This window comes from Phormidesmis sp. 146-12 (assembly GCF_052939495.1).
In genome coordinates this window covers 1-55,807 of the sequence record NZ_JBJPHS010000041.1, presented here as the reverse complement: position 1 = coordinate 55,807, position 55,807 = coordinate 1, and the positions used below count along the sequence as shown (strand labels likewise).

The 55,807-nt window shown below is 47.2% G+C and carries 57 protein-coding genes and 3 pseudogenes; 23 read left to right on the top strand and 37 right to left on the bottom strand.

The window, feature by feature from the left end:
- The coding region (locus ACKFKF_RS17990) for a hypothetical protein (RefSeq protein WP_446868948.1) at window positions 1-240 on the top strand (240 nt) is incomplete at its 5' end.
- A 277-nt stretch (window positions 241-517) separates the two neighbouring features.
- On the opposite strand, the gene ACKFKF_RS17985 is transcribed toward ACKFKF_RS17990, so the two are convergent.
- Together ACKFKF_RS17985 and ACKFKF_RS17980 are read right to left on the bottom strand one after the other, a co-directional pair.
- Window positions 518-1,579 (bottom strand): IS110 family transposase, encoded by a 1,062-nt coding sequence (locus tag ACKFKF_RS17985; RefSeq protein ID WP_446868947.1) that lies wholly within the window; start codon window positions 1,577-1,579, stop codon window positions 518-520.
- 225 nt (window positions 1,580-1,804) lie between these two features.
- The gene (locus tag ACKFKF_RS17980) at window positions 1,805-2,467 is read right to left on the bottom strand and encodes a CGNR zinc finger domain-containing protein (protein WP_446868946.1); all 663 of its coding nucleotides are present in this window, start codon (window positions 2,465-2,467) and stop codon (window positions 1,805-1,807) included.
- A gap of 116 nt (window positions 2,468-2,583) precedes the next feature.
- On the opposite strand from ACKFKF_RS17980, the gene ACKFKF_RS17975 reads away from it, so the two are divergent.
- The 4 genes from ACKFKF_RS17975 (at window position 2,584) to ACKFKF_RS17960 (ending at window position 5,656) form a co-directional block, all read left to right on the top strand.
- On the top strand, window positions 2,584-3,528 hold the full coding sequence (locus ACKFKF_RS17975; RefSeq protein ID WP_446868945.1) for a DMT family transporter: 945 nt from the start codon (window positions 2,584-2,586) through the stop codon (window positions 3,526-3,528).
- A 46-nt stretch (window positions 3,529-3,574) separates the two neighbouring features.
- Entirely contained in the window at window positions 3,575-4,489 is a 915-nt protein-coding gene (locus ACKFKF_RS17970) for an alpha/beta fold hydrolase (RefSeq protein WP_446868944.1), read from the top strand.
- Window positions 4,490-4,925: 436 nt separating this feature from the next.
- Complete coding sequence (locus ACKFKF_RS17965) at window positions 4,926-5,267, top strand: TfoX/Sxy family protein (protein WP_446868943.1); 342 nt, start codon at window positions 4,926-4,928, stop codon at window positions 5,265-5,267.
- Window positions 5,264-5,656: a VOC family protein gene (locus ACKFKF_RS17960; protein WP_446868942.1), complete on the top strand. Its 393-nt coding sequence runs from the start codon at window positions 5,264-5,266 to the stop codon at window positions 5,654-5,656. Before ACKFKF_RS17965 ends, ACKFKF_RS17960 begins: the two co-directional genes overlap by 4 nt.
- A 143-nt stretch (window positions 5,657-5,799) precedes the next feature.
- On the opposite strand, the gene ACKFKF_RS17955 is transcribed toward ACKFKF_RS17960, so the two are convergent.
- From ACKFKF_RS17955 to ACKFKF_RS17885, 15 genes are all read right to left on the bottom strand, one after another.
- Window positions 5,800-7,131, bottom strand: coding sequence for a hypothetical protein (locus tag ACKFKF_RS17955; protein WP_446868940.1), 1,332 nt, complete (start codon window positions 7,129-7,131; stop codon window positions 5,800-5,802).
- Window positions 7,132-7,301: 170 nt separating this feature from the next.
- Window positions 7,302-8,003 (bottom strand): molybdopterin-dependent oxidoreductase, encoded by a 702-nt coding sequence (locus tag ACKFKF_RS17950; RefSeq protein WP_446868938.1) that lies wholly within the window; start codon window positions 8,001-8,003, stop codon window positions 7,302-7,304.
- 13 nt (window positions 8,004-8,016) lie between these two features.
- The gene (locus ACKFKF_RS17945) at window positions 8,017-8,622 is read right to left on the bottom strand and encodes a cytochrome b/b6 domain-containing protein (protein ID WP_446868937.1); all 606 of its coding nucleotides are present in this window, start codon (window positions 8,620-8,622) and stop codon (window positions 8,017-8,019) included.
- Window positions 8,623-8,639: 17 nt separating this feature from the next.
- Window positions 8,640-9,332, bottom strand: a complete 693-nt coding sequence (locus ACKFKF_RS17940; protein ID WP_446868936.1) for a cytochrome c biogenesis CcdA family protein — start codon at window positions 9,330-9,332, stop codon at window positions 8,640-8,642.
- A 9-nt stretch (window positions 9,333-9,341) separates the two neighbouring features.
- On the bottom strand, window positions 9,342-9,986 hold the full coding sequence (locus ACKFKF_RS17935) for a thioredoxin family protein (RefSeq protein WP_446868935.1): 645 nt from the start codon (window positions 9,984-9,986) through the stop codon (window positions 9,342-9,344).
- Between the two features lie 103 nt (window positions 9,987-10,089).
- Window positions 10,090-10,410 (bottom strand): hypothetical protein, encoded by a 321-nt coding sequence (locus ACKFKF_RS17930; RefSeq protein ID WP_446868934.1) that lies wholly within the window; start codon window positions 10,408-10,410, stop codon window positions 10,090-10,092.
- Window positions 10,411-10,462: 52 nt separating this feature from the next.
- Window positions 10,463-10,975 carry a hypothetical protein gene (locus ACKFKF_RS17925; protein ID WP_446868933.1) on the bottom strand — a complete coding sequence of 171 codons (513 nt, stop codon included), beginning with the start codon at window positions 10,973-10,975 and terminating at the stop codon, window positions 10,463-10,465.
- A 53-nt stretch (window positions 10,976-11,028) separates the two neighbouring features.
- The gene (locus tag ACKFKF_RS17920) at window positions 11,029-11,397 is read right to left on the bottom strand and encodes a hypothetical protein (protein WP_446868931.1); all 369 of its coding nucleotides are present in this window, start codon (window positions 11,395-11,397) and stop codon (window positions 11,029-11,031) included.
- A gap of 89 nt (window positions 11,398-11,486) precedes the next feature.
- Window positions 11,487-12,011: a DM13 domain-containing protein gene (locus ACKFKF_RS17915; protein WP_446868929.1), complete on the bottom strand. Its 525-nt coding sequence runs from the start codon at window positions 12,009-12,011 to the stop codon at window positions 11,487-11,489.
- Between the two features lie 146 nt (window positions 12,012-12,157).
- On the bottom strand, window positions 12,158-13,183 hold the full coding sequence (egtD, locus tag ACKFKF_RS17910) for an L-histidine N(alpha)-methyltransferase (protein WP_446868928.1): 1,026 nt from the start codon (window positions 13,181-13,183) through the stop codon (window positions 12,158-12,160).
- Window positions 13,184-13,251: 68 nt separating this feature from the next.
- The gene (locus ACKFKF_RS17905; protein ID WP_446868927.1) at window positions 13,252-15,957 is read right to left on the bottom strand and encodes an MGH1-like glycoside hydrolase domain-containing protein; all 2,706 of its coding nucleotides are present in this window, start codon (window positions 15,955-15,957) and stop codon (window positions 13,252-13,254) included.
- 79 nt (window positions 15,958-16,036) lie between these two features.
- Window positions 16,037-16,444: a peptide-methionine (R)-S-oxide reductase MsrB gene (gene msrB / locus ACKFKF_RS17900; protein ID WP_446868926.1), complete on the bottom strand. Its 408-nt coding sequence runs from the start codon at window positions 16,442-16,444 to the stop codon at window positions 16,037-16,039.
- A 153-nt stretch (window positions 16,445-16,597) separates the two neighbouring features.
- The gene (locus tag ACKFKF_RS17895; protein WP_446868950.1) at window positions 16,598-17,059 is read right to left on the bottom strand and encodes a DUF2808 domain-containing protein; all 462 of its coding nucleotides are present in this window, start codon (window positions 17,057-17,059) and stop codon (window positions 16,598-16,600) included.
- Between the two features lie 18 nt (window positions 17,060-17,077).
- Window positions 17,078-17,263 carry a hypothetical protein gene (locus ACKFKF_RS17890; RefSeq protein ID WP_446868925.1) on the bottom strand — a complete coding sequence of 62 codons (186 nt, stop codon included), beginning with the start codon at window positions 17,261-17,263 and terminating at the stop codon, window positions 17,078-17,080.
- Window positions 17,264-17,417: 154 nt separating this feature from the next.
- Window positions 17,418-18,290, bottom strand: coding sequence for an NAD(P)-dependent oxidoreductase (locus ACKFKF_RS17885; RefSeq protein ID WP_446868924.1), 873 nt, complete (start codon window positions 18,288-18,290; stop codon window positions 17,418-17,420).
- A gap of 279 nt (window positions 18,291-18,569) precedes the next feature.
- On the opposite strand from ACKFKF_RS17885, the gene ACKFKF_RS17880 reads away from it, so the two are divergent.
- The 5 genes and pseudogenes from ACKFKF_RS17880 to ACKFKF_RS17860 all read left to right on the top strand — a co-directional run bounded on the left by ACKFKF_RS17880 (window position 18,570) and on the right by ACKFKF_RS17860 (window position 20,914).
- A complete protein-coding gene (locus ACKFKF_RS17880; RefSeq protein WP_446868923.1) occupies window positions 18,570-19,466 on the top strand; it encodes a LysR substrate-binding domain-containing protein in 897 nt (298 codons plus the stop codon).
- Between the two features lie 141 nt (window positions 19,467-19,607).
- Window positions 19,608-19,847, top strand: coding sequence for a hypothetical protein (locus tag ACKFKF_RS17875; protein WP_446868922.1), 240 nt, complete (start codon window positions 19,608-19,610; stop codon window positions 19,845-19,847).
- Window positions 19,816-20,115 (top strand): ISAzo13-like element transposase-related protein, encoded by a 300-nt coding sequence (locus ACKFKF_RS17870; protein ID WP_446868921.1) that lies wholly within the window; start codon window positions 19,816-19,818, stop codon window positions 20,113-20,115. Before ACKFKF_RS17875 ends, ACKFKF_RS17870 begins: the two co-directional genes overlap by 32 nt.
- Window positions 20,112-20,597 (top strand): annotated as a pseudogene (locus ACKFKF_RS17865) (ISAzo13-like element transposase-related protein). The gene ACKFKF_RS17870 and the pseudogene ACKFKF_RS17865 overlap by 4 nt, the downstream one beginning before the upstream one ends.
- A 17-nt stretch (window positions 20,598-20,614) precedes the next feature.
- Complete coding sequence (locus tag ACKFKF_RS17860; protein WP_446868920.1) at window positions 20,615-20,914, top strand: ISAzo13-like element transposase-related protein; 300 nt, start codon at window positions 20,615-20,617, stop codon at window positions 20,912-20,914.
- Here the strand turns inward: ACKFKF_RS17860 and ACKFKF_RS17855 are convergent.
- Window positions 20,911-23,922, bottom strand: a pseudogene (locus ACKFKF_RS17855) (Tn3 family transposase). The gene ACKFKF_RS17860 and the pseudogene ACKFKF_RS17855 overlap by 4 nt on opposite strands.
- Window positions 23,923-24,038: 116 nt before the next feature.
- On the opposite strand from ACKFKF_RS17855, the gene ACKFKF_RS17850 reads away from it, so the two are divergent.
- Window positions 24,039-25,238 carry an IS1096 element passenger TnpR family protein gene (locus ACKFKF_RS17850; protein WP_446868919.1) on the top strand — a complete coding sequence of 400 codons (1,200 nt, stop codon included), beginning with the start codon at window positions 24,039-24,041 and terminating at the stop codon, window positions 25,236-25,238.
- A gap of 7 nt (window positions 25,239-25,245) precedes the next feature.
- Complete coding sequence (locus ACKFKF_RS17845) at window positions 25,246-25,503, top strand: alpha/beta fold hydrolase (protein WP_446868949.1); 258 nt, start codon at window positions 25,246-25,248, stop codon at window positions 25,501-25,503.
- 136 nt (window positions 25,504-25,639) lie between these two features.
- Here the strand turns inward: ACKFKF_RS17845 and ACKFKF_RS17840 are convergent, their stop codons facing one another.
- From ACKFKF_RS17840 to ACKFKF_RS17800, 9 genes are all read right to left on the bottom strand, one after another.
- Window positions 25,640-27,193: a GMC oxidoreductase gene (locus ACKFKF_RS17840; protein WP_446868918.1), complete on the bottom strand. Its 1,554-nt coding sequence runs from the start codon at window positions 27,191-27,193 to the stop codon at window positions 25,640-25,642.
- An 83-nt stretch (window positions 27,194-27,276) separates the two neighbouring features.
- Entirely contained in the window at window positions 27,277-28,104 is an 828-nt protein-coding gene (locus ACKFKF_RS17835) for an MIP/aquaporin family protein (RefSeq protein ID WP_446868917.1), read from the bottom strand.
- Window positions 28,101-30,230 carry an amylo-alpha-1,6-glucosidase gene (locus ACKFKF_RS17830; protein ID WP_446868916.1) on the bottom strand — a complete coding sequence of 710 codons (2,130 nt, stop codon included), beginning with the start codon at window positions 30,228-30,230 and terminating at the stop codon, window positions 28,101-28,103. Before ACKFKF_RS17830 ends, ACKFKF_RS17835 begins: the two co-directional genes overlap by 4 nt.
- Window positions 30,231-30,465: 235 nt before the next feature.
- Window positions 30,466-30,969 (bottom strand): N-acetyltransferase family protein, encoded by a 504-nt coding sequence (locus ACKFKF_RS17825; RefSeq protein WP_446868915.1) that lies wholly within the window; start codon window positions 30,967-30,969, stop codon window positions 30,466-30,468.
- Window positions 30,970-31,135: 166 nt separating this feature from the next.
- Complete coding sequence (locus ACKFKF_RS17820) at window positions 31,136-31,933, bottom strand: SDR family NAD(P)-dependent oxidoreductase (protein WP_446868914.1); 798 nt, start codon at window positions 31,931-31,933, stop codon at window positions 31,136-31,138.
- 223 nt (window positions 31,934-32,156) lie between these two features.
- A complete protein-coding gene (msrA, locus tag ACKFKF_RS17815) occupies window positions 32,157-32,927 on the bottom strand; it encodes a peptide-methionine (S)-S-oxide reductase MsrA (RefSeq protein WP_446868913.1) in 771 nt (256 codons plus the stop codon).
- Window positions 32,928-32,981: 54 nt separating this feature from the next.
- Window positions 32,982-34,037: an ATP-binding protein gene (locus ACKFKF_RS17810; protein ID WP_446868912.1), complete on the bottom strand. Its 1,056-nt coding sequence runs from the start codon at window positions 34,035-34,037 to the stop codon at window positions 32,982-32,984.
- A 54-nt stretch (window positions 34,038-34,091) separates the two neighbouring features.
- The gene (locus ACKFKF_RS17805; protein WP_446868911.1) at window positions 34,092-34,529 is read right to left on the bottom strand and encodes a sensor histidine kinase; all 438 of its coding nucleotides are present in this window, start codon (window positions 34,527-34,529) and stop codon (window positions 34,092-34,094) included.
- Window positions 34,526-35,230, bottom strand: coding sequence for a histidine kinase dimerization/phospho-acceptor domain-containing protein (locus tag ACKFKF_RS17800; RefSeq protein WP_446868910.1), 705 nt, complete (start codon window positions 35,228-35,230; stop codon window positions 34,526-34,528). The genes ACKFKF_RS17805 and ACKFKF_RS17800 overlap by 4 nt, the downstream gene beginning before the upstream one ends.
- Before the next feature lie 292 nt (window positions 35,231-35,522).
- Between ACKFKF_RS17800 and ACKFKF_RS17795 the strand changes: the two genes are divergently transcribed.
- Window positions 35,523-36,737, top strand: a complete 1,215-nt coding sequence (locus tag ACKFKF_RS17795) for an ATP-binding protein (RefSeq protein WP_446868908.1) — start codon at window positions 35,523-35,525, stop codon at window positions 36,735-36,737.
- On the opposite strand, the gene ACKFKF_RS17790 is transcribed toward ACKFKF_RS17795, so the two are convergent.
- The gene (locus ACKFKF_RS17790) at window positions 36,734-37,213 is read right to left on the bottom strand and encodes a cold shock domain-containing protein (protein ID WP_446868907.1); all 480 of its coding nucleotides are present in this window, start codon (window positions 37,211-37,213) and stop codon (window positions 36,734-36,736) included. The genes ACKFKF_RS17795 and ACKFKF_RS17790 overlap by 4 nt on opposite strands.
- A gap of 35 nt (window positions 37,214-37,248) precedes the next feature.
- On the opposite strand from ACKFKF_RS17790, the pseudogene ACKFKF_RS17785 reads away from it, so the two are divergent.
- Window positions 37,249-38,361: pseudogene (locus tag ACKFKF_RS17785) on the top strand (IS630 family transposase).
- Window positions 38,362-38,386: 25 nt separating this feature from the next.
- Here the strand turns inward: ACKFKF_RS17785 and ACKFKF_RS17780 are convergent.
- The 4 genes from ACKFKF_RS17780 to ACKFKF_RS17765 are packed head-to-tail and all read right to left on the bottom strand — an operon-like array spanning window position 38,387 to window position 42,097.
- Entirely contained in the window at window positions 38,387-38,818 is a 432-nt protein-coding gene (locus ACKFKF_RS17780; protein WP_446868906.1) for a redoxin domain-containing protein, read from the bottom strand.
- Window positions 38,819-38,826: 8 nt separating this feature from the next.
- Window positions 38,827-40,203 carry a dihydrolipoyl dehydrogenase family protein gene (locus tag ACKFKF_RS17775; protein ID WP_446868904.1) on the bottom strand — a complete coding sequence of 459 codons (1,377 nt, stop codon included), beginning with the start codon at window positions 40,201-40,203 and terminating at the stop codon, window positions 38,827-38,829.
- A gap of 54 nt (window positions 40,204-40,257) precedes the next feature.
- Complete coding sequence (locus ACKFKF_RS17770; protein WP_446868903.1) at window positions 40,258-41,325, bottom strand: DMT family transporter; 1,068 nt, start codon at window positions 41,323-41,325, stop codon at window positions 40,258-40,260.
- 43 nt (window positions 41,326-41,368) lie between these two features.
- Window positions 41,369-42,097 carry a DUF4079 domain-containing protein gene (locus ACKFKF_RS17765; protein WP_446868901.1) on the bottom strand — a complete coding sequence of 243 codons (729 nt, stop codon included), beginning with the start codon at window positions 42,095-42,097 and terminating at the stop codon, window positions 41,369-41,371.
- Between the two features lie 262 nt (window positions 42,098-42,359).
- Here ACKFKF_RS17765 and ACKFKF_RS17760 point away from each other — a divergent pair, with 262 nt between their 5' ends.
- Together ACKFKF_RS17760 and ACKFKF_RS17755 are read left to right on the top strand one after the other, a co-directional pair.
- On the top strand, window positions 42,360-44,630 hold the full coding sequence (locus tag ACKFKF_RS17760; protein ID WP_446868900.1) for a glycosyltransferase: 2,271 nt from the start codon (window positions 42,360-42,362) through the stop codon (window positions 44,628-44,630).
- A 178-nt stretch (window positions 44,631-44,808) separates the two neighbouring features.
- Window positions 44,809-45,483, top strand: a complete 675-nt coding sequence (locus tag ACKFKF_RS17755; protein ID WP_446868899.1) for a response regulator transcription factor — start codon at window positions 44,809-44,811, stop codon at window positions 45,481-45,483.
- A 14-nt stretch (window positions 45,484-45,497) separates the two neighbouring features.
- Here the strand turns inward: ACKFKF_RS17755 and ACKFKF_RS17750 are convergent, their stop codons facing one another.
- On the bottom strand, window positions 45,498-46,340 hold the full coding sequence (locus tag ACKFKF_RS17750) for a sensor histidine kinase (RefSeq protein WP_446868898.1): 843 nt from the start codon (window positions 46,338-46,340) through the stop codon (window positions 45,498-45,500).
- A 156-nt stretch (window positions 46,341-46,496) separates the two neighbouring features.
- Window positions 46,497-47,105 (bottom strand): Crp/Fnr family transcriptional regulator, encoded by a 609-nt coding sequence (locus tag ACKFKF_RS17745; RefSeq protein WP_446868897.1) that lies wholly within the window; start codon window positions 47,103-47,105, stop codon window positions 46,497-46,499.
- Between the two features lie 205 nt (window positions 47,106-47,310).
- On the opposite strand from ACKFKF_RS17745, the gene ACKFKF_RS17740 reads away from it, so the two are divergent.
- The 4 genes from ACKFKF_RS17740 to ACKFKF_RS17725 all read left to right on the top strand — a co-directional run bounded on the left by ACKFKF_RS17740 (window position 47,311) and on the right by ACKFKF_RS17725 (window position 50,618).
- Complete coding sequence (locus ACKFKF_RS17740) at window positions 47,311-47,721, top strand: response regulator transcription factor (protein ID WP_446868896.1); 411 nt, start codon at window positions 47,311-47,313, stop codon at window positions 47,719-47,721.
- A 164-nt stretch (window positions 47,722-47,885) separates the two neighbouring features.
- On the top strand, window positions 47,886-49,307 hold the full coding sequence (locus tag ACKFKF_RS17735) for an NAD(P)/FAD-dependent oxidoreductase (RefSeq protein ID WP_446868894.1): 1,422 nt from the start codon (window positions 47,886-47,888) through the stop codon (window positions 49,305-49,307).
- Window positions 49,308-49,358: 51 nt separating this feature from the next.
- On the top strand, window positions 49,359-49,856 hold the full coding sequence (locus ACKFKF_RS17730) for a DoxX family protein (protein WP_446868893.1): 498 nt from the start codon (window positions 49,359-49,361) through the stop codon (window positions 49,854-49,856).
- Window positions 49,857-50,123: 267 nt separating this feature from the next.
- Window positions 50,124-50,618, top strand: coding sequence for a hypothetical protein (locus ACKFKF_RS17725; RefSeq protein ID WP_446868892.1), 495 nt, complete (start codon window positions 50,124-50,126; stop codon window positions 50,616-50,618).
- Between the two features lie 119 nt (window positions 50,619-50,737).
- Here the strand turns inward: ACKFKF_RS17725 and ACKFKF_RS17720 are convergent, their stop codons facing one another.
- Entirely contained in the window at window positions 50,738-51,355 is a 618-nt protein-coding gene (locus ACKFKF_RS17720; RefSeq protein ID WP_446868891.1) for a Crp/Fnr family transcriptional regulator, read from the bottom strand.
- A 475-nt stretch (window positions 51,356-51,830) separates the two neighbouring features.
- On the opposite strand from ACKFKF_RS17720, the gene ACKFKF_RS17715 reads away from it, so the two are divergent.
- Entirely contained in the window at window positions 51,831-52,184 is a 354-nt protein-coding gene (locus ACKFKF_RS17715; RefSeq protein WP_446868890.1) for a hypothetical protein, read from the top strand.
- 238 nt (window positions 52,185-52,422) lie between these two features.
- Complete coding sequence (locus ACKFKF_RS17710) at window positions 52,423-53,544, top strand: sensor histidine kinase (RefSeq protein ID WP_446868889.1); 1,122 nt, start codon at window positions 52,423-52,425, stop codon at window positions 53,542-53,544.
- 15 nt (window positions 53,545-53,559) lie between these two features.
- Here the strand turns inward: ACKFKF_RS17710 and ACKFKF_RS17705 are convergent, their stop codons facing one another.
- Window positions 53,560-54,234 carry a response regulator transcription factor gene (locus tag ACKFKF_RS17705; protein WP_446868888.1) on the bottom strand — a complete coding sequence of 225 codons (675 nt, stop codon included), beginning with the start codon at window positions 54,232-54,234 and terminating at the stop codon, window positions 53,560-53,562.
- Between the two features lie 220 nt (window positions 54,235-54,454).
- On the opposite strand from ACKFKF_RS17705, the gene ACKFKF_RS17700 reads away from it, so the two are divergent.
- Entirely contained in the window at window positions 54,455-55,003 is a 549-nt protein-coding gene (locus ACKFKF_RS17700; protein ID WP_446868887.1) for a chlorite dismutase family protein, read from the top strand.
- 13 nt (window positions 55,004-55,016) lie between these two features.
- Here the strand turns inward: ACKFKF_RS17700 and ACKFKF_RS17695 are convergent, their stop codons facing one another.
- A complete protein-coding gene (locus ACKFKF_RS17695; protein ID WP_446868886.1) occupies window positions 55,017-55,685 on the bottom strand; it encodes a two-component system sensor histidine kinase NtrB in 669 nt (222 codons plus the stop codon).
- Window positions 55,686-55,807: the final 122 nt, after the last annotated feature.

The window sequence follows — 55,807 nt, the reverse complement described above, 5'->3', positions numbered from 1 at the left end:
CCACCACAGGGGACTTTCACCCCATTAGATCACACCCATGCTGGGCGTACACAACCCGATTGGAGCGGACTGGCAAAGTTGGTTGGTGTTGTGCAAAGGTTATCGGCAGCCGCTCAATCGGAACGTTATGCCGACTATGTAGCCGTGAGTATGTCAAGTGGGATTCAGGCTGTTTTGACTCAGATAGATGTGAGAAGAAGCCGAACAAATCCATCTTCTTTCTGGCGAAAGAAGAGCTAAGCAATTCTAAACTTGTGTGATTGAGTGTTGTCAGTTTGGTATCTAACCGACTATCCGAGGTGTCAATGCCGATTGCAGTTTCATCACTGAATTTGCAACTTTCGCATTGTCTCAAGAGTTTTTACAAAGGGAGCGTGGCTTATTCGCTTCGACAATCTTCATTCAACTAGGCATAACTACAAGCTCACGCTCGAAGCATCCAAACTGGACTTTCAATCATTGATGTTGATGCAATCCCTTAAACTCGTTGTCCCAATGTTGAGTTTTGAACGATGTTTCATCCATTCGTTGTGCTGACTGGAATTGGAGTGCCATCTGGGTTCCAAGATTGCTTGTCTCGGAGCATTGCCCAACATCGAACTAAGAGCTTACGAGCTAACGCAACAATCGCCGTTTTCTTGCGGGTTTTCTGTCCACCACAAATGCGTTCATAGGTCTGTTGTGCCCAAGGATTGAACCGTAAGAGCATCCAGGACACTTCGACTAATGCCCCTCGCAACAGTCGTGACCCTCGACGAGTAATGGATCCGAGCTTATTCGTCTGCCCAGATTGGCGCTGGTCAGGTACAAGTCCCGCATAGGCTGAAACTTGACGTGCATTGGCAAAGCGTTCAGGTTTATCAAGGGCGGTGAAGATAACTTCAGCCGTGCGCCGTCCGACTCCCGGAATCGTCATCAATCGTTGCACTTGCTCTTCGTGTTTTGCCAGTTGATTCAGTTGCTTTTCAACTTGGTCATGCTGGTCTTCTAAGTGCTCTAGCAAGGTCAATTCGAGATCTAGCTCTCCTTTCCACAGTTCATCGATACTGCATTCAGCAATGGGTTTACAATGTTGTCTCAATGCCTTGATGCCCTCAATTGTCCAAGCTTTCGCTCGACTCGGCATCGTCATGCCTTGTGCCATTAACAAGGCTCGAATACTGTTATGGATTTGATTCATCCGCCAAACTAAGGTCTTGCGATACTTCACCAATCGGCGGTACTGCCGGGTTGATGCAGAGGGCACATGCACCGGATGGATTTGATCCAGGGCAGCGAGTTTTGCTAATTTCAACGCATCGTCTTTGTCCGTCTTGCGTTTCACATTGCGCCATTGCCATGCTTCTTGGTTCGGATTTGCGACTAAAACCCGGTAGCCTTGGGTTTGACAGATATCATAGACCCAGCCACTATTGGTACAGGTTTCAATCACTACTTGTTCTGCTTGGCTTTGATGCAGGAGATTCTCGATCGCGCTTTCAAACATCGGAATCGTTTCGTAAGTTGCTTGATTGGTCGTCGTATCAAACAGACAAGCAACGCTCTTGAATTTTCCCAGGTCAATTGCGAGAATTTTCATATCAGCCTCCGAGGTTGTCTTTGAGAGGGATTTAATCTTCTACCTCCAAGGTATCGGAGGTTTCTTTTCTCCTCTCACGGCTTGCATAGATTCTCTGAGTTCTTGGTGGGGACATAGCCGAAAGCTTATCTGTTAGTGTTCCGGGTTCAGGCAGTGTGAGATTGTTGGTGAGACGGTACTTAAGGTTGTTAATGCAGCGATCGTTCACGAAAAAGTAAAGCAGCATCAAGGCATTGATTCACTTTTCTGTTTGCAGCGCTCATAGTGTCGATGTGCCTTTGCTCGATTGCCACAAGTTTCCATATCACACCAGCGACGGCTGCGATTGCGGCTTGTGTCTACAAACAGCCAACCACAGTCTTCACCGCTACACTCGCGCACTTGTTTTAATTCTTTAGCAGTTAGCAAATCTGACGCTGAACGCACTACACGCCAGAGAATGCAGTCCAGCCGATCGCAGTCTACCCACGTCCAAACGAACCCCTCTGCTGTGGAGACGAGTTGTTGCCAGGGGAGTGCTTCTTTCAAAACAGTATTCAGTCTATCCAAATCGCCTTTTGCCACCTCCTGTTTAGCGGCAATCGCTGAAAAGATGCAGTAAATCGTTTCACGCAGGGCGATCGCATCTTCAAACACAACGTTAGCCAAATCAGGTTGTTGAGCGGTGAATTGAAGCAGTCGATTTACTTGTGGTTTGCTCAGAATCTGAGTCTGCTGTCCCCAAGCAACAAGGTCAGCATAGTCGGTGAACCAATCTTCAGAGTAGCCAGTGGCTTCTCGATCGAACTGTCGATCGACAGTATTGACAAAATTCAAGCACAGCCAGCCACTCACTCGCTTCAACTGGCTCCAATCTTGCTGGGTCGATTCGTTCGCTGAGGGTTCCATAGTTTTATTGTAACCTTCTAAAGCAATTTTACTGGTTATAAGCTATGCTGTAACCTAACCACTAATTAGCGTTTAGAAGGTTAGTATCAGCCAGCCTAGAACTGGTAGGGGGTTGTATGTCGTTTTTTTCTGCCAAAACTAGCCTCAAACGCAAATCGATCGGGGTCATGGTTCTGTCTGCGGGCTGCTGGGGGTTGGGAACAGTCATGAGCAAGAGAGCATTGGAGCAACTTCCTCCGCTCACCCTGCTTAATTTGCAACTGTTTGCCAGCGTCGTATTTCTGTGGAGTATAGTTGCACTGCACCGCTTTCGTAGATCTTTTTGCCAATCTTCAGTGCTGCAATTCAAACCCCTCCTAACCTGGAAAACAATGAAGTTTGCCCTTTCAGGTTTGCTAGAACCAGGCTTTGCTTATACATTAGGACATCTCGGCTTAGCCATGACCACCGCTAGCAACACTGCCCTAATCAGCACAGTTGAGCCTGTAATCATTACCGGACTCGCTGCTCTGCTGTTAAAGGAACAAGTTAGCGCTTTACTGTTAGCATTTTCAATGACGTCGATCGCAGGAGTATTTCTCACAGTTGGGTTTGATCCACAGTTAAGTCGTGATTCCCTCATCGGTAATTCATTCATTGTGTTAGGAACCTGCTGTGCAGCGCTTTACGTGATTTTGTCTCGTCGAAGTGTCAAAAGCCTCGATCCGTTGCCGCTAGCCGCCATGCAGCAGACTGCTGGACTCGGTTGGATTATGCTCATGTGGCTGGTGTTAGAGCAAAGTGAAAGCATTCAATTAGCCAGTATTCATCCAGCAATTTGGGGATTGGTCATTGCTTCTGGCATCATCCAATTTTCTCTAGCATTTTGGTTGTATCTGATTGCGCTGCAAGGAATTCCAGCTAGTGTTGCAGCCCAGTTTTTAACGTTAATTCCGATTTTTGGCGCGTGTGGAGCTTATGTATTTTTGGATGAGCGGTTAACGATCGTTCAAGGCTTCGGCATGGTTCTGATCGTGTCTGCTGTATATGGCATGACTCGCCTTGAAACAACAAGTCAATGAACACGTTTGCACAACATATTTGCACATCTGAGAGGTATTACTGACTATGATTTCAAATCATGAAACCTTCGATGAAACCTTTCCGTTCGCGCCTCATTTTTCAACGGCTCCTGGATTTCAAATGCACTACGTAGATGAAGGAACAGGCGCAACCATCCTTTGTCTGCACGGAGAGCCAACCTGGGGTTACTTGTTTCGAGAAATTATTCCAACATTGGCGCAACGGCATCGAGTCGTTGTGCCAGATCACATGGGGTTTGGCAAAAGTGAAACGCCACAGAACCGTGAGTATACGCTAAACGATCACATTGACAACCTCGAAGCGCTGGTGCTCGATCTGGATCTACAAGACATTACTCTCGTCATGCACGACTTTGGTGGACCAGTCGGCGCAGGACTGGCAATGCGGCATCCCGATCGCATCACTCGCTTGGTTGTAACCAATGCTTTCGTGCCGCTCGGTTTGTCGCTAGAGCAGGAACTCCTGCCGCTCAATATCGCCGAAGCCGCATGGTTTCAGTGGATTATCAAAGCCTACAAAGATAGCAGCTTTGAGCCAGTCCTTGGGAATTTAAACTACAACATCCTTAGTACCATGAAGCTAAATGGATTCGAGCGGCTTTCTCAGGTTGACGCGACCTGGATTCGAGCTTACGGTTCGCCTTTTACAACGCCTCAAGAGTGCCTGGGTGCGATCGGTTGGGCGCGTGCCATTGCCGAGGGCACATTGAGATTCGAGCCACCGAGCGATCGTGCAGTTGCTACCATTCGTAGCAAGCCCGCCCTGCTAATTGAAGGGATGAAAGACCCAACCCTATTGCCCAAGTATTTTATTCCGCTATTTGAGGCGGCGTTTCCAAAGGGCGTTGTGCATCGATTGGAGAATGCTGGACACTATTGCTATGAGGATGCTTCTGAAAGCATTGCACTATTAATTGATCAGTTCGTGCAGCTTACTTAAGAAACTGCCCTCCTTAGCTGTGAATGTAGTTTTCCAACTACTCGTCGATTGCTCAGGGTCAGCACATTTTTCTCAAGAGCGCAGTCGATGTTTTCTGAGAAAAGTGTTGCAGCAATGATTTATTGCGAAAGCCGCATGAAACGCGCTGCACCGGAACGTCACAGTATACTTGGTTGGTAATTGCTCAACTTAGGCAAAATGCGGGTTTCAGTCATTTTTCAGTCATTTTCTGACCAGAGGAATAGGCTAAAAGCGCACAATTCGTGATTTTCGCGACAGAGAATTACCAAAAATAGTGGGTAAAAGGTCTGTAACTACTGATTTCTCTAGGTTGAGCAATTACCTTGGTTGAGTTGCAAAGGTTATCTGCGTCCGGTGAGCGCGGCTTGCCCCATGAGTTATACTTGCTGAATCTCACCAAGAGCTAGGGAGACGTATGGCTTCAGACTTAAACTTTGTTGAATATGTCCGCGATCAAATCAACGAAGCAGGGCAAATCTCTTTCAAAAAAATGTTTGGCGAATATGCGATCTACTACGATGAGAAAGTCATTGCGCTTGTTTGCGATAACCAACTCTTTATAAAGCCAACTGCTGGTGGGCGTTCCATGATTGGTAATGTTGTAGAAGCACCGCCATATCCAGGTGCCAAACCGTACTTCCTGATTGGAGAACAGCTTGATGATCGACAGTGGATGTCAAATCTCATTCAATTAACAGCAAGTGAGGTTCCTGCCCCGAAACCCAAAAAAGCAAAATCTAAAAAAGCAAAAACATGAAATTTGGCTACACTATTGTCTACGTCTCATCGGTTGCAGATGCACTGACCTTCTACAAGGATGCATTTGGTTTTGAAACGCGCTTCTTGCATGAGTCTGGTCAGTATGGTGAGTTGAATACGGGCGAAACGGTGCTTGCTTTTGCTTCACATGATATGGGTAAAATGAATCTCAACGGGCATTATCAAAAACCTGATCTCACTGCTATTCCTTTTGGAGTTGAATTGGCGTTTGTCACCGATGACGTAGCGTCGTCCTATGCTAAGGCAGTTGCCGCTGGCGCAATTTCCATCAAGGAGCCGAACACAAAACCTTGGGGGCAAGTAGTTGCATATGTTCGTTCGAGAGAGGGGTCATTAATTGAGCTTTGTTCCCCGATCAGCGGCTAACAACGCCCATGCACGCTGACCGCCGAGAGATGGTCGGCTATGATGCAAAGGTTATCCGCCGCGGGTGATTGGGAACGTTGGGCAGCTTAGTCTTTGGGTAAACAGTCTCAGCGATAACGAGACTAGACCTGACGAAATACCATCTATGGCACCAACACCATTGAGTGTACGCCCCGCGTCACGGGAACTGAGTAACGAGTCTTCATTAGCATGGGGTGAGGGTTTAGCGGATCTGACGCGATGCGCCAAAAGTCGATCGCCCCTCCCTGAATGCGATCATCAAAGTGGTCGTAGTTCGTGACCGCTAGATACTGACTAGAGGCATCAAACACAGCGGCTTCCGGTAAAATGCCATCAAATGGATAATCCGCTACATGATTTAACTGCCCCGTCTGCGGGTCAAGCGTGATCAGACTCACTGAGGAAAACCAGGTAATGCGCTCGTCGTCATAAGGCAAATAACTGCGTTCCAGATTCGTTGTCACTACATAACGATTATCAGGACTGAGTGCTAATCCTTCCGGGCTAACACCTGTCATTGCCCGCGAAACGAGCGCATGGCGAGATGAACCATCCGCCTGAGTTCCTGCTGCAAGTCGAATACTAACCACGCTGCCGCGAGGGGCTTCGCTCCAAGTTCCTTCCACATCCGCGCCCCAATAGAGATTGTTGACGATCACATGCCGACCATCGGCTGTGAAGCGAGCCATGAATGGAAATTTCTCAACCTGTACAACATTGCCGCTGGGCTGAAGCTCAAAATCTGTGGCTTGACGCATCACTTGGACAAAAGAGACTTCTGCCCTTGTATTATTAACCAGTGCCAACGTATCTTGAGTTGGATGCCATTCTGCATGAACCAGTTCATTTCCCTGTGGTATTCGAGGAACAACAGGATAGGCGGGTTGTCCCAATCGCCCATTTTCAAACGGAATCAACGCTAGGGGAGTTCTTGCGCCTGCCCCGTCTGGGTGAAAAGTCACTGAAACCAAAGAGCCAGAATGATTGATGCTGACAGAAGTGGGACGCTCTGCGATCACCAACTCCTGCACTGACTTAGGACGAGTTGGATCGCTTAAGTCGATCACCGTCATGCGATTCCCATGGGTGAGGTTAGCAAAGGTTTGAGTTTGCTCATCCCCTGTAGGTCGCGGTCTAAAGGTCTCAACAACCAGTGCATAGCGACCATTCGGCGTAACCGTTACAGCCGTCGGCGGTCCAGCAACTGAGTTACTCGCTGCTGCTGCATAGGCGCGAAAATCTCTCGCGTGTCCTCTCAAAGGAACAACATTAATCGTATCTTGCCCTTCACGCGCACCCAACCGACCATCTACATACGCCGATGCCAACATATCTGCATCGGAAATTGAAATGAGATAGCGTCCTTTGAAGTCAAGCGGGGCCGCCCGATCGCCTGAGCGCTGACTGATCGAATCAATAGACTGAGCGATCGCCCATCCAGGAGCGGTGGTCAATGCGATTAGTCCAAGTAGTAGACATCTATGCAGCATGGTTATTCACGTTCGGTGAACTTGGTCGTTAATGTAATTTTAGTCTCGGTCGTTTGATTGTTACTTTTCTCAGTCATACTTGCAATATTGCAAATAAAATTGTTGAGTCTTTACTCCGCCAACTCATGGGGGAATTATAATCCTCCGAACCATTCATATCCTTGATCGACCCAATATCCTTTGGTTGACATGAGTTGATTGGTTAGGACAATCTGCGTGACCCATTTACTTTGTTTGTAGCCAAGTTTGATCGGAGACGCGAGACGCAACGGCGCACCGTTATCGATCGACAACGGCTGCCCATTTTTCTGATACACCATCAGCGTCTGAGGATGCATGGCAGAAGCTAGATCCCAACTTTCATAGTAGCCATCGGCTGATTTGAAGTAGACATAGCGAGCACTCGATTTTAGTTGAGCCAGTCGGAGTAACTCTTGCAATCGTACTCCACCCCATTGCACGATCGCTGCCCATCCTTCAACACAGACATGCTGAATCACCATTGAGGTCATGGGCAATGCCTGAAGATCACTAAGGTTAAGCTGCATCGGTTGATTGACTTCACCTTCAATCTGTAATCGATATTGTTTCGGATCAATCTGCGGCGTTTGATCGAACGTGTTGATGAGAAGTTTATTCGGCTCGATCGCGCTAATCGGGAATTCAGGCACAGGCTTCTGGCTCAGTAATAGAGCTTGAGTCGCTTGATTCAAAGGTTCAAACGCTTGTCCAATTTCGCTCGATCCAAAACTTGAACCGCAGCTATTGAGCAGCAATCCAGCACCAGACAACGCAGACCAGTGCAGCAGTTGACGACGAGAAATCGGTTTAGACATCTTTGCACTATCCTTAAACAAACATCGACTTGACCAAGCGAATGGTTCCAACTTTCAACGCTAGCAATGAGTGAACAAAAGTAAATAAAATCACGATCGGAACGGTGACAAAATGAATCGTGCGAAGCGTTTGCCAATTGATAAATAGGCTTGACAATCCGTGCAGTGAAGCAGGTTTGTACATGGCTAGACCGGACGCGATCGCTAACACTAAAACCGGAAGAATCGCGGTGTAGACAAATCGGTGAAGTGCGTAATTCTTGCGTTTCGCATTCTGACTAACTCGGATCGCTTTCACATCACTTCCGCTCGCAAAGCGTTTCTGCCAACGGCGCGAAATCAGTATATACAGCCCATACCATAGTAAGTTCAAAGCATAAAACCACATTGCCGCAAAGTGCCAATTGCGACCCCCGCCGAGCCATCCACCTAGCGTTAAAAAGCTCGGAAAATGCCAAGCTCCCCGTCCACCAAACACCGGATTCGCGTTGTAAATTTGCAATCCACTGAACAGCATCACAAAGAGACTGATCAGATTTATCCAGTGAAAGATCTTCGCCAGCAAAGCTTGATTAGGAATAGGCGGGGATTTTGGGCGTTTCGCGGGTGTTGCAGTCATGACTAAAGTTCCTGAAACTAGATCGAAAATCTGGGAAAGAGTGGAGCAAGCCAAAGCTGCATCTGCACATCCCAACCCAGTAGAATAAACAGTGCGGTCATCAGCACGATCGCACCGCCGATTTTTTGCAGAACTTCACTGTAGCGGCGTAAACCCAACAGTCGCTGACCGAGTTTCCGTCCTCCATACGCAATTGCAATTAAGGGCAACGCCGTCCCAAATCCATAAGCGAGTAGCAACCCAAAAGCGCCCATTACCTGATGATTCACGGCTGCGAGAACGAGAATTCCACCGAGAACCGGACCCGCGCAGGGTGTCCATAACAATCCCAATTGAGTGCCCAGCCAAAACTCACCCCATAGCCCAATTCGAGGACGTTCCTTTGTCCATTGCTGGATCGGCAAGTAGCTAGACAGATGATACCCCCATTTTGGAAACAGGGTGAAGAGTCCAAGAATTAGTAGAAGTGCGATCGCAGTAGTTCTCAAAAGATTCGCGAATCCGGTCAACCAACTTGCACTGATGCCGAGTAGACTCCCTGCAACCGCGAAGCCACTGATTAGACCTACAACCAGCGCGATCGGACCATAGCGATGAGACTGAAGCGATCGCCCCACCAGCACTGGAAGAATCGGCAGCACACAGGGCGATAAAACTGTCACGATGCCAGCGAGAATTGCAATTTGAAAGGAAAGAGTGGATGAGTTCATAGCAGACCGTTAGCTCTCTTTCAAGAGTTGCTGAATCATTTGCTCAGTCGTATCGTAAGCGCCTTCTCCAACATGGTCATAACGCATCACACCCCGTCGGTCTGCCAAAAATAGATGAGGCCAATATTCATTGCGATAGACTTTCCAGGTTCCGTAATCGTTATCGATCGGAACAGGGTAAGTAATTTGATGCTGCTGTAGTGCACGTTTGATATTGTTCGGATCGCGCTCAAAGACGAATTCTGGGGTGTGAACCCCAATTACTTTCAATCCTTGTGCGGCGTATTGACGATGCCACTGACTCATGTGGGGGAGCGTACGCTGACAGTTGATGCAGGCAAATGTCCAGAACTGAATTAAGACAACGTTGCCTTTGAGATCCGCGATCGACAAAGGATCGGAGTTTAACCACTGCTGAATTTCCTGAAAATCAGGGAGAGTCATTTCAGCAGCAGCTAAGCCAGGAGTTATTTCTGGTTTAGTTGCCGTGGGTAAGCTCGTTGCAGTTGAGTTTTGTCGCTGAGTGCCTAATTTAAGTGTTGTTGCTGCACCTGCGCCAAAGAGACCCAAACCGAGGTAGAACAGAAGTTGGCGGCGTTGGCGGAAATTCTTGTAGAGTAGAAGTTGGCGACGCTGAGAAGAACTTTTGTTCATCGAGGTTGCACAGAATGAAGAGCGGATCGACGATTTGAATAATTTTGCGTTGAACGGGTAAGTCGTCGATCGACAAACCTTGTTTGAAGAAGCAACGAAAAGATTAAAGCTTAGTAGGATCTTTCTTCATTGCGTCGCCATCTTTTTTCATGGCATCACCCTGCTTCATTGCGTCACCATCTTTCTTCATGGCATCACCCTGCTTCATGGCATCACCATCTTTCTTCATTGCGTCGCCGTCTTTCTTCATGGCATCACCCTGCTTCATTGCATCTCCGCCTTGCTTCATCGCATCGGGCTGAGTCGTACTAGCAGCACTTGGAGAAGGCGCGGCTTGTTGAGTTCCTGTCGGGGCACTGGAGCAAGCTGTAAGGCTGCTGATTAAAGCGAAAGTACTGACTAAACCAACAATTCTTCGATTCATGATCTGTATCCGGAGTGTAGAGTGAATGTGTTCGATCGAGGTGTGAATCAGCTTAACTGCTGAATGGAACTTGAACTCTAGCTGTACCAAGGGGAATTTGTCCAGCTAAACCTTCTTGCTCCGCTGAAACTCCATATTCCAAAACCTGGTTCCAAGGTGTAATTTGAGGAACACCAGAAAAGTCAATCTCCAAAGCACTACCCGGAGTCACAGCTTGATCGAAGGCAATGACAACTTGCTGCTTATTTGCAGAAATTTTGCTGGTGATTGCTTTACCTGTTTGATCGGTGACTTGGATGTTTGAAAATCCTTCCATTTGGCTGGGAATGCTGATTGTTAAAGTCTTCAGCGCATGGTTCGCAACGGCTACTCGGATCAGATGATGATTGCCGACAACAGCAGAACTCGTGACAGTTGGAGCATTAGAAGTAGAGGAAGTCAGCATTTGGGCGGCTGTGGCGATCGAGGTTCGTGGAAGTGGAGCAGAAAAAGCGGGAAGTGAAATTGCAGTTGTGGCAGCGCTCAAAAGGAATGCAGAAAGATAATTAGCAAAAATCGGTTTCATGCTCTATTCTCCAATAGTTAGCAATTTTGGCGTTGAACTCTAAGCTGCCGTTTCTAGTGACTACTGAAACTTCGGAGGTTGCTGTCCAGTGCGCTCAAATAGCCTCGATCTTGTAGCGTAGACTCTGGCAAACGATTGGCTCGGATTGCTGCTTGTACAACGTCTTTCGCCGTGATAGTTCCAGCCTCGTATGATGTCTCCAGCGTGCCATAGCTGCTAATTCCTTGCTCCTTCAGATAACCCCGTTGAGCCAGAAAAGCAAGGTCAAAGGGGCTGAGTAATGCTTGGTTAGAAGCGAGCTGAACCATCGCGCTGTCGTAGCTCAAAGGTTGACGATCGACACGAGTTTCTGCTTTAGCAGAAGTGGCAATGAATGTACTCAGCGCGAGAATGGGTAGGGTTACTGTGAAAAAGCGTCTCATGGTTTTGTCCTCAGGGTGTAGTGGGTTGAAGATTGGAATGATGCTCAGACGTGAATCGAAGGCAAGAAGCACTGCTCTGGTGTTATCTCTTAGCGAGTAGCATTGCTTGGAGCTTGCAGGGGTGCATAACCAAAAGTTGCGTTTGCCATGCGACACCAGATCCCAACTGACTTGAACTTGCTCAAATCAACCGTTGCAGGAATCGGATAACGCTGCTCTCCAGCGAATTTTTGCAGTTTGCCGAGATTGATGTATTGAGTCAGGTCTTGGTACGTTGCAGGGGGCTTGTTTGAAGGGTCAAGCACAACATGCAGGTCGGGACCTTGATCGCTCGTTTGGAACGCTGAATCGAACACTAAATAGCGTTGACCATTCTCGACCACAACGCGAGCCGTTCCAACGGTCGGCTTTTCGGCTGCCGCAAAGGTTCCGACGGCTGCAATCGTTCCGCCTGCTTGAGCGATCGTAGCAGGTTGACGTGAAGTTTGAAGTTGCTGAGAGTACATCTGACCGCTCGTAACAGGTCTAAAATCTTGTCCGGCTTGGGACAAGAGCGGCAATGCAAGCGCGATCGTGGAAATGACACCGAAGGGGATGAGTTGATTGAGTTTCATGGTTTGTCTCCATAGAGTTGAATGTTTGTGGTTCAGCCGCTTTGTTGTGTTGGCTTATTTGTATCTTCACTCTGCAACCTAAATCTGGACTGAGGTTTCTCTGAGAGTTTTAAACCTATCTTTTAAGCAATCTCTCAGAAACCAAATTATGGGCAGTCTCCAGGGCTGCACTGGCGCTGACACAGCAGTAATCCAAACCACGCCTGTGAATCAGTCCAAATTTGCAGCGGTTGCAGCAATTGTTTCTCAAGTTCAACCGCAAGGGCTGACAGATTGAATTTGCGGGAGATTTCTGTGCGAATCGTTTCCCCTGCTTGAAGTGTGATCTGATAGTCTAGGTTTTTTAGTTCAATGGTTTGGGCAATCAAACTCTTCAAGTGCATTTCAATGTGATGATCCGCAGAATTATAAAATGCCAGATGCCTAAATTGATTGAGAACAAAGTTTCCCTGAAAACGCTGATTGAGATGTTGCAGGATATTGAGATTGAATGCCGCTGTGATTTTTTGAGCATCGTTGTAAGCCGCTTCAACAATGTCAATCGGCTTTTGCAGATCAACCCCCAGTAAGAAGAATTCTCCAGGTTGCAGTGCTTGTTGAACTTGAGCCAAAAATTGATGGCGCGTCTGCTCATCCAAGTTTCCCAATGTACTGCCCAGAAAAATCAGCATTCGGTTTTTCAATGCAGGGGGCGGAAGTTTTGCCAATGCTTGTTCGTAAGTTCCAGCGAAGCCGCACAGTCGTAAAGTGGGATACTGAGTGAGCAAGTTTAATGCTGTGCTTTTAAGGATGCCTGCACTGACATCAATCGGGCAGTAGTGTAGTTCAGTGAGCGGTTGATAGGCATCTAGCAGCAATCGAGTCTTACGTGAACTGCCGCTGCCCAATTCTACTAATTCGCAAGCGCCAGTCAATTGAGCAACTTCTGACGCACAAGCTTCTAAAATGGCTTGCTCAGTTCGGGTGGGATAGTACTCTGGCAGATCGCAAATTTGCTCAAAGAGTGCAGAACCGCGATCGTCGTACAGATATTGGCAGGGCAGCGTTTTTTGAGCGTGGGTCAGTCCTTGAATGACATCGTGCCCAGAGATCGCAAATTCGGTTGCTGCACTCAAAGTAATCCAGCGCAACCGATCGGCTTGTTGCTCGCTCCTAACTTGGAAAATTTCCATACTGTAATTTTGAGACAATATTGTATGAGAGAATCGAGATCTGCTTGTTGAGCGGAGGCGAACACGATCTAGGCTGTATCTTGCCGCAATTCTGGTTGCTCAAATTCGCCAAATTGCTGGATCAAAATTGCAACTAGACCCGTCCATCCCGTTTGATGACTGGCACCGATTCCTGCGCCGTTGTCACCCTGAAAGTATTCGTAGAACAAAATCAAATCTTGCCAGTGGGGATTGTTTTGGAAGACTTGAGTTCCGCCATAAACTGGACGCTGACCCGCCTCATTTCTAAGGAAGATTCGGATCAGTCGCTGTGACAATTCTGCTGCGGCTTCTTGTAGATTCAGCAGTTGACCAGAACCCGTCGGACACTCAACCTTAAAATCATTTCCCAAGTAGCGGTGAAATGTTTGGAGCGATTCAATGAGGAGAAAATTGACCGGAAACCAAATTGGACCTCGCCAGTTAGAATTGCCGCCGAATAGACCACTACTAGACTCAGCCGGTTCATAATCGACTCGAAACTGAGTACCATTCGCATCAAAAATATAGGGGTGTTGAGCATGATGTTTAGAAATTGCCCGAATGCCGTAATCACTCAGAAATTCAGTTTCATTGAGCATTGTTTGCAGAATGCTCTGGAGCTTGTCTTGAGAAACGATCGCGAATAATCGCCGCGCTTTCATCCCGGTTGTTTCCATACAAGCAACATTACGTTTAAGGTCAGGACGATTCTGGATAAACCATTCCAGGCGCTTCTTAAAATTCGGGAGTTGTTCGAGCGTTTGGGGTTCCAAGATGGCTACGGCAAATAGGGGAATCAATCCGACCATCGATCGCACTTTTAAGGCAATCTGGCGATCGTCCGGTAAGTGCAGCACATCGTAATAGAAGCCATCTTCCTGGCTCCAGAGGGAGACATCCCGATCGCCAATGTGATTCATTGCATCAGCAATGTAGAGATAGTGTTCAAAAAACTTCGTAGCAATATCTTCGTAGACGGGATTTGTTTTGGCAAGCTCCAGTGCGATCGTTAACATATTGAGACAGTACATTCCCATCCAACTAGTGCCATCCGATTGATCAATGTGTCCACCTGTTGGGAGCATTGCACTGCGATCGAATACTCCAATGTTATCGAGTCCTAAGAAGCCACCCTGAAACACATTTTTACCTTCAACATCTTTGCGATTAACCCACCAGGTAAAATTGAGCATCAGTTTTTGAAACACTCGTTCGAGAAATTGTCGATCGCTATGTCCATACATCTCTTGCTCAAGTTTGTAGATGCGCCAAGTTGCCCAGGCATGAACGGGCGGATTCACATCGCCAAATGCCCACTCGTAAGCTGGGATTTGTCCATTTGGGTGCATGTACCATTCCCGCGTTAGCACATCAAGCTGATACTTCGCAAAGTCGGGATCAAGCATCGCTAGCGGAATGCAGTGAAACGCCAAATCCCAGGCGGCAAACCAGGGATACTCCCACTTATCAGGCATTGAGAGGATGTCATCGGTGTAGAAATGAAACCATTCGTGATTTCTTCCCTGTTTGCGATCTCGCGGCGGTGCATGAGAATCGCCTTTCAACCAATCCCCCACAATGTAATGATAAAACTGCTTGCTCCAGAGCATTCCAGCAAAGGCTTGTCGTTGTATAGTTTGCAAGTCTTTACTTAATGTGGAAGGAACAAGATGCTGATAGAAATCGTTCGCTTCTTGTTGTCTTGCTAGAAATGAAGTGCTGAATTCCCGACCAAATGGCTCTATCAAATTGGGCAGATCACTCAATCTCAATTGAATCGTTTTAGTTGCTCCAGCCTCGATCGTGAACTGATAATGAGCGGCTGCTTTGGTACCCGTTTGCTCCGGATTGACAGCTTCTTTGCGCCCCTGCATCACATATTCATGAATGCTGTCTTTCACATAGGGCGAAGGATTAGGACATCCGAAGATGCGATCGCAGTTCGTCTCATTCTCAGTAAATAAAAGCTCAGGATTTCCCTGCACATAGAGCCATCGTTTTCCTAACGTCGGGTGACTTGCTTCAATCACATTCGCGCCATTGTCTGTTTGCGCATGCAAGATGGGTTTATCCGTCACGCCATTCCAAGACCACGTATTCCTAAACCATAGTGTCGGCAAAATACGCAGCGATTTTGCTTCTGCCCCACGATTCGTAATCGTAATTTGAATCAGAACATCCTCAGCAGAGTGCTTTGCATACTCGATCAACACATCAAAGTAACGATCTTGCTCAAATACACCCGTCTCTAGCAGTTCAAACTCTGGCTCTTGGCGATTTCTGCGACGGTTCTCTTCAACTAATTGAGCGTAGGGAAATGCTTGATGCGGATATTTATAGAGTGCTTTCATGTAGGAATGAGTCGGAGTATTGTCTAGATAGAAGTAATACTCTTTGACATCTTCTCCATGATTGCCTTCACTACCGTTGAGTCCAAACAATCGCTCTTTGAGAATTGGATCTTCGCCGTTCCAAAGCGCGATCGCAAAACACAGTCGTTGGTGGTTATCCGAAATGCCGAACAATCCATCTTCGCCCCAGCGATAGGCACGCGATCGCGCTTGATCGTGAGTGAAGTAGTCCCAGGCTGTCCCATGAGGGCTATAGTCTTCGCGCACCGTTCCCCATTGTCGATCGCTTAGATACGGACCCCATCTGCGCCAGTGTGCCTGACGAGTCGATGCTTCTTGCAGTCGCTGTGCTTCTGTACTGGCCATTGTTGTCGTACTCCCTGCAAGAAAATAGGTTCCCATTTGGAGTATCAACCGTGAAGCTAATAAAAGGCTGAGGACGGAATGAGAAGTTGCTGAGAAATGAGCAACCACGATCGCATTAAGCTGGAATAAACTTGAGGGAAACGCCGTTCATGCAGTATCGTTTTCCGGTTGGAGCAGGCCCATCTTTGAAGACGTGTCCTAGATGTCCCCCGCAGCGGCGGCAATGAACTTCAGTCCGGGCGATAAACAGCGATCGATCCGTAGTTGTTCCGATCGCTCCCTCAATTGCAGCATAGAAACTGGGCCAGCCTGTTCCACTGTCGAACTTGGTGGATGAGGCAAACAGAGGTAAATCACAGCCCGCACAACCGTAGGTTCCAGCATCATACTGCTTATCCAATGGACTGCTACCTGCCCGCTCGGTTCCATGCTTCCGGAGTACCCGAAATTGAGCAGGGGTCAAAATCTCGCGCCACTCGTTTTCAGGTTTAATCACCTCAAACGCTTCTTTAGATGTCGTCATGTTTTCTGTTTCTCCAAGTGAATAACCGGATAAACTAACTGAGCTAAGTGCTGCGACTCCAGCTAGTAGAAAATATTGTCTCTTCATCGTGATGGTTGCAGTAAAGTTGAGCAATCCCAGTGGGAAACATCAGAATCGCCCAAGTTACAACTTCTAGCCCTCGCCCCCATAGAAACTGAGGCGACCGAAGCCCAAAAACTGCCCCAATCCGTTTTCTCCTTCTGGAAACGCAGTCACACCAAATTCGTAAATACCACCGAATTGTGGATTTGATTTTGCTTCTAGTGCAACAGTGACTGTGCTACCCGGTTGTACAGGCTGATCAAAGACGATCGTCACGGCTTTAGAATTTTCAGGTTGTCCACCAACACTTGCAAGTGCAATCGCAGACTTGGCAGTGTAGTGATTTCCTGTAGATGCCTTACTGTTGCTCACATCAAATCGAATCGTTTCTAGATTCTCAGCTTGAGCGATCGTAATGGCTTTGAGCGGTTGTCCAGCATCTGCGGGCAGTGAGACTGTGAATTGGTAGGTGGACGGGGTGCTGGCTGATTGTTGCGAGGTCGATGACCAAGTTAAGCGAGGAGCAGCCGAGAAGAAGGTTTGTCTAGCGATGGACTTAATCTGAGCGGTCTAAGTTGCCGCCTGAGACACGTTTACTGCGGGTTGAACGGCTTGAGGCTGGGTTTGAGCAGTCCCGACTTCAAACAGCCTGGGATGAGTAGGATTCTTGAAATCTTGGGAGAGCGCAGGAGAGTGGGCGCTAGCGATCGTGGCAACGGTAAGAGCGGCACTTGCGATGAATGTATGGAATTTCATGATCAATCTCCTCGGTGTTAGTTGTTCGCTCTGGTTTCTGACTTGAGAAACTTTGAACTTAACTATCATTAAAGGCTGGCTAAATGAGATACCCCTGAACGGTAAGGCGTTTTTTCCATAAGAGCTAGCTAAAAATCTGCTGAGAGCGAGAGATTTAGACAAAAAGCTGAACAACGCCTGTAATATTTTCACTGCCATGACCTTGAGCGATCGCAGTTCGGTAAATATCCCTCACAGCAGCGGCAGTTGGGATCGTTGCCTCCAAACTTTGAGCCGTTTGAGTCACGTAGCGAAAATCTTTCTCGACCAGATTGATTGGAAATAGCGGCACATGATTTTGAGACACCATCAAACTTCCGGCTCCTTTAGCTGCCAGACTGAGAACAGGCAAATCTCCCAAGCATTCCATCGCTTTTTCTGAACGGATGCCATCTTTAGATAACATCCCTAACAGTTCTGCTAAAGCTGCGACTTGAATGCCAAAGAGAGCATTAACCGCTAGTTTCATCGTCATGCCTTGACCAACAGATCCAACGTGATGAGTCGTTGCCACTCCAGCCGCCGTTAAAGTAGATCCTACCTGCGTTAAGGTTTCCGCTTGTCCACCCACTAGCGAAATCAGCTTTCCAATCTCTGCTTGAGGGCGAGAACCAATCACAGGTGCATCAAGAAAACCTGCTCCACTCTGGGCAATGGCTGCACCCAATTCTCTAACCCAATCCACCGTTAATGTGCTCATCTCGATCGCAATTTTATTGGGCGTTAATCCCAAGATTGCACCTGTTTCAGCAGCAAGCCAGACTTGGCGCGAGATCTCGTTGTCCGTCACCATACTAACCACCACATCGCTTTGCTCAGCCGCAGCACGGGGAGTTGTCGCAAAAGTTGCCCCGATATCGACTAACGGCTGCGCTTTTTCGATTGTGCGGTTATGTACAACTACTGAGTAACCTGCATTGAGAAGGTTATGAGCCAGCCTCGAACCCATCGCACCTAGACCAATAACCGCAACTGTTTTCATGCTCATTTTGAGATATCTCCCTAAATTAATCGATCCATTGAGTGCAAGAAAAAATCCTGCACCGTTCACTACACTGATGAGTCAGACGAGATGTAACTTAACTTTCGAGATGACCTCACTATAGGCATTGCTGAATCAACAATAAATACAAAATTCTGAACTTCTCTCATGTAATATTTGCACGAATACTTCATAATTCATGCGTAAAATTTATGGAATCCAGCAAATTTTAGAGATTAATGCTTATAATGCAGCAATTCATCGATTCAACCTCGGCACTCAGTTATGGAATTATCTGTCCTGCAAACCTTTGTGGATGTTGTGAAGCAAGGTAGCTTTGCGGCTGTGGCGCGAGAGCGAAATGTTGATCCTTCATCCGTATCACGCGCGATCGCAGGTTTAGAAGAAGAGCTAGGGATTCGTCTGCTCCAGCGCACAACCCGACAGCTATCGCCCACAGAAGCGGGGATGGCGTATTTTCAGAGAATTGAACCGTTGGTCGATGAGATGCAGCAGGCGATCGATGTTGCGGCTGATATATCTGGACAACCGAAGGGCACATTGCGGATTACAGCCTCCGTTTCCTTTGGGCTGAAGCGCATTGTCCCGTTACTGCCTGACTTCAAATCGAGGTATCCCGATCTCACGGTCGATCTATTTCTAACCGATACGACTGTCGATTTATTCACAGAACGTATTGACCTTGCTATCCGGCTCGGATTATTGACAGACTCGACATTAATCGCCCAACAACTGATGCAAACTCGTTATTTTGTCTGTGCGAGTCCGCAGTATCTTAACCAAAAAGGACACCCAAAAATCCCTAGCGATATCGAGAACCATACCTGTTTGCTGTTCCCACTAGCAGGATTTCGATCGAGATGGAGATTCAAAAATCGCGATCAAGAAGAAACCGAGGTTTTTGTTCAAGGGCACACGATTATCTCGAATGCGATCGCGCTTCAGCACTGTGCAATTGCAGGGATGGGATTGGCATTACTCCCCAACTGGTTGATTGAAGACGACTTACGAGACGGTAGGCTTGTCGATGTTTTTGCCAGTTATGCTGTGACGGCGACAGAGTTTTGTACTGCTGCTTGGCTGGTTTATCCCTCCCGTGCTTATGTTCCGCTCAAAGTTCGAGTTTTCATTGATTTTCTCAAGCAATTTATTTCGGGCTAAGTGCGCGTCGATCAATTCGGTTGTTGCTGCCAGCGTCGTCGAAGCAGATAGGTGAAAGATCTGGGTAGTGAAGCGGAGGTTAGGGACTTGCCAAGAAATAGAATCCCAGTCATTCTAGAGAGGATGAGAGGAGTTACCTAGATGCAGCCTCAGTCCCCTAGGCTAGAATCACCAGCATTGATGTTGACAGAAGTGATTCAAGCAACGCTCAAAGATGCAGCCCAAAAGTTAAGCGGTAGCCGCAAGCGAGACTTCATCGCGAAGGTGACGCAAGACTACTTAGACGGTTCAGCCCGCAAAGCGGAAACGATGTTTGGCTGGAATCGGCATAGTGTGCAACTCGGACTGCATGAGCGTCGGACTGGGATGGTGTGTGGATGACTATCGCGCCCGTGGACGACATAAAAGTGAGGAGAAGTTGCCTAATCTCGAAGCCGATATTCGTTCGCTAGTGGAACGATACACGCAAGCCGACCCCAAGTTTCAATCGACGTTTGCTTATGCCCGGATCAGTGCAAGAGCAGTCCGAGAAGCGTTGATGAATGAGAAAAGCTATGGGGAAGCTCAATTACCGAATCGTCAAACTATCGGTGCAATTCTCAATCGGATGGGATACCGCTTAAAAAAACACAAAAAACCAAACCCTTGAAAAAGATTCCCGAAACCGATGCGATCTTCGAGAACGTGTTTGCCGCCAACCAATCGGCAGACGAGCATCCCAAAACCTTGCGACTGTCTATCGATAGCAACGCGAAAGTGAAGATTGGCACCTCTCGCGGTGGCAAAGACCGAGGAATTGAACCCGTGCAAGCGGATGACCCTGATAGAGAATGGAGTGCGGTTCTGGTTCCCTTGGGCATTCTCAATACTGAAACAGACAAGTTATCGATCGACTTGGGGCAATTTGCCGAGACCAGTGATTTCATCGTGGACTGCTTGAGTGATGGGTAGCGTGTTCATCAAGCCGAATACCCTCATCTCGACGAACTCACCATTGACTTAGATGGCGGTTCTGCGACTCGCAGTCACCGTACCCAGTTCATCAAGCGCATCGTGGAATTTGCTCAAATGACGCACTTGAAGATCCACCTCGTTTACTGTCCGCCGTATCATAGCAAGTACAATCCGTAGGCTTCGCCTCACCGAAGGTGCGTGAACGGTGTTGGGCGGCACTTGAGAACTATTGGAATGGGACGGTACTCGACTCAATCGATGCGGCAATCCGTTGGGCAAGTAACATGACCTGGAAGGGAATTGCTCCGATAGTTCATCTACTGGATACCCTCTACGACAAAGGAGTTAAAGTTCCGCTTTCAGAACTAGAAGCATCCTACCTTCCATTCTGGCAACGCTCTGAAACCTTGCCCAAATGGGATGTCAGGGGTCTGAGTAGTAACGAAACAGAAACTCCCGTTAAGGCTGAAACCCTTGTCAGAAAGACATTCTAATAGTCATACTCTTTCGGATCACCGGGATTACGGAGTGGACGACTTCCTCCTTGTTGAATTGCTTCAGATACATCGAACTGATAACGTCCCAGCACATTGATATGAGTATGTGCCAAGGGTGACAGCCTCGCTACGTCTTCTAGATTGATCTCCAACCCTTGCGCTTGTAAATGCTGTAATGCGGCATTCATATAGAAGGTATTCCATAGCACCAAAACATTCACAACCAGCCCTAACGTGTTGAGTTGGTCTTCCTGCCCTTCCCGATAACGCTGGCGAATTTCACCCTTCTGCCCGTAGCAGATGGTTCTAGCAAGATTATGCCGCCCCTCTCCCCGATTCAGTTGGGTCAAAATCCGGCGACGATACGACTCATCATCGACGTAGTGCAGCAAATATAACGTCTTTGCTATCCGTCCGAGATCGCCAATGGCTTTGCCCAGCGTAGACGGTTTGCCACCTCGTTGCAGCACTCGCATAATTTCCAAAGCGCTGACAGTGCCCAACTTGAGTGACCCTGCTAGCCGTAGCATGTCATCCCAAGAAGCCTCAATTAACTCTGTCTTGACCCGCTGCCGTGCCAAGCCATTGAGGACTCCATAATCAGCCTCTCGATCCAAGCGCCAAAATCTAGCTTCTCCTGCATCAGCAAGCCGAGGACTGAACTGGTAACCTAACAGCCAAAATAGCCCAAAGACGATATCACTATAGCCAGAAGTGTCCGTCATAATTTCTCTGGGACGTAGACTGGTGCGTTGCTCCAATAATCCCATCAGCACCACCAAAGAATCCCGCAATGTTCCCGGAACCACCAACCCATGAAAGCCTGTGAACTGGTCAGAAGTGAAGTTGTAATAGGTAATGCCTCGACCTCTGCCGAAGTACTTGCTATTGGAACCTGCATTCAGCGTCCGGACTGGCACTACAAATCGAATCCCATCCGCAGAAGCCACGTCTCCTCCTCCCCAGGCCTGTGCCAGGGGAATTTGAGGTTGAGCATCCACAAGTCGGGCGTTCGCGGCAGCGAGGGTTTCAGCCCGGATGTAATGCTGTTGTACCCAGTTCAAATGGTGACGGGCTAAGGCTGGAATCTCTTGACGAACCACTGGACGCAGCCCAATGTTGCAAGCAGAGGCAATGAGCGCTGCACACAAACTCATGGGTAAATCTGCGGCTCGAATGCTCTCATCGTTAACATGGGTAAACTCAGTCAAAAATTGAGTCTTGGCATGGATTTCCAAAATCGCTTCTGGCAAATCTACGTAGGGAAGCAGCGCTGTAACCTGGTGTCTCAGGGCAAGCAAATGATCTGACTCTTCCAACTTGTCTAGGTTGCGAATGGACAGAGTATCTCGTCCCTTCTCACGCTCGATTCGGATGGCTGCATTAGTAGGAAGGTTGTTAGCTGTTCTTTGATATGCCTCATGCAACTGCTGTTCTAGCTTCTGTAACTCAGGTTGTGGTGTTGCTTCTAAATTCAGCGTCCGGCAAACCTGAGCACGAGCTGTTTCCCAGGCTTCTCCCTGTAAGAGTTTGGCATGAGGATTACTCCAGCGCACACTGGGAATGACAAATAAATCTCGTCGAGTCACTCCTTCCATCAACTGTTCTAAAACTCAGAATGTGTAGGCACAACGGTCAATTTCTCCAGTCGGTAGGACAACCCAACGCGCCCATCCTTTGCTGACAATGTTCAACGGTGCAGCCTTCAGATTCGGTTTGTGCTTCCCTTCAATTGATTTCAGAAACTGAATCGCTGACAGAATGGATTGCCCCGCCTTGTTGGCTTGGAAATCAATGGTTTTCAGCAATAGCGGTAAAAACAACCGCACCTGTCGCCACCGTGCCATGACCTCAGGATAATACTGATCTTCCGGTGGGCGTGCCAGTGCCTCTACCAGTGCAACCGCTTCCGCCAGCTTTGCTTGAGGTATGCGGGTGAAAATCGCTTCTCGGACAGTTCCCTCTGCCTCATCTAAATTGAGCAAGATCGTGCAAGCTTCACCGAGTTGTAAAGCAGCCGCATCCAGGTCTTTGAGTGTCCGGAGGCGCTCCTTCTTCCCATCCCGTGCTGATTTTGCCAGTAACTCTTTGACCAGTAACTCCAGCATATCCAGGATGTCATCTTGGGCAATGGCTTCCATTTCATGAGCAAATGCCAATAGGGTGGCAATGCGACGTTCAACGGGCATCCGAGCGATAGCTTGTGCCCGCACGGTCAACGCTGTGCGTGAGAGTGCTTTCAAGCGACTCGGTGGGATTCTAGAAAAATTGAGATGGCTGACTTCTAACTCACGCACCTGGCTCAACCGATTCAAGGCATCCACCAACGCTGGAGCACTCCAACGAGCCGGGGAGCGACGCAGGCGGTCTAAGGGCGTTTGTCGAGTCTTATCATTCGCGAGCAGCAATGCTTCTAAGCGACTTTGCTGCTTGGCATTGGGGATCCGTGCTAATTGGCACCAGGCTCGATTGGCGACTCGCTCTCGCACACTAGACACCAACCGCTCTAAAACGGTCACCCCTGGCAAAAGCAGCTTCTGCTCCACCAACTGAGCGGTTGCCAGGTCAAACAAAACGCTGGGAGCTTCTGTCCCAACCCAAGCTCTTCCATAAAGCCAGCGGATAAATCGCCAGCGTTCGGGCTGGTCACTAAATTCTCGGTAACCACCGTGTTGCCGAATCTCTTGGGCATGCTCCCAGTGAGTGTTTGAACGTTCTAAATAACGTGATAAGCAGGCTGGATTGCTGATCTGCAATTGGTTCGCAAGATGAGAAATGACACCGCTTGGAACATCAATCGGATTTGCTAGAAATGTTCCCAGAAACCGCACCGAACAAAGTTGCACAGCAAAGCCAAGCCGGTGATGCTGACCTCGACACCTGATGACCAGGGATCGATCTGTGTCCTCCAGATGAAAGTAGAGAGCAAGTTGTTCCGACGTTGGTTCACCTGCATAGCATCCGTAGCGCTGCCGCTGCGCCTCCGTTAAAAAACTAACCGGCATTCAGCTTCTCCCAAACTCAATCGCTTGTCTGTACCGAATAGAGTATAGGCTATTTGGTACACTAGATCTGAACCACCCAGTATGGCTTTGAAGCCTCAATTTTCCAGAGGGTTTAATTGGTACAACAAATTGCCATCTATTGTCGGGTTTCGACGACGGATCAATCCTGTGAACGACAAGAGCGGGATTTGTTGGAATATGCTGCCAAAGCAAGCTATCAAGTTGTAGGAATTTGGAAGGAGACCGCCGCGGGCACGAAACAGAATCGAGTAGAACGACAGAAGGTCTTGGTGATGGCACAAGCCCGCAAGATTGATGCAATTTTAGTAACTGAAATGACTCGCTGGGGGCGCAGCACGATTGACCTCATTCAAACGTTACAGGAACTACACGCTTGGGGGGTGTCTCTCATTGCTCAGACGGGCATTCAATTTGATTTAAACACGTCCCAAGGTCGGTTGATTGCGAATTTGATGGCATCTCTAGCAGAGTTTGAGCGAGATTTAGTTCGTGAGCGCGTCCGGTCTGGCATTGCTGCTGCTAGGGCACGCGGACAGAAGTTAGGGAGGCAGGCAGGACAACGGGTGAGAGCAGATCGATTGGCTCCTCAGGTATTACAAATGGTGGAGCAGGGCAGTTCCTATCGCACCATTGCTCAGGCGTTGCACTTGAGTAAAACCACCGTTAATGACATTGTCAAACGACATCGACAATTGCATCCTAATTCTCAAGTTAAACAACCAACTATGGCACTTCGAAAACAATCCACAACTCAGACCATTTATCAACTGAAAATTACACTTAAAGATGTTCGTCCGCCAATTTGGAGACGGGTGCAAGTTGCCAGTGAGAGAACACTGGGGAAATTACATCAGATTATTCAGGAAGCAATGGGATGGTCAAATTCCCACCTCCACACGTTTGCAATTGGGGAAATGGAGTATGGTCAGCCCATGCCAGAATATGATTTTGATGTCAGAGACGAACAACGGGTAAAGTTGAGCCAGATCATAACTCGAGAGAAGTTTAAGTTCCTCTATACCTATGACATGGGCGATTCTTGGGAACATGAGATTTTAGTAGAGAAAGTGCTGTCCGCAGACCCGCAGGTTCGCTATCCGGTTTGTTTAACCGGTAAACGGGCTTGTCCACCGGAGGACTGCGGTGGCGTGTGGGGCTATGCCGAGTTTCTGGAAGCGATTCGACAGCCGGATCATTCAGACCATGAAGCGATGTTGGACTGGGTTGGTGGTGAATTTGACTCGGAGTTCTTTGACCTGGATGCTGTGAATCGATTGTTGAGGCAGGTTCGATAAACAAGAGATTACCTTCAATCCAAAATCTATATACAGCAGGCTCCCCAGCCTTAACGGGAGTTTCTGTTCCGTTACTACTCAGACCCCTGCTCCCACTCTAGTCATTTGGGGTAGGCAAGATCCAATGGTTCCCGTGAGCCATGCTCAAAATGCTGCCAAAATTATCCCGAACACTCAACTAGAACTTTTTGAGCAGTGTGGTCATTGGAGTCCAATCGAGTATCCACAAAAATTCAATCAGCTAGTTTTAGAGTTTTTGTCTTGAATATTGAATTGATAGTCGCCATTGAATGAAGCGGACGAGCGAAAGATCTTGCTAGTGAAGCAGAGGTTACCTGCCTCGCTTATTTGAGTCGTCAGCCGCGATCGAATCCTCTTGAGCACAGCCCGAATTCGAGGTTTTATTTCAGGCGCTCAACTAAGTGATCCCCAACTCGAAGTGCATTCGCAATGATAGTCAGCGTCGGATTAACTGCTGCACTAGAACGAAAGAAACTGCTATCAACAACGTACAAATTATCCACATCATGAGTGCGGCAATTGGAGTCTAAAACAGACGTTGCGGGGTCTTCTCCAAAGCGACAGGTTCCACATTGATGCGCGACTCCTTGCAGAGGAAGTTTCTTCTTGAAATAGAACGAACAGGGAATGATGCGATCGCCGCAGCCAATCGTTTTTAACACCTCAATCCAGCGATGCAATAGACGATCGTAGGCTTCCGTGTTGTTTTCGGTATAGTCAAGCTCGATCTCGCCGTTTTTCACCTGCACCCGATTGTTGGGATCAGGCAAATCTTCAGCCGTCAGCCACCAATCGACTGAGTGATTGGCTAAAGCGGTAAAGGTGTGCTTCTCTTGAAAAGAAACTCCCGCGATCGTAGGAGACTCCATTGCAATCATGTCTCCATTAACTTTACCTAAAAGCTGCACGTGCCCCATCGGATAGTTAAATCCTGCTTCGCCCCAGTAGAAATCATTGATTGCCATCGTCTTCTGAAAGATCGTGGGATTTTCTTTCCGGCTAATGCCGATAATTGCTCCATTCTGGTGCTTCATCAAATTACGTCCAACTTGATCAGACTGGTTTGCGAGTCCGTTCGGATGTCGATCGTTTGCCGATCTCAGAAGCAATGCGGCGGAATTAATCGCACCACAAGCGACTACTACAATACTTCCAGAGAATTGACGCACTTTTCCATCAATTTCAGCTTCTACTGCCGTGATTTCTCGACCCGATGCACTTGTCAGTAACCGTTCTACTTTTGCTTGTGTAATCAGCGTGACATTGCTAAACTGCTCTGCTGAACGCACACAATTGATATCGGCATCTGCTTTCGCATCGACCAAGCAGGGAAATCCATCACAGGTATTACAGCGAATACAGGCACTCAAATGACGATCGACTTCGTTAAGCTTAATTGCTAAAGGTAAGTAGAACGGATTTAAGCCCTTGCCTCTCAGCGCATTATGAATCTCTTGAATGCGAGGTTCGTGCTGAATAGGAGGATAAGGATACGATTGGCTTGCTGTGGGTTCGGTAGGATCAATGCCATGTGACCCGTGAACTTCATAGAGCTTCTCTGCCTGCGTGTAATATGGCTCAAAGTCGCGATACTTCAACGACCATTCGGGCGAGATGCCGCCTTTGTGCATCACTTGATCGAAATCCCGCTCCCGCCAGCGAAACAGTGCCCCTCCGTAGACTTTAGTATTGCCACCCACAAAGTAGCCGACTCCGGGATGGAGTTCACGCCCGTTTTTGTCGCGCCATACTTCGGAAGTGTGGTAGCGGTCTTGCTGCACAACGGCTACGGTGTCCCAATTCTCTTTTTCTCGGGGTAGAAAGCCACCCCGCTCTAGTACCAAAATCTTCTGACCTGTAGCAGCTAACCGATGTGCAAGTGTTCCACCGCCCGCTCCAGTCCCAATAATGATAATGTCATAATGCTCAGACATCGTATTCTCCTAGTTTATTGAGCAGGCTCAGAGATCTTTTCAGAGATCTTTAAGGTTGATAGAGGATGCTATGGTCTCGCTCTTCAATCGAGAGTCAGAAGATCGTGCGGTAGAGGTTCGTTACCCGGCCATTGCGATCGATAGCCACAGCGAAAAATACAGCGTTTAGAGTTGTGATGATGAAGTTTGGCGCAGCGCACAGCGTTCCGTCCATTCAGTCGCACATAGAGTTCGGCAGCTAACAGCATTCCCAACAGTGGCGCAGTGAAGTATATCCAGATCGCTGTCCAATTTTGTGCTGGAATCGCTGATGCTAAAGTACGAGCAGGATTCATGCTCATTCCAGAAAAAGGAGCCTCGATCGCAATGTAAATCGCGACTAGAACTCCTGCAAAAATACCTGTAAACCGGGACAATTTTGGATGGTTAGACGTAATTAAAACCATCAACATTAAGCCGAACGAGATCAACAGTTCTGCTAAAAATGCTGTTCCAATTCCGGTGGAGCCTGGAATTGTTACGGCATAGTTTACGCTGGGATGAGCGATCGCATCTTTCACAAGCTTTGCTGCGATTAGAACGCCTAGTAAGCCCCCAATGCACTGCGCCACAATGTAGAAAAGTGCGTCGAACGGCTCAATCTTGCCAAGGCGAAAGAAGGTGAGTGTGATTACCGGATTAATGTGCGCCCCCGATTGCTTGCCCCACGGTGAATAGATGATTGCGATCGCGGTCATTCCCATCGTGATCCCAATGATCAAACGGCGTAACAACGGATCAGAAATGGCTTGTCGAACTTGAGAAGGGGGATATTCCAGCAAAACAGTCATTAGACTAGCCGCTAGCATGAAAATGGCTAGACAGGCGGCTTCCATCAAGTATTCAGGATAGTGGCGACGTAATATGTTCATGACGCTCCCTCGTAAACGTCTAACCTGCCATCCAGATGATTCACTTCCCAACGGGTTTGATCTCCGACTCGCCAAAATCGCAAATTCACTTTGGCAGTCCCCACAACCAAGTGGTTTAGTGTTAAATCTGGCAACCATTCTGGAAGAACAGGCTGCACTCGTAATTGGTGGTTAGGAGCATCTGCTGACAGTCCAAGCAGGGTGCGAATGAGTAAGAAAATTGATCCGGCTGCCCAAGCTTGCGGAATGTTGGCATCTGGATACGGAACCGGGAACCTTTCTGGCGTGCGCTTAATTCCTGCAAATAGCTCTGGCATTCGTCCAGACTCAAAATAACTCGCTGCTGCAAAGGTCGCTTCAGCAATTCGATTGGCTTCTAGGTCATAGCCATACCGCTTCAATCCAGCCGCAATGATTGAATTGTCGTGGGGCCAAACGCTGCCCAGTTGATAACTAATTGGGTTGTAAGCTGGATTCTGCTCTGAGAGCGTGCGGATTCCCCACCCACACCATAGATCAGGCTGAAAGAGGCGTGCGACCAAACGACGAGCGCGATCTGGTGGTACAATTCCCGACCAGAGCAAGTGCCCTGGATTGGAAGTGATCGATCGAATTTGCTGTTTCTGGCTATCTAAACCCAAGCAATAGAACCCTTCTTCCTCCATCCAAAAGCGATCGTTAAATCGCTGATAGAGATCTTTTGCTTTCTGACGCAGTGTTTTGGCGCGATCGCAATCTCCCCAAATGTCGTAAATTTTAGCGGCTCTTTGCCACGCATCATAAACATAGCCTTGCACTTCGCAGAGCGCGATCGGCGGATCAACCTGACAACCTTCGGAATCTACGATCGAGTCTCCCGAATCCTTCCACCCCTGATTCCGCAAACCGTTCTTAGAGCGGGTCAGGTACTCAACAAACCCATCTCCGTCAAAATCACCATCGCGATCAATCCAGGCTAACGCCCGTTCTAGCGGAACTCGACAGGTTTCAAGCAACTTGAGATCAGCATTCCAACAATACGCTTCTGCTAGCGTAATAATCCAAAGAATAGTAGCTTCGACAGTACCATAGTAGGGCGTGTGTGGAACTTCATGTAGGTGTGCGAGTTCCCCTTGTCGAATTTCATGCAGGATCTTACCGGGTTGAGCATCGCGCCAATCATCGGACTGAGTTGCCTGTAACTGAGCGAGCTTAACTAACGTTCCGCGCCCAAACTCATAGTTCACTGCCATTGTTTGCAAACTAGCAATGATGGAGTCACGTCCAAACACTGCAACAAACCATGGAATTCCAGCGGCTGGCATCCAAAAGGTTTGCCCGTTGTCTTCGACTTCGATCCGCAATGCTCCCATATCCATTAATGCTTGCTGATAAGTCGCCATTACCTCAACATTAGAAGACTGTGCCTGTGTTGCAGTATCGACAAAGTTTGCCATGATTTGTCCGGCTTTCGTCACCGTAATGTCAGCACTGGTGTGCATCGGCTCTAGCACTTCTCCATCCACAAGCGCCGTGAAGTTGACGCAGGTGTGCCAAGTTTTACCGGGATCGAGCGTAATGTCAAAAAATAGCCGACCGTTGGCGTAGTGTGGCAGCGTACCATCGCCATCAGGTGCAACAATGATGCCTCTGCGAAAGGTATCATTCTGATACATCGTCGTCAGTATATGATTTCTCCACACCGTTTCGACTTGACCGCGTGCTAATAGGCGTTTTCCTTTGACTTGAAAGATATCCGCAAAATCCGATCTTATCGTTAGCATTAGCTGAAAGTTGACGCGATCGTGATGATGATTTGTGATGTCAACGTCTTCGTGCATTCCACCCAGAATGTCACGCCGAACTGCAATGATTAAACGCCCTTGAGGCAAGGTTTCATCAACAGTTAATAACGCCGGATTAGTGAATGTGTAGATCGCCACGCGATGGCTGATGCTACTGGATGCTAATAGTTGGAGTGGAATGCGATTGATCGAAATCTCATAGTACGAAATCAATCGAGTATCGCGGACAAAGAATCCTTGAGCGCGATCGTCATCAATTGAACCATCACGGGCTGTGACCAGAAAGGAGGAACCATCACTGATTACAACTTGTTCAGCGTTAACGGCAACTTTTGCAGGCATAATTTATCTCTCTCAAATTGAAGAATTAAAAATTAAGATAGGCAACCCGTTATATCAGGATCTGCATCGAAGCAGATAAGACTAAGGAAACTAGGGTTATCTGATAGTTTTTGAGCGACGAGGAAAGCATCAATCTCGTTGTGCTTGCTCCCAACATTGAACCCTGGTTCACACTGCTTTCTCAAAGCGAGTTGTTGTGAATTTTGAGATTGAGAAACGTCGAGACGGTTAGTCTCTAGAATTCTTGTGTTGTTGTCAAAGAAGTTGTCAAGTCCTTAGTCATTAGAACGCGATCATGGCGTTGATAGCCAGTTCTGTCATAGAGACGCTGTGCGTCAAGATTTTCAGAATCCGCTTCTAGATGAAGTGCGCGGACTCCTATAACTTGGCAGGTCTCTTCCACAAATACTAACGTCTGCGTACCAATTCCTTTTCCACGGTGTCGGGGTCGGAGATAAAATTCATCGATAAAGGCATCTCTCCCTCGATATTCCAGGCTGTAACCGAGCGTCAGAATGATATAGCCAATCACTTCATCCTCTTGGTAAATCAGCCACGCTTGTCCTAGAGAGGCATCCGTTAAAAAACGTTTTAGGACATTGCGATCGACAGTCTCATCAAACGGCAGGTTTTCATGTTCATGAAACTCCTGGACAAGTTTTAGAAGCATGGTAAGGTCGGCGATCTCTGCCAGTCGATAGTTAATTAGCATTTGACGTTCTCTCAATGAAATAGTCATTTACTACGTTGAACTGAAGAGTTAGAAAGGGAGACAAAACTAATTTTAAAGTAAATTGCTCGAAGCACGTTATCAGAACATCGTAGATGATCGTGTACTGTGATCCAAAATGGGAAAGCTCTCGCTAACTTGAGGTTCAGGAAATTAGGATTATTTGATCCCGATCTCATTGCTCTTGATAGTTCCAGAGCAATCCACCATCCACAAAAAACGTGCTGCCTGTGATGTAATCAGCATCTGAAGAAGACAAGAATGCAACCAGCGCAGCAATATCTTGAGGTTGACCTAAGCGACCTAGCGGAATGTTGCTAAGTAAAGCGTTGAGCTTTTGTGGATTGTTAAGTAGCTGTGTGTTGATTGGGGTTTCGATCGCACCCGGTGCCACATTGTTAATCGTAATCCCTAACGAACCTAACTCCACTGCCAGGTTACGAGTTAACATTTTCAGTCCACCTTTACTAATGCAGTAAGCTGCAAAATTAGGGAAAGGCAGATCCTCATGAACCGAACTGATATTAATAATTTTCCCGGGGCGCTTCGTCTTAATCAGATGTTGAACAAAGGCTTGTGTGGCAAAGAAAACCCCTTTCAAGTTGACGTTAAGCACACGATCGTAGTCTGCTTCCAAAACCTCCCAGAAAGGCGCGTGTTCTTCAATTCCAGCATTATTGACCAAAATATCTAGCTTGCCAAAATGCTCAATACTTTCTGCAATCAGTTGGCGCACCTCTTGAACACTGCCCAAATCTGCCTGAATGGTGTGACCCTGAGCATTAGAACATTGTGCCATGTGGCAGTTCCCCCCAATGGCTTGCACTTTTGCCAGAGTTTCCTCTGCTCCTTCTGGATGCGATCGATAATTGATCACCACATTCGCGCCCGCTTGAGCCAATCGCAGGACAATTCCTTGACCAATTCCTTGACTGCTACCCGTCACCAGTACAACTTTTCCTTCGAGTGCCATGTGTGTTTCCCGATGATTGAATAAGTTCAACAGATCTAAAAGAATGGCAACTGTGTGGTAAATCTGCACAATTCTACTAAGCAGTTGCCAAGGATATGGTGTGTAGCCTCAGTCTCCAACATCTACATTGACTAAGGGGTAAAGATAGAGGTAAAGTTAAAGCCAAACTTGCGAGTTAACCTATCTTGCACTGCACAAATAAGGGAAAATTCATGATTCCTCTTCAAGTTTTTGGGGTTGGTGCTTGCTCTATACCTACGGGTCTATATAGACTGGAGAACAGGGTTTGTAGTCGTTTGAGCTTCGGTAAGTCATGGACGACGACATAAGGATGCATCGGATTACGATCGATGAAATTTTGATGATAATCCTCAGCGGCGTAAAACTTCTGCAAAGGAACAACCTGGGTCACAATTGGTTTTGAGAAACTACGCACCTGGTTAAGTTGATCAATGTAAGCCTGTGCAACCTGCTGCTGCTCATTGCTCGTAAAAAAGATGGCTGAACGATATTGGGGGCCATGATCAGGACTTTGTTGATTCAGTTGGGTGGGGTCGTGCGCGACTGAAAAGTATATTTTTAGAAGCTGACCGTAGGAAATCTGTGATGGATCATACGTAATCTGCACTGATTCGGCATGTCCTGTTAATCTAGAACTGACGATTTCATAATAGGCAGTTGCAGCACTTCCCCCAGAGTAGCCAGAGACGACTTGAGAAACTCCCTTCAAATGCTCGAATACTGCTTCCACTCCCCAGAAACAACCTCCCGCAAAAACGGCGGTTTGCTTTCCCGTAACGGTAGAAAGATTAGTCACTGGATCGGGAATCGTAGGCGCGACTCCTTGCGGGTAGCTCGAAGAGATCGCAGTTGATGAACGGCTAGAGTCTGGCAGCGTGACTCGAAGTATTGAGAGAAGTGCAATCACTGTGAGCGATGCAATTACAACTCCAGATATCAAATAACGGGTACGGGCAACAGTGTAAGTGGACATAGGAGCAACAAGCCTTAGATTAGGGCAATTAGGGTTAGCTTCTACAGTAAGGTTCTAGACTGAGAATCGTCCAAACACGACCTGAGATTTTCTGAATAATTTGCTGAGAAAGCTCAAGTAGTCTTCCGCTGCTATGTTAAACGCGATCGCGAAGTTATACTTCGATAGGTAGCTGAACACTAACGTTGTTCCTTCGGTCGTCGAAGTGATTGTCAATTGTCCGCTATGAGCCATCACAATTTGTTTGACGATCGCAAGTCCTAATTCTGTTCCAGAAGGCTTTGTTGAACAGAATGGTTCAGTCAATTTGGGAAGAATCTCGGCTGGAATCGGATCGCCGCCATTATGAATCTGAATCCAGACTTGATTTGAATTCGCCCCACAAGTTACTTCACACCTGACGAGATCGCCCTCAGGGATCGCTTCTAAAGCATTCCGAAACAGATTAATAAACACCTGTTTCAACTTATCTAAATCCCCTGGAACTTCAATATCTGGTAGAGCATTTGTCAGTTCGATCCGTCGCCCGATCACTTCTGGCATCTCCCGAATCTGAGTCAGTAATTCATTCAGAAAATCACCCAGTTTCAGTCTTGAAAGCTGCATGATCTGGGGTTTAGCATAAAGCAGAATTTCGTTTAGCAGATGTTTGAGGCGGTGAGATTTGCTCAACGACAGTGCCAATCGCTCCTGAGCAGAAGCAGAAGGCAGAACAGATTGAGCATACCCCAACCCTATCTCGATCGTGGTGAGTGGAGTCTGTACCTCATGAACAATCGTGGCAGCAAACTGACCCATCGCAGCAAGTCGTTCACGTTCAATCAGTCTTACCTGAGCGAGGCGAAGTTCTTCGGTGCGGGCGGCGACTTCTTGTTCTAAAGCTTCATTAAACTGCTGCTGTCGCTGATAGAGACGATAGTTGTCGATCGCAGTTGCCGCCCGTTCTGTGAAGAGTTCTACGGTGCGGATTTCATCGGAGGTGAACTGACGCGGTTCGTGCATGAAAGAACAAATCGTGCCGATGATGCCATTGTGAGTGGTTCGCAGAGGAACTCCTAAATAGCAGCGATACTCTTCGAGTCGCGAGAGACTCCAAAACGCAATGTTCATATTCAAATGGCCCAGAAGTTTGTTGATCCATCCTCAATTTCGGACGGTAAAGTTTTAGAAGCGGAGATTCGCTCGTTTTGAGCAGGTTTCTAAAATCGGTAGAGTCAGTGTAAAGGTGCTACCGATGCCGGGTTGAGAATCGATCAACAGCGTTCCTCCCATTCGCTCAACCAGGGTTTTGACGATCGTTAACCCCAGTCCTGTTCCTCCAGTCGAGCGAGTTCGAGACGGATCAATTCGGTAGAAGGGTTTAAAAATTAAGTCTTGTTGGGAGAGAGGAATGCCCTCCCCGCGATCGCGAACCTGAATGATTGCCTGATCACGAATCTGATCCACGCCAATGACAATTGCGCTGTTGTGAGTCGAGTACCGAATCGCATTCTGAATCAAATGATAAATTGATTGATTCAAAGCATCGCGATCCGTTTGCACTCGAACTGGAAATGAAGTCATCTCCGTTTGAATCGATCGATGGTCAAACCGCTCAGTCATACGGCAATATCACGCACAAATTCATTCAGAATTAAGGGTTCTTGAACTGACATTAAATCCAGACTTTCTACTCGTGCAAGTTCAATCAGGTCTTGCAAAATTAGTGTGATTCGTTCTGCTTCAGCAGTTGCCATTGCTAGGCTTTCTTGTTGAGCTTCGGTGAGACTCTGACTGCGCTTTAGAGTTCGTTGCAGATAGCCATAAACTAAGCTCAGAGGAGACCGTAACTCATGGGCCAAATTGTTTGTAAACTGGCGTTGCTGATGTTTCACAGCAGTGAGTTGTGTAGTCATCTGATGCCAGTGCTGGGCAAGCTGTTTGAGTTCGCTAGGGGCGTGGCGGGGACTGTATGACTTTGGAGATTTACTAGTGCTATCAGTTATCCACTGGGTAAACTCGTGAATTGGTTTCAGCACAATCCAGATTGCTATCACATTGACTAACATCATGCCGCTCAGTGTGAGTAGACCCAGTGTTGTGAATCGATTGACTAAGAGCAGCAACTGATTCACTGTCATTCTTTCTGGCTGCATCATAGTCAGCATTTGAGCTTCTTGATGGCACAGGAACAGATAAACTGCTACTGCGATCGCAAACACCATAACTGCGATCGCACTCAGCCAAAACTGAAATGTGGCAAAATCGAACGCTGCTCTCTTCCGCTTGTCTAATACTCTTGAAAGTCTACTCAGCCAGCGCATGAACTTTTACTCGCAATGGGTAATTGAATAGGCTTGAATTAGACTAAGCTTCTGTAAAATAGCGCGATGATTTTAGGTAAGAAGCTGTTTTCTTTGCCTATATTGAATAGCATAATTGCCGAACCTGAGTAATTGCTGAGTAACCAATTAAAAAACGCCACATTGACTCAACGGAGACTGCAATATTAACTTTTGGTGTAGTTTGATTGGAAAGTCAAAGTGAGATTGATAGAATTGCCAAGCACGACTCGTCAGACATGTTAGCTTCTAGAGCGTCTCAAGTGATACAAATATGGATATCCCGCAGCAAGAGCAACGCATCCTAGAATCTCTATCAACGCTCAGCTATCGGACGGGCGACCTGAAAAGCTACCTGAAAGAAATAACGCTGAGCGTGAGCCGTTTATTGCAGATCGATTGGTCAACAGTCACACTCTGCCAGGATGGATTTGAGCAGGTGTTAGCCAGTAGTCTTGACTTTGAGGGCATGGATCAGCTTTTCTCGCTGCATGGATCTGTCACCAATACCGTTGTGACGACCGGGCAAACGTTGACCGTTGAGGATGTGCGGCAAATTTCCGATGTGGGAGAAGTGCCAGACGGATATTTGTGTTACCTTGGTGTGCCACTGCGAACCGCGCAAGGTGAAACCATTGGGACAATTTGCTCGTTTCATCGTTCTCCGCGCCAGTTTAGTCACTCAGAAATTCGCACCGCAGAACTTTTTGCAGAACGGGCAGCAACCGCAATCGATAACTATCATCTCTATCAAGTCCAGATTCAATTCAACGAGCGACTTGAGACAGAAGTAGCGCAGCGCACCGCAGAGCTAAAAGCGGCACAGATCAAGCTGATGGAGCAAGAACGATTAGCTGCAATCGGAGAATTTACAGCCATGATCGTCCATGAAATTCGCAATCCGCTCACAACCCTGACAATGGGATTGAAGTATTCTCAGAAACAGTTGCATCATGAACTTGCCCAGGAACGTTTAGCCTTATCCCTGAGTGAAGCCCATCGCCTCGATCGGTTGTTGCGTGAACTGCTCATGTATGCCAAACCTCAAACGTTACAGCTTGAGGAATTGGAGCTAAATCACTGGCTGCAAACCGTCGTAGGTGAACTGTCAGAGTCCCAGGGACAGCAGATTAATTTCACTCATACTGCCGACGACACTAAGATCTTGGGCGATCGCGATAAGCTAAAACAGGTGATGGTTAATATTGTTCGCAATGCTTGTGAAGCAAGTCCATCTGAGGATGCTGTAGAGTGCAAAATCGAGATTTTAGATTCTTCTCGTGTTTGCATTCAAGTTTGGAATCAAGGTGAAGTCATTCCGCCTGAAGTTTTATCAAAACTGGGTCAGCCCTTCTTTTCGACGAAATCAGAAGGAACCGGACTGGGACTTGCGATCGTCAACCGCATTGTCAAAGCTCACGAGGGAGCATTCCTGATCCAGTCTAATGGCTCTGGAACTTGTGTGAGTGTTCAGTTGCCAATCCTCTAACTTTGCTTCTGAACATTGTAGGCTGTTAAACCATATCGACCTTCTACTAACTCAAATCTGACCTGCATTCCTGCTTGTAGCGTGCGATATCCCTCCCCTGGAATCGCTGTAAAGTTAAAGAAAACATCTTCACCCCCGTCGTCTCTGGCAATCATGCCGCTTCCTGCTTTGAGATCAAACCAACGCACAACGCCTTGTAGCACAGGTAACCCATTGTTTCCTAAACTTGGCGCACCGTCTAACCAGGTTTGTTGAGGGATACGAACTTGCTTCACGTCTGGCGTGTCGTAAGCCTCATAGCGATAGTCAGATCGAGTCTCCATCACCGCCCGTAAATCCTGTTGGAGTTCTTCGATCGTGGGGCGACCGACAAAAAACCAACCATTATAGATTTTGTGAATGCTGAGATCAGGACGTAGCACAAAGGTATAGGGTTGAGCGCGATACGCATAAGCTAATCGACATCTAGAATGCATAAAATAGGAGTTGAACGTTTACCTGCAAGCGACCCATGCCTATTGCACCATTTCTCAATTCAACTCAGAAAGAGAATCTGCAAACCGTCGTGCGGGAGAGTCCCGACCCGCATCAGCGACAACGCGCATTGATGCTGCTATTGAGAAACGACGGCAAAACCTATGAAGACATCAGCGCATTTCTCGGTTGTTCATATCGCAGCGTCGCCCACTGGTGTATTCAGGGCAATCCAGATGACCTGGAGAGTCTCAAAGATGAACGAAGGCATGGGAACTATCGAAAAGCGACTCCTGAATACATTGAGCAGTTGCTGAAGGTTGTGGAACAAGCACCCTCAGAATTGGGCTATGAGTTTGGTCGATGGAGTACCGCACGACTTGCGGCGCATCTGGCAAAGACGACGAAGATTGCCTTGAGTAGTCGGCAAGTGGAGCGGATCTTAAAGCAAAAAAAGTACGGCTACCTCTGGGCAAAGTCTAGCTTAGAGGAGCAGCAAGATGCACATCAGCGGCAGGCATTTCGGGCGCAATTGGAGCAAGAATTAGCCGCCACAATCGCAGCACCCAACCCGTTGCAGGTGTGGTTCTGGGATGAGAGTGGCTTTAGCCTCCGCACGATTCGACGCAAACAATGGGGAAAACGGGGAGCGCGCAAGTCAGTGTCGGGAAAACGCAGATGAGGACGAGTGAACGTGATGGGTGGATTGCGCTATCATGACCGTCGCCGTCAATGCTATTTCATCGAACAAGGCAACAGTGGAAGTTTCTATACCAGTCTTGAGAAACTGAATGCCTTCGTCAAGCAAGAGTGGGTAGCAGCAGGCAATTTAGATTCCGAGTTTGAACAAGTTGGACCGAAAGTTTTGTGAGTCCTCGACAATGCAAGCTATCACAAAAAGCAGGAAATTCTGGAGCAAATTGCGGCTGAGTTCCCGAATTTGAAACTGCTGTTTTTGCCGCCTTACAGTCCCGATTTCAACTTAATTGAGTTGGTTTGGCACTCATGCAAAGAGTTTATTGCCCATCGATTATTTCAATCGGTGGAAGAACTCACGTCGTTACTCGATCGCCTCCTGAACCAAGGTGAGTTGGTGATTCAATGGAAACGCAAAATCAAAAACAAAGGCAGTGCTTTGATTTCAGCCTGATCTTGCAAACCAAATGTCGTTCAGCTTAATCTCCTCCGGTTTCATCCAAAATATTAATTTGCTTGATCAATTCGCGGTTTTCATCGCTTAAGAAGTGCCATTGCGCTCCTAACCCGGCTCGAAAGGCGGCTTGCACGATCGGCGGATCAACGCTCACCGTGATTAACTTGCCATAGTTCACTGCGAGTTCGCTCTGAAACTGAACTAACTGCGGCAACTGCTGTCGCGCTGCTTCGCAGATACCCGCAAGGGGTCGCGGGGACAGAAAAAGCCTCGTGTAAAACACGAGAATCAGCGGATAACCGTCTGTGAAGCCGATGTAGCGATCCATTAAGCTCGGCTGCGTCAGATTGGAAAGTCTAATCAGTTCTTTGTCTTGGTTGGGAAGTTCAATATCTGGAAAGCGACCCCTTGCGGGTATCTCGAAGAGCGCGCCCACATTCAAGTTCGTTGTCATTGCTATCCTTACATATTGGGACAGGTTGGCATATCGGCTCCAATCAGTAGCCTGGCAAGACTTGGCAGTGCTTCCCCATAAGTGGGATGAATGTGAACCGATTGTTCAAGCATCTGCCAAGGCGCTCCAGCTTCCATCAACGCCAAAAAGACATGGACTAGCTCAGCCGTTTCATATCCAACCAGCGTTGCTCCTAAAATTAAATCAGTATCCGTATCGATGACCATGCGATAGAACCCCAGATCGTGCCCCCACTCAATCCCACGCGCGATATGAGCCATCGGCAAAGTTACTTCACGAGCATTCATCCCCTGTTTCTGAGCCTGCTCTAGCGTCATGCCAACTCGACCTACTTGAGGCTCTGTGTAAACCGCATAGCCCAAAACTCGATCGTGGCGCATCCGATGTTCACCACACAGAATCGCTTTCAAGCGGCGATAGTCTTCCCAAGAAACATGAGTGAAGGCAGGCTGCTTCGCGGCATCCCCGATCGCATACACTCCAGCACAAGTCGTTTGAAACTGATCGTCGATTTTAATGAAACCCTGTGAGTCTAATTCCACACCTGTTGAAGTAACATTCAATGCCTGAGTGTTCGGCTTGCGTCCGATCGCAATGAGCAATGCTTCCCCATCAACGACTTCGCCATTACTGAGTGTTACGGTAAACACGTCGTTTGTATAACGAACTTGCTGAACATTGACATTAAAATGCAGTCCGATGCCATCTCGCTCGAATGCCTCTGCAAGCACCTTACTAGCATCTGATTCTTCCTGAGCCAGCAAGCGATCGCCGCGCACGATCAATTCTGTTTTGCTGCCTAAACGCGCCATTCCCTGACCGAGTTCCAGTGCAATATAGCCTCCGCCTATGACTAACAAACGAGGCGGAAGCTGCTGTAAATCAAAGAAGTTTCGGTTTGTGAGATAAGGGGTTCCAGCTAAACCGGGAAAGTCACGAAGGGTAGAAGATGTCCCTGTATTGATCACCACGATCGGAGCTTGCACCGTCACCCCGCCGCCGCTCACCGTTTGCTCTCCAGTGAAAGTAGCTTCAGCACAAACGACTCTAACTCCTGCACTGTCTAGCCGCCGTTTAGAACCCTGGTTAAACTGACTGCGAATTCCCCGCACGCGCTCCATCACCGCCGGAAAATCTACCTCTATTTGCGCGTGTACACCCAGTTTTGCGGCTTGGTGAGCGCGACCGACAGCATGAGCCGCCGCCAAAAACGCTTTAGAAGGAGTACAACCGTAGTTCACGCAGCTTCCGCCCAAAGCATCCCGCTCAAACAAAACAACCTTCTGACCTGATGATGCAAAATCGGCAGCGAGTGGAATTCCGCCCTGCCCGCTCCCAATCACAATTACATCTGCTGTTTCCATCGTGACCTCTGTTGATAAAGTTGATGATAAAGTGAGCAATTGCGATGAATGCTTTTAGACTCCTTTAAATCCCATCCTGGCTTCAATTTTCATCTGCTCAACTTGTCGCACACATTGATGATTAAGTGACGTTTGAGCTTGATAAGTCCCAATTTGACTCAGCAGTAGACCGATTAAAATCACGCTACCGCCAATATATTGAGCTTGAGTCGGTACTTCATGCAGAATCCAGTAGGCAGCGAGAACCCCAATGATCGGAGTCGATGAACTGATAATCGATGCTGTCGAGACCATTGATGCTCTCAAGCCTCGATTCCAGAACGATTGCCCTAGTACAACAATGACTGCCCCATAGACTAGCATCCATTGCCAGAGAAAGGGTGAGAAAATACCTCTAAAATGGTCACTGCCATAGATCACTAATGCAGCGAAAAAGAAGACAAGGGTTCCGAGTGCCGTCCGAAAAATCCCGTAAATTCCTAACGGTAATTGAGAAAGCTGTTTCTTCACTACGATCGTTGAAATTGCTAAGGCGATCGCGCTAATTGCCGCCAATAATTCACCGATTCCAATCCTGGCAATGCCTATTTGCAGAGTAGAAGTAGGCTGCAAGAAGATAGTCAAACTTACGCCAACTAAGGCAACGATCGCGCCCATTGTCTCCCATCGGCTGACTCGCTCTTGTAGAAACCAGATCGAAAATGCCAGTGTTAACGGTGGCTCCAATCGTCCAACTAACACTACATTATTCACAGGCGTTGATGCTAGAGCTTGAAAGATCAAAGCCGGTGCGATCGCGCCTGCTAGAAGCGCTACAACGGTTAAGCTAATCCAATCGCGTTGAGAGATTCGCCTCAAATTTTCTAAATTCCACTGCCGCCCGTAAAGTGTAATCAGAACCAGCAACGCACACAGATTGCCCACAAACAAAACATTGCACAAGGAAATCGGATTTTGTCCATCCATAAAGTGTTGAGCGCCAATTTCTGTGAGCTTACGCGTAACTGCACTTGAAGCACCGAAGATTAAGACTGCCAGCCAGAGGTAGAGTTGTCCCGGAATGGTTTGGCGAGAACCCTGGCGGGGATCGCTTCGAGATTGCTGCGATTCTTTTAAGTTCATCAGGGTTTGATTGGCAAAATAAACCAGGTTCTCGCAATGCTTCTTATGGCGTGCGTGGAGCAGATTGAACGGTACAAGGTTTGATATCACACTGGAGTTCATACAGCTTTTGAATGTAGGATTCTTGCCAACTCAGCGGCACTTCGAGTAGCGCACGAGTTCCGGTGATGGCTTGTCCTAGAAAAAGCAGCGCTACGGCACTACTGACTACGATGTGAACGGTTCGCCAGCGTTGTGTCCGATCTTGGTAAATACTTTTCAGGATTGACAGCGAAAATATCATTAACAGCGATGCCGCAATCCCATAGTAATAGTGCGAAGTGTACCATTGATCTGTTTTGCGATACACACCATCTTGGCAGCCCAAAATCACTAATCCCATTCCAGCTAAAATTGCAAAAGTGGCTCTCCACTTGACTTGTTGGGCTTGATAGAGCAATGCGACCGATGCGATCGTCGCACCAAACAACAGCACAATGAATCCAACCTGAAACGAATTTGTGTTCCAAAGTTGCTCACCAATCACCTTGCCAAAAATATCATTTGCCAATGCAATCAGCGTGGCTCCGACTACAGCGACTGTCAGCCAGTGCCCAGTCTGAACATGCTCTTGCCCAACAACAGGGGGCACTTTACTTTTATCACCAGATACGAGTTGTAAGCGTCGCTGTCGAACTTTTAGCCCACGATTGGCGATGAGTCCCATCAATGGAAATACGATCGTAATGACAATCACGGGATGAAGCAGCAAAATAGCATCCTTAAAGTCCATAAAAAGCTCTCTTTGTAAGGTGAGAATAGCCTGATGACCAGATATGTTGCACAAGATGACTCCAGTATGAGCGCGATCGCTGAGGAGAATCTAAACGAATCCTGGTAGTTTTCTGAGTTTATGCAGTAAAAAATCTCAGCTAAAACTCAGCGTTTTCTCAGATAAAGATGCAGTTGTAATTTCTCGATCGTTTTCTCAGTGTAAATTAATCTTGCACTGTTTCAATGAAGGGGAATTCGGTTCAGAAACTTACCTTAGCCTTATGACATCACAGCAGTTCAAACAGCTTTTCTCAGTTTCGCGCTGGAAACGGGCGGCATATCCTCAAGTTGCCACATGGGTTATGCTCGGTGTCGTCATTGGTTCAGGCGCAATATCGGCAGCGTGGTTTGCGGGGCAAGGAACGATTAGCACCATTTTTCGACAGCTTAATATGCTCCAAGAGAGTCCTCCTATGTGGATTGAAGTGCCCATGATGGTTGGGCATTATCTATTGTTTTGGACAGTCTTATTGTTGCTTGGGGTGCTGCTGATTACAAAAGTCTCGCCGCGCCCTCAGCCCTGGTCACGAGTCTTTGTTGTAGGCATTTTGTTGGTACTGACAATTCGATATTTGCTTTGGCGATCGCTCACTACGTTGAATTTAAGTACACCCTTAAATGGAGTCTTTAGCATCGGATTGTTTGTTCTAGAATTGCTGATGTTAGCGGGGAGTATTATTCAACTCACGCTCTTGTTGCGAGTGCGCGATCGCAGAGCCGAAGCCGATCACGCTTCAATCAATGTTCTCAACCACACTTTTACACCGACTGTTGATATTTTAATTCCCACCTATAACGAGCCGACTTTTATTTTGAAGCGAACGATCATTGGCTGTCAGGCATTAGACTATCCCCACAAACGGATTTACCTACTCGATGACACACAGCGATCGCAAGTTCAAGAACTCGCAGAAGAGTTAGGCTGTGAGTATTTAACGCGCCCTGATCATCGTCATGCCAAAGCCGGAAATTTGAATCATGCAATCGCGCAGACAACTGGCGAATTAATTGTCGTGTTTGATGCAGACTTCATTCCAACTCAAAACTTTCTCAGTCGCACGGTCGGCTTTTTTCAACAGCCGCAAGTTGCCCTCGTTCAAACGCCGCAGACGTTTTACAATCCTGATCCGATCGCTTACAACCTAGGCTTAGAAGACATTCTCACCCCCGAAGAGGAAGTCTTTTATCGTCAGATTCAACCGTTTCGCGATGCCGCAGGTGGAGTCATTTGCTCAGGCACTTCGTTTGTCGTGCGTCGATCGGCATTAGCGGAAATTGGCGATTTCTTCACTGAATCGCTCAGCGAAGATTACTTTACTGGAATTCGACTTGCAGCTAGTGGCTATCAATTGGTCTATCTTGATGAGAAACTCAGCGCCGGATTAGCAGCAGAGAATATTGCAGCACAAGCACTTCAGCGAATTCGATGGGCACAAGGAACGCTACAAGCGTTCTTTATTCAGGCAAATCCGTTAACCATTCGAGGCTTACGTCCGATTCAACGCCTTGCCCATCTAGAAGGATTGCTGCACTGGTTTACTAGCATTTCGCGGCTGGGCTTTCTATTGATTCCACTAGCGTATGCGTTTCTAGGAGTGATTCCTATTCGAGCCACAACGGCTGAAGCCCTGTATTATTTCATCCCTTATTACTTTGTTCAGCTTACAACCACGGCTTGGCTCAATCATCGATCGCGCTCTGCACTGCTTGCCGATATTTACTCGCTTGTCTTATGTTTTCCCTTAGCATTGACCGTGATTCAGACCTTACTCAATCCATTCTCTAAAGGATTCAACGTCACACCAAAAGGAGAAACGAGCGATCGCTTTACCTTCAATTGGCAATTAGCGTTACCGTTAGTGGTGCTATTTTGCGCGAGTGCTTTAAGTTTGTGGATGAATCTGGGCGTTTACACGATGAGCGGAATGGCGCATCCTGACGTTTCATCTGAAATTGTAGAACAGTTTAAGGGATTGAGTTTGGGCTTGTTTTGGAGCCTTTATAACTTGTTGATGTTGAGCATTTCGCTGCTGATTTTGATTGATGCACCTCGTCCATCGCGCCATGAATGGTTTCAACTGCGTCGAACTGTTCGGCTGCAAGTTGGCGATCGACAATTCTGGGGCATGACAACTGTAATTTCAGAAGTAGGAGCAGAGATCGTTTTGACTCAAAAAGGGATTCCAGATTTACTCGATTTACAACCGATTACGATCGAGATCATGGAAGAGAATTTCCACCTTCAAGCACAGGTCGCGATCAGCAATCCACAACCCGAATTTCCCACCTTACGAGTCACGTTTGAGGCATTAGATTTAAACCAACAACGTCGTCTAGTTGAAGTCTTATTCTGCCGTCCGGGACAGTGGAAAAGCCGATGTGCGCCTGGAGAAGTGCGATCGCTGTGGCTACTCTTCCGAATCTTATTGAAGCCGAGAGTAATCTTTGACCGTCAGACTCGAATTCATGCGATCGCGGTCGCTCAAAGTTGAATCCACCTTCCCAGCAACCTGAGAGAATGCTGAGTTTTGTCTGAGAAGCTTCACACCATAAATTTATGAAGCCTACAGATTGAATTCAGCCGAACTTCAGGCGTAATCTACTATACTTCAAGCAGTCAAACCTGTTCAGCCAGTTCATTTTGACGTTATTTACGTTAGGAAAGCGACCATGAGTGCCCACATTCTGCTTGTTGAAGATGAAGTAAAACTCGCTCGATTTATTGAACTAGAGCTAACCAGCGAAGGGTATCAAGTGAGTGTTGCACATGATGGAATGTCTGGTCTGACTCTTGCTCGTGAAGCTACGCTTGATTTAGCAATTTTCGATTGGATGCTGCCAAATCTCACCGGAGTCGAACTGTGTCGCCGTTTGAGAGCCACTGGGAGTAAAGTGCCTGTCATGTTGTTGACCGCAAGAGATGAAGTTGGCGATCGAGTGACGGGTTTAGATGCAGGAGCCGATGATTACATCGTCAAGCCCTTCAGCATTGAGGAACTTCTGGCAAGAGTGCGTGCCCATTTGCGACGGACACAAGAGACTGACGAAGCTACCTTGCAGTTTGAAACATTGAAGCTGAATCGTAAAACGCGCGAAGTGTATCGCGGAGTGAGAGCGATCGAGTTGACCGCAAAAGAATTTGATCTATTAGAGTACCTGCTGAGTCACCCTCGGCAAGTTTTTACACGAGATCAGATTCTTGAAAGCGTTTGGGGCTACGACTTCATGGGCGATTCCAACATTATTGAAGTCTATGTTCGATACTTGCGCCTGAAGCTAGAAGAAAATCACGAGCCTCGTCTCATACATACAGTGCGAGGAGTTGGCTATGCCCTGCGAGAATAGTTTACGAGAGTAGTTTAGGGTTGCGGGATAGTCGGCAACTGAACGCTTACCGTTATTCCTGCCGTAGAGGAGTTGATCGTCAATTCTCCACCATGCGCTGTGACAATTCGTTTGACGATCGCTAAACCCAATCCAGTTCCAGAAGGCTTCGTTGAGCAGAATGGCGTAGTCAATTGCAATAAGATTTCTGGCGGAATCGGATCGCCGTTGTTGTGGATATTGAGGCAAACTTGCTCTGAATGAGAACTGCCAACAATTTCACAACTGACTTTCTCTCCAGGATGAATGGCTTCAAAAGCATTCCGAACTAGATTAATGAAAACCTGCTTCAACTTGTTAACATCCGCTAAAACATAGATGTCTGGCGGTAGATGGGTGAGTTCTACAGAACGTTCAGCCGCTTCCGGCATTTCCCCAAGGTCGATGAGCAACTCAGTCAAGAAAGCACTGATATTTAGTTTTGATAGCTTTAATACTTGTGGTTTTGCATAGAGCAAGATTTCATTCAGCAGATGTTTCAAGCGCTGAGATTCATTGAGAGCCAGGGCAAGTCGTTGTTGATCCGTTGCAGAAGATAACTTCTTTTTGGCATGGTTCAATCCCATGTCGATCGTCGTTAGAGGATTCCGAATCTCATGGACAATTGAACTCGTAAATTCGCCGATTTCAGCCAGTTGTTCTCGATTTGCCAATTCTGCCTGAATCGCTTCCTGTTCTCGATTGCAAGCTGTGATTTCTTGTTGCAAACCGCGATCGAGTTGTTGCTGCTGCTGACGCAGGGGGTCTCGATCGCCCAATTGAGAAGATTTTAGAACACGCGATCTTCGTCCACCAAGCTGGGTGTTCTGAAAATTCATAGTTGTCTCCAAGAATGAGAGCGAGCAAAGCAATAACAGCAGCTTAGGATGTCTGCAAGGAAAGCGTCCTTGATTCAAATCAAGGTTGGCAAACTTTTAGATTGTCTTAATAATGAATGCTGCATCAAAATGTAAATGATACAGTAGTGCAGGCTACTAAATTAGCCGCAAATTGCGCTTGTCGCGTTCGATCGTGCCTTCATTTTCTAGCTGGGTCAACGCTCGTGATAGCGATTCAGGACTAATGCCAAGGTCGTAGGCGATCGCTTTCAAGGGCTGCTCCAGCACGATGCTTTTCTGATCGGAAGGAATAACAAAACGCAAGTAGTGCAGCACTCGATCGCGGGCTGAGTGAATTCCCCGCAATTCCAACATGACTTTTGTGGTGTGGAGTCGGTGGGCAATCTGCGCCATAAAAGAGGTCGCAAAGTCTGGATTATACTGAAGTGCTGCCAAAAATGCTTGCTTTGGAAAAACGAGAACCTCGGTGCGTTCTGCTGCGATCGCACTGCAAGTATAGCGGTCTAGAAACAGAATAACTTCTGCTAAAACTTCGCCAACTATGACTGGATAATGATTTACGACCTGACCGCTTTCAGTATACTGCAACAACTGAACTCGCCCAGTTTTGATGGCATATAGGGTCGCAGCGACTTCACCAGCATGAAACAAGTGTTCTCCAGGCTGCAAAACCTGGTAAGTCAAGACGGATTGTAGCTGAATCGGTAATTGATCAAAATTCGAGAAGTCGATAGAGTCACGCATACAAAAATAACGATTCTGGGTAATAGACAAGCTTTCATTTTCAGTCTCAACATACCCTAAGATCTGAAGCCAAGCTCAAAGCAGTCAAAAAACGGCGTGTTCGGCATGATCCCACTGGTTTTCAGCTAGTTCTAAGCTTGTTTTCAGATCATCTGAAGCTTCGTCGGACATGATGATGAAATAGAGTTTTCTACCACAGTGTTTTATGGAAACGCGCATTCTCCTAGTTGAAGATCAAATCAATCTCGCTCACTTTATTGCCCTAGAACTCAATGCTGAAGGCTATCAAGTCAGTGTCAAACACGACATTAGAACTGGATTAATCGCCGCTCAAGTCTGGAATCCAGATGTGATTGTAGTGAGTTGGGATTTACCCAAAGAAGCTGGAATGAGCTTACATTACCAACTTCGAGTCGAGGGCAATCAAGTGCCAATGATCGGCATGACAGTAGACCCTAAGCGCGATCTGCCTCAGCAGATATCTCTTCGAGATCGTGTCTTTCCACACGAACAAGATATCATCTCTTGGCTTGCAAAACCATTTTCGATGAACGATCTATTCAATGCTATCCAACAAACTTGTAGACAGTCCATGCTGAAAATTTCGCCAAACTGAGAATTTGCTGAGAAATAGCTGAGGCATTTCTTATCAGGCTATCAGCTTTATGCGTGAAACTTCTTAGCAACTTATCATTTCTGCTTATTGCTTCTAAATCACAATCATTAAAAGGCATCAGACCTCCCTTACGAGAGCGCTTCACCATGCAGCAGGATACCGTCATGAGAGAAACAACTCTGCCAACCGTAATTTTGGGTGCTGGCTTTACAGGGCTATTTGCGACGTTGCACCTTTGCCAGCGCCGCTATCCACAGCACATTGTACTCATCGATCGAGCCGAGCGGTTTGTCTTTAAACCCTTGCTATACGAACTGCTAAGCGGCGAAATGACGGATATTCAAGTTCAGCCTCGCTATGCCGATTTATTTGAGTGTGATAGCGTAACGTTTGTGCAAGATGATATTCATACTATTGATTTAGAGCAACGACAAATCAAACTAGTATCAGGACTCTACTATCGATATAGTAATCTTGTCTTGGGGTTAGGAAGTGTTCCGACCTACTTTGGGATTAAAGGGGCTGAGGCTCATACCTTCTCGTTTCGGACTGGAGAAGATGCGATCGCATTAAGGCGACAGTTGCGGAATTGTCTTCAGCGCGCCACTCAAGCGAGTGATGATCAGCGACAAGCCTGGTTAACGATCGCCATCGTGGGAGCGGGGCCGTCAGGACTAGAAATGGCAGCAACGCTCGCAGATTTACTTCCCAAATGGTACGATCGATTGCATGGAAATCCGCAAGAGATTCGGATCATTGTGCTGAATCGGAGTCGCGAAATTCTCAAAGGTGACATCAATGGGCATCTACGGGAAATCGTTCAAAACGCGCTTCTATCACGAACGGTAACTGTAGAAATTATCCAAGGCGTTACTGTTAAGTCGGTTTCTCCAGATACTTTAGAGTATGAGCAGAATCGAGAAGTCAAAACCCTTCGCACTGCAACTGTCATTTGGACGGCAGGAAATGGGTTGCACCCGCTGGTTCAGCAACTAGAGATTGCGCCAGAGAAGCGCGATCGCACAGGTCGTCTTTGTGTAACTCCCACGCTCCAACTTCCAGACTTTCCCGAAGTGTTTGTTGGGGGAGATTGTGCTGTGTTAGAAAACCCCCTACCTGCGACGGCTCAAGTTGCTTATCAACAAGGGGCAGCGATCGCACACAACTTACATGCGATCGCACAGGGGCAGCCGCCTAAACCTGCGACGATCGCACTGCGAGGCACCTTAATGAAATTGGGACTAGGCGAGAGCGTTGCCAACCTCTACGATCGAGTTCCGATTACGGGACGGGCTGGTCATTTGGTTCGGCATGGAACCTATCTCGAACTGCTGCCTGTGTATGTTCACAACTTCAAAACAACAGTAGGCTGGATCACTGATGAACTGTTCCAGCATCACGGGCAGTTTGCGTCTAAGACTCAAAAACCAATGCGATCGCTGAGGCGAGTTGGAGATATTGCGGCTGCGATCGTCGTTGCAAGTAGTGGACTTTTACTCTGGCGGGCTGCTCAACCGACTCAGTTTGAACAAGCATTGCAGCCAACCCAGCTTCCCGCATTGCTGAATCGACTTCAGCAAAAATAGAGATCAACATCTCTGTACAACCTTCACATCACTTTAATTTGGAGACCTCTCATGATTTTAGATACTCACAATGAACGTGGCTTACGGAAAGAACGCAGCCTATTCAGACTTTCGCTCACCACAATGCGCGTTTTGTTGGGAATCTTCTTCATTCTGTCTGGGATTGCTAACTACCTCTATTTCAATGCTCCAGGCGGCTTCTTTGAAACGGTAACGCAACTCAAGCTCAAGCTATGGGGCTGGGGATTTGAAGGGATTGGTCCGCTCCCTGCGATTCTTGCCGTTCCCTATGCCTATCTATTACCGACCACCGAGATGATTGTAGGCATCTTATTTGTGATCAATCGCTTTGTGCGATGGGCAGGAATTGTCATGATGCTCATGCTGTTTAGCTTTATCATAGCATTCGGTCTAATCGGCCCGGATGGATTGATCCCAAATAATCAGGGGAATTGGGATAAGAACGTTTTTATGTTGATAGGGGCTTGGATTTGTGCGGCCTACGATCATTACCTGGTGACTCGTCGAGAAAAATCAACCGAACTTTAGACTTTTCTCAGCGAATTGTGTAGAAGTTATCAGGTCTTACTCAGAAGATTCTCAGCAACCTCATGCAAGATAAGAACTAGTTTCAACCTGATTTCTACACGGCTCTTAACGATATAGACTTCTATCTCGCAATCTGAACTATCTCTACGTCGTGTGACTATCTCAAACTTAAAGAGCTTTGAGAAGAGCTGTTCAACCTTCATCAGAAAGCCATTTGGGGCATTTGCCCTAGCTGATTTGATTCACCTAATCTATTGGAGACGATCCATGCAACGCTTCATTTACAGCAGCTTCTCTGCCCTTATTCTTGCAGCCGCAACCCTTGCTCCCGTAGCCCAAGCAACGCAGCCACTCGTAGATTCCGCCGCATTCAACAGAATGGAGTTTAGTTTTACGGCTCCCTTTATTAGCAGTTCTGCTTTATTGAACAACCATCACGTCATTCGAGTCATGGTGGTTGGCATGGCGTTGGAAGATTTACGGCTTTCTATTCCGCCCCAAATGACGAAGTTCAATCAGGTTCGGGTTACAGATAGTTTGGGCAAAGCGATTCCAGCCAAGATTGCAGCGAGTAAAGAGCGAGTTACGATCGCCTTTGATCAACCTGTTCAACCTGGCACGACACTATCAGTAGAAATTGACGGGATTCGTACTGAACAAGAAGCAGGGGAGATTTTACTCTATGGCGTAACGGCTAAACGAGTTGGGCTTGCGGGAGACATCCCAATTGGGACAGCCCGAATCCAAGTTCCTAGTTTCTAGTCGAGGTTAACGCAGTTTTTAGGTAATGTTTTGTCAGCAATTCAAGCATAGAGGGTAGCTATCAAAGAGCTTCAACTTGGCGTAGAGTCTGAACCATAGGCTCTACGCCAATTTATTATCTACCTAATTTGATCGTAAGGTTCATGGAGTGTAATGATTCGCTTGGCGCGAATGATCATTCCCTCTGCTTGCAGTTGTTTTAAAGTACGAGAAAACCCTTCAGGACTAATACCCAAGCTTTGAGCAGTTCGTTTAAGTGACTGTTCTAGCCGCACGGTTCTTGTTGTCGGATCTGCCATAAAACGAAGATAGTGCAAAATTCGCTCTCGTGTGGATCGCATTCCGCGAATCTCTAACATTACCTTGGTTAGATGTAATCGATGAGTGAGATGTCTCATGAATGCCGTGAATAAAGCGTAGTCCTGCTGTAGCGATCGCCAAAATTCTGATTTAGGGAATACCATCACTCGTGTTGGTTCTTCTGCGAGCGCGTTGCATCCATAAGCATCCTTGAATAGAGCAACTTCCACGAAAAATTCTCCAGCGTGAACTTGGTATTGCTCAATGGATTGACCTTCATCCGTGTCAAGGAAGAGCCGAATTCTACCTGACAAAACAGCAAAGATAGAATGCACTGCATCATTCTGGTGAAAGAGATGCGCTCCCTGTGATAAATCTTGATACGTGATCACCGATCGCAAATTAGGAGGGAGCTGTTTAAGATCCAAAAAATTCATAGTGTTCAAGAAAGGAATACCCTGCCGTAGGAGTTCCATCCCCTGTCTAGAAAGGCTTGCTATTAATGCCTCTAGTAGCAAATTCAGGATGGAATCTAACTACTATCAATAAAGTTTCTGAGCTATAGCTGAGTAGCAATTGAACCCTGCATAAAACTTTCAAAAGGAACGTAACTTCCCTAAGAGCTGTCTAAGAGTTCTCTGAGAAATCTTGATTCAAGTTTCGCCGCTGCATGAGTTCCTGAGAACCAACTGAATCTTTCCTGATAAATTCATCTGAATAAATTCAGACAACTCCTAGTTCCGTTTCAGAAAAATCTCAGGTTGCTCTGAGATGCTCTTGTAAAGATGAGGAAGACGGCTTGCTCTTAACTTCTCTTGAGTTGATCTTCTCATCTAGCATTTCAATTCATCCATCAATCGATAGGAACTTCCCACGATGAAACTTACTTCTTTACTAACGACAGCTTCAACCATGGTTATCCTGGCTGGAACGCTTGCAGTTTGGGATAGTCCGCTCAAAGCGATCGACCCTCAGCTTGTTCAAGCTTCTGCTCAAGCCATGAAAGATGCAACGGGTTTGACCGCTCAACAAAAGATTACCAAAATCACTCAGCACAAAGGGCAGTTCGGCGGCGGCGATGAACTGCGTCGCTACTTTTTTGGAGATTTAGAACCAATTGGAATTCAGCCGGGGGGCGCAGGAATGGTTGTGAATCTCTACAACAAAGCCAACAATGTCACCGTTGCCTATTGCTCGACTTATGATGTCGTCGTTGCCATTAAAGCCGGAAGAGTGCCCAAGTTTTCGGCAAATGAAGTTAAGTAAGATTTTATAGCTCTGCCTGGGAGATGATTGAGTCTAAGTTGAGAAAATTCTCAGTCTAGACTCAGTAAATCTCTGATGATGTGCCAGAACAGAGCGTAATCGGCTGCAAGTGTAGCTTAGACGATATTGAGAAGACCAAGATTCTGAATTGTTTGGAGAATCATCCATTCATATCACTCGTTCATTTTGAAATGTTAGACTAACGTAAAGTTAATCGTCTCCATTATGAGTAAATTCGATGAATTCGCTGAGTCAGGTTTTAAGTCGATGGAGTAGAGCGAGGCGGAAACTCTTTGATCCTACCTCATTGCTATTTCGGCTCGTTGTCAGCGTTATTGCCATTTGTGCGATCGCTCTCACCAGCTACAGGATGTTCAGCCATTGGAGCATCCAAACGGTGCTGATGATGTACTCAGAGGATCTGAGTGCTGACCAATTTCGCAGGATTGCAGAGCAATTAGTGTCACTCAGCTTCATTGTGATCAGCGCGATGGTCGTCGCAGTTTTGGGCATGATTTGGCTCTTGCTGCGTCCTTTACATCAGTTTAAGCACTGGGTCAAAACCACGTCAACTGAGGCTCAGTCGGATTCATTTAATGCGCGTTATGCCCCCACTGAAGTTCGAGTTTTAGCGCAGGCTTGGAATGAGATGTTGAGACAACGGGCAGCCGTCAGACACCAACAGCGCCAATTTGTCAGTAATGTTGCACACGAACTTCGATCGCCGTTGAGTTTGGTCTACGGCTATCTTCAACGTGTGCCACAACGTATTCCAAATTTATCCCAAGTTCAGCAAGAAAGTCTAGCCATGGCAACGACAGAAGCTGAAAGAATGACGCTGATTCTGCAAGACCTGATCGATCTGGCTCGTGCAGAAAGTCTTGATATCTCGATCGCTCAGGAACCCGTAATTCTAAATGAGTTTGTGCGAGACATTGCGAATCTGACTGAGAAGTTTGATCATGGCAATCTTCAAACCGAAATCGCACCTTTTCCGATTCGAGTCCAAACGCATCGAGATTATCTGATGCAAATTCTCAATCATCTGGTTCAAAATGCGATTCGACATTCTGAACCCGATGCACCGATTCTGATTCGCTTGACTCAGGTGGATGACGCTGCAATTCTTCAAGTTAGAGATCGCGGGGAAGGGATTCCTCAGTCGCAACAAGAATTAATTTTTGAACCGTTTCATCGCGTTGATCCGTCCCGAACTCGTGAGACTGGAGGAACGGGATTAGGACTTACGATCGTCAAAACTTTAGTCGAAAAGCTGGGAGGAACGATCTCTATCAATTCTACTCCTGGCATAGGCACAGAATTTACATTAACGCTGCCAGCATTGGGAAATCGAGTATAAGTATCTTTTTCCTGATTATGGCTCTCGAACCACATATCCGATTCCACGAATAGTATGAATCACTCGCGTTCCACTGTGTTGTTCAAGCTTTAATCGCAAGTATCGAACGTATACTTCAATCACGTTAGAATCGCCCACAAAGTCATATCCCCAAACATTCTCAAGAATTTGCTCCTTTGTAAAAACCTGCTGAGGAGACCGCATCAAATAGACGAGTAAATCGAACTCTCTGACCGTTAAGTTGATCAGGCGATCGCCGCGAAAAACTTGGTGAGTCAGCAGATCAAGTCGTAAGTCTGCAAACTGCAAGACTTGTTCATTGGCTTCCTGAGTTCGACGTAGATGTGCCCGCACTCGTGCCAGAAGCTCTTCAACGCTAAAGGGTTTCGTTACATAGTCATCCGCTCCCGCATCGAGTCCTAAAACGCGATCTTCCACTTCATCTTTTGCGGTGAGGAGAATGATCGGAATTTTGCTTCCCGTTGTTCTCAGGCGGCGGCAAAGTTCTAGCCCAGATAATCCAGGGAGCATCCAATCTAGAATGGCAAGATCGGGAGAAGATTGCCGTGCGATCGTTAAGCCAGTCATCCCATCATGAGCCACACTCACCTGATATCCTTCACTATCGAGTTCAAGCGCAATAAACTGAGCTAGTGCAACTTCATCTTCAACTAAAAGAATATGAGCCATGAGTCTGTTCAAATGAGTGACTTGATCTGGGATACCCGAAGAACAACGTGGGCGTAATTCTAATTTGATTGCTAGTATAAAATTTCATGCTGAAAATAATCTGAGCGATCTATGAGAGTTACCTGAGAACTAATTTCTATAGATAGACATTTACGGCAGCAGTAGAATTGCACTAGAATTTGTTAAGGCAAGACTCTAAGCTGCTAAGTTATTGAACAAGATGAATAACAAGTATTCGTTTATCGGTGGTCAGCAAGGCACATGGCAAGTAATCGATGTGCGAGGTGTCTGGGGAGCAAGCTTAGAACGGGTTGAACGAGTAAATGTAGTGAATGAAGCTGTTGTGACATTGCCCGTTAAAAGTTCGTGGGTGCTGCAAAGTTTTACGAGTAATATGCGCTACGCTAAGCGGGATGAACTGACTATGCTTCAGGCAATTCAGCCTAGGCTAAATCGTTCGGAAGCAATTTCCGCTGTGCTCATTCCGATCAAAAAATCTGCTCAATGGTGGGAAATGGCGCAAGATGAGCGGCGAGCGATTTTTGAAGAAGAGTCTCATCATACAGCCGTAGGTTTAGAGTATCTGCCTGGGGTGGCGCGACGGCTGTTTCACTGTCGCGATCTTGGAGAACCATTTGATTTTCTCACCTGGTTTGAATTTGCGCCGGAACATACTCAAGCATTTGATCAATTGCTGGTGCGAATGCGGGCTAGCAAAGAGTGGGAATATGTAGAGCGAGAAGTTGAAGTTCGCCTAGAGCGAAAATAGACAGGATGCGAGGTTAAAGCACGGGAAGATCAACACTGACGATCGTGCCTGCACTAGAAGATGCGATCGTCAGTTCCCCCTCATGCGCGACGAGGATTCGCTCTGAAATGGCTAGACCCAATCCTGTGCCAGAAGGCTTTGTTGAGCAGAACGGCAAGGTCAGTTGAGGCAGCAGTTCCGCCGGAATCGGAGTACCGCCATTCTGAATTCGAATACAAATCGAGTCTGAGCGAATCCCAGGGCTAACAAAACAATCGACGGTTTCATCAGCCGCGATCGCTTCTAGGGCATTCCGAAATAAATTTAGAAAAACTTGTTTCAATTTATCGGCATCTGCCATTACTTCTATATTTGGAATCTCATTGACATAGCTGGTCTGGCGCTCAGCAGCTTCGGGGAGATCTTGAATCTGGATCAAGAGAGCGTTGAGGAATTCATCAAGATTCAGTGCTGAACGGTTCAAGATTTGAGGTTTTGCATAGGACAAAATTTCATTTAAGAGGTGATTGAGACGATGGGACTCGCTCAAGGCAAGGGCAAGACACTGCTGATCGCTGTCAGATTGCATGACTTTTTGGGCATGGGTCAAGCCCATCACAATCGTGGTCAGAGGATTCCGCACCTCATGGACAATCATTGCGGTAAACTCACCAATGGCAGCTAAACGCTCGCGTTCAATCAACTTCTCTTGAGACTGTTGTAGATCAACCGAACAATTAGCAACTTCTTGAGATAGCTGCTGATTGCAATAGACCTTTCCGAGAATTTACAAGCGAGACTGCTGCTGGGTTTGAGGTCATTCCA

Coding starts and splice junctions, on each gene's coding strand:
- ACKFKF_RS17715 (WP_446868890.1), top strand. CDS start 51,831: ATGGTTATCCTGGCTGGAACGCTTGCAGTTTGGGATAGTCCGCTCAAA.
- ACKFKF_RS17935 (WP_446868935.1), bottom strand. CDS start 9,986: ATGAACAAAAGTTCTTCTCAGCGTCGCCAACTTCTACTCTACAAGAAT.
- ACKFKF_RS17870 (WP_446868921.1), top strand. CDS start 19,816: ATGAGCGTCGGACTGGGATGGTGTGTGGATGACTATCGCGCCCGTGGA.
- ACKFKF_RS17825 (WP_446868915.1), bottom strand. CDS start 30,969: ATGACTATTTCATTGAGAGAACGTCAAATGCTAATTAACTATCGACTG.
- ACKFKF_RS17915 (WP_446868929.1), bottom strand. CDS start 12,011: ATGAAACTCAATCAACTCATCCCCTTCGGTGTCATTTCCACGATCGCG.
- egtD (WP_446868928.1), bottom strand. CDS start 13,183: ATGGAAATTTTCCAAGTTAGGAGCGAGCAACAAGCCGATCGGTTGCGC.
- ACKFKF_RS17930 (WP_446868934.1), bottom strand. CDS start 10,410: ATGAATCGAAGAATTGTTGGTTTAGTCAGTACTTTCGCTTTAATCAGC.
- ACKFKF_RS17745 (WP_446868897.1), bottom strand. CDS start 47,105: ATGCGTGACTCTATCGACTTCTCGAATTTTGATCAATTACCGATTCAG.
- ACKFKF_RS17775 (WP_446868904.1), bottom strand. CDS start 40,203: ATGGAAACAGCAGATGTAATTGTGATTGGGAGCGGGCAGGGCGGAATT.
- ACKFKF_RS17730 (WP_446868893.1), top strand. CDS start 49,359: ATGATTTTAGATACTCACAATGAACGTGGCTTACGGAAAGAACGCAGC.
- ACKFKF_RS17970 (WP_446868944.1), top strand. CDS start 3,575: ATGATTTCAAATCATGAAACCTTCGATGAAACCTTTCCGTTCGCGCCT.
- ACKFKF_RS17720 (WP_446868891.1), bottom strand. CDS start 51,355: ATGAATTTTTTGGATCTTAAACAGCTCCCTCCTAATTTGCGATCGGTG.
- ACKFKF_RS17835 (WP_446868917.1), bottom strand. CDS start 28,104: ATGAACATATTACGTCGCCACTATCCTGAATACTTGATGGAAGCCGCC.
- ACKFKF_RS17890 (WP_446868925.1), bottom strand. CDS start 17,263: ATGAAATTCCATACATTCATCGCAAGTGCCGCTCTTACCGTTGCCACG.
- ACKFKF_RS17810 (WP_446868912.1), bottom strand. CDS start 34,037: ATGAACATTGCGTTTTGGAGTCTCTCGCGACTCGAAGAGTATCGCTGC.
- ACKFKF_RS17840 (WP_446868918.1), bottom strand. CDS start 27,193: ATGTCTGAGCATTATGACATTATCATTATTGGGACTGGAGCGGGCGGT.
- ACKFKF_RS17820 (WP_446868914.1), bottom strand. CDS start 31,933: ATGGCACTCGAAGGAAAAGTTGTACTGGTGACGGGTAGCAGTCAAGGA.
- ACKFKF_RS17940 (WP_446868936.1), bottom strand. CDS start 9,332: ATGAACTCATCCACTCTTTCCTTTCAAATTGCAATTCTCGCTGGCATC.
- ACKFKF_RS17805 (WP_446868911.1), bottom strand. CDS start 34,529: ATGACTGAGCGGTTTGACCATCGATCGATTCAAACGGAGATGACTTCA.
- ACKFKF_RS17765 (WP_446868901.1), bottom strand. CDS start 42,097: ATGGACTTTAAGGATGCTATTTTGCTGCTTCATCCCGTGATTGTCATT.
- ACKFKF_RS17780 (WP_446868906.1), bottom strand. CDS start 38,818: ATGACAACGAACTTGAATGTGGGCGCGCTCTTCGAGATACCCGCAAGG.
- ACKFKF_RS17735 (WP_446868894.1), top strand. CDS start 47,886: ATGAGAGAAACAACTCTGCCAACCGTAATTTTGGGTGCTGGCTTTACA.
- msrA (WP_446868913.1), bottom strand. CDS start 32,927: ATGTCCACTTACACTGTTGCCCGTACCCGTTATTTGATATCTGGAGTT.
- ACKFKF_RS17705 (WP_446868888.1), bottom strand. CDS start 54,234: ATGGCTCATATTCTTTTAGTTGAAGATGAAGTTGCACTAGCTCAGTTT.
- ACKFKF_RS17905 (WP_446868927.1), bottom strand. CDS start 15,957: ATGGGAACCTATTTTCTTGCAGGGAGTACGACAACAATGGCCAGTACA.
- ACKFKF_RS17800 (WP_446868910.1), bottom strand. CDS start 35,230: ATGCGCTGGCTGAGTAGACTTTCAAGAGTATTAGACAAGCGGAAGAGA.
- ACKFKF_RS17790 (WP_446868907.1), bottom strand. CDS start 37,213: ATGCATTCTAGATGTCGATTAGCTTATGCGTATCGCGCTCAACCCTAT.
- ACKFKF_RS17880 (WP_446868923.1), top strand. CDS start 18,570: ATGGAATTATCTGTCCTGCAAACCTTTGTGGATGTTGTGAAGCAAGGT.
- ACKFKF_RS17980 (WP_446868946.1), bottom strand. CDS start 2,467: ATGGAACCCTCAGCGAACGAATCGACCCAGCAAGATTGGAGCCAGTTG.
- ACKFKF_RS17875 (WP_446868922.1), top strand. CDS start 19,608: ATGCAGCCTCAGTCCCCTAGGCTAGAATCACCAGCATTGATGTTGACA.
- ACKFKF_RS17760 (WP_446868900.1), top strand. CDS start 42,360: ATGACATCACAGCAGTTCAAACAGCTTTTCTCAGTTTCGCGCTGGAAA.
- ACKFKF_RS17710 (WP_446868889.1), top strand. CDS start 52,423: ATGAATTCGCTGAGTCAGGTTTTAAGTCGATGGAGTAGAGCGAGGCGG.
- ACKFKF_RS17975 (WP_446868945.1), top strand. CDS start 2,584: ATGTCGTTTTTTTCTGCCAAAACTAGCCTCAAACGCAAATCGATCGGG.
- ACKFKF_RS17945 (WP_446868937.1), bottom strand. CDS start 8,622: ATGACTGCAACACCCGCGAAACGCCCAAAATCCCCGCCTATTCCTAAT.
- msrB (WP_446868926.1), bottom strand. CDS start 16,444: ATGACGACATCTAAAGAAGCGTTTGAGGTGATTAAACCTGAAAACGAG.
- ACKFKF_RS17830 (WP_446868916.1), bottom strand. CDS start 30,230: ATGCCTGCAAAAGTTGCCGTTAACGCTGAACAAGTTGTAATCAGTGAT.
- ACKFKF_RS17700 (WP_446868887.1), top strand. CDS start 54,455: ATGAATAACAAGTATTCGTTTATCGGTGGTCAGCAAGGCACATGGCAA.
- ACKFKF_RS17740 (WP_446868896.1), top strand. CDS start 47,311: ATGGAAACGCGCATTCTCCTAGTTGAAGATCAAATCAATCTCGCTCAC.
- ACKFKF_RS17920 (WP_446868931.1), bottom strand. CDS start 11,397: ATGAGACGCTTTTTCACAGTAACCCTACCCATTCTCGCGCTGAGTACA.
- ACKFKF_RS17985 (WP_446868947.1), bottom strand. CDS start 1,579: ATGAAAATTCTCGCAATTGACCTGGGAAAATTCAAGAGCGTTGCTTGT.
- ACKFKF_RS17925 (WP_446868933.1), bottom strand. CDS start 10,975: ATGAAACCGATTTTTGCTAATTATCTTTCTGCATTCCTTTTGAGCGCT.
- ACKFKF_RS17960 (WP_446868942.1), top strand. CDS start 5,264: ATGAAATTTGGCTACACTATTGTCTACGTCTCATCGGTTGCAGATGCA.
- ACKFKF_RS17885 (WP_446868924.1), bottom strand. CDS start 18,290: ATGAGCATGAAAACAGTTGCGGTTATTGGTCTAGGTGCGATGGGTTCG.
- ACKFKF_RS17770 (WP_446868903.1), bottom strand. CDS start 41,325: ATGAACTTAAAAGAATCGCAGCAATCTCGAAGCGATCCCCGCCAGGGT.
- ACKFKF_RS17755 (WP_446868899.1), top strand. CDS start 44,809: ATGAGTGCCCACATTCTGCTTGTTGAAGATGAAGTAAAACTCGCTCGA.
- ACKFKF_RS17725 (WP_446868892.1), top strand. CDS start 50,124: ATGCAACGCTTCATTTACAGCAGCTTCTCTGCCCTTATTCTTGCAGCC.
- ACKFKF_RS17795 (WP_446868908.1), top strand. CDS start 35,523: ATGGATATCCCGCAGCAAGAGCAACGCATCCTAGAATCTCTATCAACG.
- ACKFKF_RS17965 (WP_446868943.1), top strand. CDS start 4,926: ATGGCTTCAGACTTAAACTTTGTTGAATATGTCCGCGATCAAATCAAC.
- ACKFKF_RS17950 (WP_446868938.1), bottom strand. CDS start 8,003: ATGTCTAAACCGATTTCTCGTCGTCAACTGCTGCACTGGTCTGCGTTG.
- ACKFKF_RS17750 (WP_446868898.1), bottom strand. CDS start 46,340: ATGAATTTTCAGAACACCCAGCTTGGTGGACGAAGATCGCGTGTTCTA.